Origin of the sequence: Clostridium sp. OM05-9, assembly GCF_003481465.1 — a bacterium.
Lineage (GTDB): Bacteria > Bacillota > Clostridia > Lachnospirales > Lachnospiraceae > Coprococcus > Coprococcus ammoniilyticus.
Map to the genome: position 1 here is coordinate 361,272 of NZ_QULF01000003.1, position 48,324 is coordinate 409,595.

The following is a 48,324-nucleotide window of genomic DNA, read 5'->3' on the forward strand; positions in this document are numbered from 1 at the left end:
AGAATCTGGGAGCCTTTGTTGCGGTTGATAATCGTTATTCAGCCCTGATCCCGATGAAGGAGATCCATTCCCGGATCAATGTGGGTGAGACGGTAGAAGCCCGTGTGGCAAATGTCAGAGAAGACGGCAAACTCAATCTGAGTTTACAGAAGCCGATCCGTGAACAGATCAACAATGACAGCGAGATGGTATACAATATCATCGAAAGCTATGGAGGAACCTTACCATTTAATGACAAGGCAGATAAAGAAGTGATCGAGAAAGAGTTCGGACTCAGCAAGAATGCATTTAAGCGTGCGGTTGGACATCTGTTAAAAGAGGGTAAGATCCGGATCACAGAGAAGAACATTATCATCAAATAATGTATTCATAAATGAGAAGGAATGTTCAGGAGAAACAAAAAGACAGCTGTGCATGTTATATGGCTGAAAAGTACCAGGAAATGAAAGGATGAATATGAGTAATTTCAAGGTTGAATTAAAAAAAGTAGTAGATGACAGCTATGAGATTGAAATCGGATATGAGCTGGAACAGAAGCTGATTGATGATCTGAAGGCCGGTCTGGTTGGAAAAATATCTAAATTTGTAGTAGTTACAGACAGCAATGTAAAAGAGCTGTATGCGGACAAGATTTATAAGATGCTTGAAGAAGCAGGATACAAGGCAGATCTTATCAGTTTTCCGGCAGGAGAACTGAGCAAGACCAGAGCGACAAAGGAGTATGTAGAAGATACCATGCTTGCAAAGGGATATCGGAGAGATTGCTGCATTATCGCCGTTGGCGGTGGTGTGGTGACAGATCTTGCAGGATTTGTAGCCGGAACCTATGGCAGAGGAATTCCATTTATCAATTATGCAACGACGTTACTTGCGGCCGCGGATGCATCCGTGGGAGGAAAGACAGCGGTCGATACACCGCTTGCAACCAATCTGATCGGACTGTTTAATCAGCCGCAGAAGGTATATCTGGATATCGCAACATGGAAGACACTTCCACAGCGACAGTTATCTTCAGGTCTTGCAGAGACGATCAAGCATGCCTGCCTTGCAGACAGGGAATTCTTCGATTATCTGTCAGAGCATATCAAAGATGTGCTTGCAGTAAAGGACGAGGTATGCAGACATATCGCGGAGAAGAACTGCGAGATCAAATATCAGGTCGTTATGAAGGACGAGCGGGAAAGCGGTTTGCGTGAGGTTTTGAACCTTGGACATACGGTTGGAAGAGCCATCGAGACAGTCAGTGATTATAAGCTGCTGCATGGAGAAGCCGTTGCGATCGGTCTGGTTGCAGAGGTGAAGATGGCAGAATATTTTGGCTACTGTACAGCAGAGGATGAAGCAGCTATGGTTGCCATGTTGAAGCAGGCAGATCTTCCAACGGAGATTCCGGATTATATTGACCGTGACGCTCTGGTTAAGAAGCTGTATACCGATAAGAAGGTCAGAGACGGACATTTGCGTTTCGTTTTACAGCATGGAATCGGCGCGATCGAGGTATTTGATGGTGACCAGTACGCAAAAGCCATACCGGAGAGTCTGGCAAGAGAGATTATTATGGAGATGTAGGCATTAAATTTCAGGAGGATATAAAAATGGATAAGAAGATAATCAGCACAGAGAAAGCACCACAGGCAATCGGACCATATTCACAGGCAATCGTTGCTAACGGATTTTTATTTACATCAGGAATGGTTCCGATCGATCCTGCAACGAATCAGTTAGTAGAAGGAGATATCACAGTTCAGGCAAAACAGGCAATCTCAAATCTGAAGAATCTGATCGAGGCATCCGGTTCATCCTGTGATAAGGTTGTAAAGACTACAGTATTTATTAAGGATATGAACCAGTTCTCAATTATCAACGATATTTACAAAGAATATTTCAACAAAGATTTCCCTGCACGTTCTTGTGTAGAAGTTGCAAGACTTCCAAAAGACGTACTGATTGAGATCGAAGCAGTAGCAGTTGTATAAATAAAGATTATAAAATGATGGTGTGGCAGATGTATGAATGATATCTGCCACATTATTATAAGAGGGTATATGGAGACAAGAAAGAAAATTTTTGGAGCTGAATGTTTGTTTACAGCATTGATCGCAGTTTACGAGGTCGTAACGGTGTTGGCGTTATTTACAGATCTGTTTTCCGGCATCACGATAAAACAAAACATATTATTCAGTCAGAGTCTGATATTTGTACCAACAGTGTTATATCTGTTCATCATGAGAAAGCATGTAAAGGATATCATCTGGTTTCGGAGATTTCATCCGTTGACACTCCTGCTGATTCCACCACTGGTTCTGTTTATGGAGCCACTTATTACATTGTTAAATGCAATTTCAATGTTATTTGTGCGAAATGAGATCAGTAATGCAGCTTCAGCATTGGTTGATCATAATACACTTGGAACTTCGCTTTTTTTCATGGCATTTTTGCCGTGTGTGATAGAAGAACTGGCGTATCGTGGTGTCATGTTCGGAAGCTTTCATGAAGCCGGCAGATTAAAGGCCATATTGATGTCAGGTTTTTTATTTGGACTGATGCATATGAATTTTAATCAGATGGCATATGCGGTTGTGATCGGTCTGATCTTTGGATTTGTTGTAGAAGCAACCGGAAGCATTATTCCAACAATGATCATGCATTTTCTGATCAATGGTTTTTCTGTTGTTATAAAGCATATTGCAAATATCATTCCGGCGTTAAAAGATCAGGCAGAAAATACAGAAGTAACACAGACGATGCTGCTCAGCACGATCCGGGCATATATACCTATGGCACTGGTTGGCACTGTAATATCAGCAGGAATTATTTATCTGCTTGCAGTTATAAATGGCAGAAAGGAGAGTTTCGCCGCTGTATTCACGGAATCTTTTAATCGGTACGATAAAAATGGCAAAAAGCTTCGACTGCTTACCCCGCTTATGATCGTGGTCATCCTCTACTGCCTGATTCGCTGCGTTGTCGAAGAATTTTTATTTTAACTATGGCAAAATGCCCGCCAAATGACTCTGATCTGGTACCTACCCTATTATAAATGACTTGCTGCGGTTTCTATTCATTGCACATGTCTGTGCGGAGCACTTAGTGAAGACGAGCGATATCGCGAAGTCTGAGGTTAGTGCGTGCCATGTAAGTACACTTAGCGAAAACGAGTGATAACGAAGTTTGAGGTTAGTGTAGCTTACTTGATTCGCTCATGCTCCTGTGCTAACTCGTCCTTCGGACTCAAACAAGCACTCGCATTCGCTGACAATGTACATCTCATAACGAAAACTCCACAAATGTCTTTTCAGGCAGATATTAAAACGCAGAGAATCCTTAAGAATCAACAAAAATAAAACTGACAGCAGAAAAAATCCTCCATTGTGGATAGTAAATCCCTCTTTGTATGCTGGTTCTTCCACTAAAATATGACATATGCGAGGCTTTCGTTGTATGGTGCACATTGCCAGTAAATACGGGTGCCTGTCTGAGCCGAAGGCGAGTTGGCACAGGAGTATTTACGGATCAGGCATGTGCAACATACAGAAAACGCAGCAGGTCATTGTTAGTGGAAGAACCAGCATATGAAGAGGGCACACAACCATAAGGGGGATTTTTTGCGTGTTCGGCTAGTCCTCGTTGCAGATCAGACCGTAGAAGGAGATCAGGTACAGTCCGGCGATACCAACGAGTGTGTAGATGATTCTGGAAAAGGCGGAGCCGGTTCCGAATAAAGCATCTACAAGATTAAAATTAAAGATTCCGATGATACCCCAAACGATCGCCCCAACGATCACAAGAGTAAGACAAATAACATTAAATACTTTCATGGCATTCCTCTCTGATTTCTAATTATTTGGACATTAGTTTTTGGCAAGGCGTCGCAAAATTAATGGTTCCATATCTCTAGTTTGTGCGAACATGAAAAAAATATACTGCCATTATAAGGGAAAATGTATACACAGGATGAAGGTATAAAATGAAAAAATATAACATAATGAATCTGGCGACAAAAATTTATTTGAAGCAAATATAAAAATCAGTTGACAGGGTACAAACATAATGTTATATTAAAAACAACACATGAACAGATATTCAAATGTTCAATAAAAACAACGAGAGGAGGAACAGAATGAATACGGACAGCAGGGAAGCATGTGAATGCAAAGAGAACGATATTGCTGAGATCACCGCTGAGATTAATGAGATGATGCCGGACGAAGAGAATCTGTATGATCTGGCCGAGTTGTTTAAAGTATTTGGCGATTCTACCAGAATCCAGATCTTATACACACTGCTGGATCACGAAAAAAGTGTTGGTGACATCGCAGAAGAGCTTGGAATGAATGCATCTGCCATTTCTCATCAATTAAGAGTATTAAAACAGGCGAAGCTGATCAAGAACCGCAGAGCCGGAAAGAATATGTTTTATGAGCTTGCCGATGACCATGTAGCAGTGATCATGCGAATGGGACTTGAGCATATATTTGAATAATAAGAAAGGTTAAAGGTGAATATTATGAAGAAGAGATATAATTTAAGTGATGTAGATTGTGCAAATTGTGCAGCAAAGATGGAGGAGCAGATCAGCAAGTTACCGGGAGTTAACAGCGCATCTATCAGCTTCATGGCACAGAAACTTACATTAGACGCAGACGAAGATAAATTAGACGAGATCTTAAAGCAGGCAGAAAAGATCATCAAGAGCATTGATGAGGAAGCTACGATCGAATATTAGAAATAATGCAGATCTGAACATTAAGACGTTACAGATTTACATAAGCTGAAAGAGAAGATAAAATAAGAAAATTATCGCAGATAGCAGAAAAAAGGTGATGGATTATGAGTAAGAAGCAGAAAAAGATGTTAATTCGAATCATCGTTGCACTGGTGGTATTTATCGTATGCGAGATTGCAGAGAAGCTCATCCATTTGAATGGAGTGTGGGATACAGTTGTAAAGGCTGTGATGTTCGCAGTACCATATCTGATGGCAGGATATGATGTCCTTTTAAAGGCGATCAAAAATATCAGCAAGGGTCATGTATTTGACGAAAACTTCCTGATGGCAGTTGCAACTGTAGGCGCATACGGAACCGGAGAATTTGGCGAGGCGGCAGCCGTTATGCTGTTCTATCAGGTCGGAGAATGGTTCCAGAAATATGCAGTCAACAGATCAAGAGCCAGTATCACAGATTTGATGAACATTATGCCGGAATATGCAAATATTGAAAAAGATGGACAGATCGTTCAGGTAGAACCGGAGACAGTTGCGATCGGTGATATCATCATCGTGCAGCCGGGTGAAAAAGTTCCTCTCGATGGTACTGTTATCGAAGGTGAAACATTTGTAGATACAGCAGCGCTTACCGGTGAATCCGTACCTAGAAAGCTGTCTGTTGGTGACGAAGTGTTAAGTGGCGTGATTAACCAGAACGGTGTGATCCGTGTCAAGGTATCAAAGGAATTTGACGATTCGACCGTATCGAAGATTTTGGAACTGGTGGAAAATGCAAGTACGAGAAAAGCACAGTACGAGCAGTTCATTACCAGATTTGCAAAATACTATACACCGATCGTATGTTTCCTTGCACTTGCAGTAGCGATCATTCCGCCGATCTTTGTAGGTGAATTTGGTAAATGGTTCCACCGTGCACTGATCTTTCTGGTAGTATCCTGTCCATGTGCATTGGTCATCTCCATTCCACTTAGTTTCTTCAGTGGAATCGGTGGAGCATCCAAGGCAGGTATCCTTGTAAAAGGAAGTAACTATCTGGAACTTCTGGGTAAAGCAAAGATTGCCGTATTTGATAAGACCGGAACTCTGACAAAGGGTGTATTCAAGGTTGTAGAGACATGCGCAAATGGAATCAGTGAGGATGATCTTCTGGAGCTTGCAGCATATGGCGAATATTACTCCAACCATCCGATCGCAGCATCAATCAAGGCTGCATATAAGGGAACGGTACAGATCGACCGCCTCGATGGATATGAGGAAATCTCCGGAATGGGTATCAAGGTCTTAAAAGATGGAAAAGAAGTGTTAGTCGGAAATAAGAAGCTTCTGGATTCCAGAAAGATATCCATGGCAGGAGCAAAACAGCCATCCAAGGTTGGAACAGTCCTTTTCGTAGCGGAAAATGGTGCATATAAGGGATGTATCACGATCGCTGATGAGATCAAGGATGGCGTTAAGGATGCGATCGCATCAATCAAGAAATGTGGAATTGATAATGTTGTTATGCTGACCGGAGATAAGAAAGAGGTTGCTGACAGTGTAGCAAAAGAGCTTGGCATTGATACTGTATGTGCAGAACTGATGCCGGGTGATAAGGTAGATAAAGTAGAACAGCTTCTCCGCGAGAAGGATGAAGACAGTACATTGATCTTCACCGGTGACGGAATAAATGATGCGCCTGTTTTAATGCGTGCCGATGTCGGTATCGCAATGGGAGCTATGGGTCAGGATGCTGCGATTGAAGCAGCAGACATCGTTTTGATCAATGATGATCCGGGCAAGATTGCCGTAGCATATGCAATTGCCAGAAAGACGGTTCGTATCGTGCAGCAGAACATTGTGTTTGCACTTGCTGTCAAGATCATTGTTATGGTACTCGGTGCCCTTGGTTTTGCAAATATGTGGGCAGCGGTATTTGCCGATGTCGGTGTTGCCTTCCTCGCGATCATCAACGCAACCCGCGCACTGAAGCCATGATGTATAAATAAAAATACCATATAAGCATGAGACATCTATATCTTTATTACGCAGAACACTTTCGTTCTATTCTCACGCAGCGGTTCTAACCTCACTGCCTATGGCAGTTCACTAAGAACCGGCGTTCGAATAGGTCTGCTACATAAAATATAGATGTCTCATTTCTTTTATATGGTATTTTTAATTTGTTGCTTATGACGAGAGCGTTTCAAACTATAGATCTATGAATAAATCAAGATGATTCGAAAGCGAATACTTTATAACTGGTGTGTTTTCATATTGAGAATTTGAATAAAAAGAGAAGACCGTCTTACTATTATGAAGCAAGCCTGTTTCAACGCCGGTTCTTAGTGAGTCGCCAAAGGCGAGGAGCTTAGTACCGTTGCGTTGAAATAGAGTGCAAACGACTTGCGTAATAATAGGTAAGACGATCTTCTTTTTTTCATAGATTTATGAAAACACACCAGTTGTAAAGTGTTCGCATAAACTACTGCTCTTCGTGAGCGAGTGCCGCAGCAACAAAGCCTTTGAAAAGCGGATGCGCTTTATTTGGTCTGGATTTGAATTCCGGATGCGCCTGAGTTCCGATGAACCAAGGATGATCCGGAATCTCGATCATCTCAACGATATGACCGTCAGGAGAGAGACCAACCAGTTCCATACCATTATCTGTTAAAGCCTTACGGTAGTCATTGTTGACTTCATATCTATGTCTGTGACGCTCATGGATGTATTCTGTGCCATAGAGCTCATAGGATTTGGAATCTTTGCTGAGTACACATGGGTAAGAACCAAGTCTTAATGTTCCACCGAGGTCTGTTACATCATGCTGATTCGGCATGATATGAATAACCTGATGGAAAGAGTTCGGATTGAATTCTGAGCTGTGGGCATCTGCATAACCAAGGACATGTCTTGCAAATTCAACGATCGTGAGCTGCATACCGAGACACAGACCAAGGTAAGGAACCTTTTTCTCTCTTGCATACCGGATCGCTGTGATCATGCCTTCGATACCTCTGTCACCAAAACCGCCCGGAACAAGGATTCCATCGACGTCACCCAGTGTTTCTTCCACATTTTCAGGAGTTACAAGTTCGGAATCTACCCATTTGATCTCGACCTCGGCATCGTTTGCAACACCGGCATGCTTTAAGGATTCAACAACGGAAATGTATGCATCATGCAGTGAGACATATTTGCCGACGAGAGCAACACGAACCTTTTTTTCCGGATTCTTCCAGGCAGTGATCATATCATTCCATTCCTTCCATGCATGTGGTTCCGGAGCAGGACAATCCATATGTAAGCATTTGCATACAACATCAGCGAGATGCTCTTTCTCCATAGCGAGAGGAACTTCATATAATACATCAACATCCAGATTCTGGATGACATTCTGGCTAGGTACATTACAGAATAATGCAATCTTATCCTTTAAGCCCTGATCCAGTGGATAATCAGAACGGCAGACCAGAATATCCGGCTGGATACCCATTCCCTGCAGGTTCTTAACACTCGCCTGCGTTGGCTTTGTCTTTAATTCACCGGAAGCTTTCAGATAAGGAATCAGAGTAACGTGGATCATAATGCAATTCTCATGTCCGACATCATGTGTGAACTGACGGATCGCCTCTAAGAAAGGCTGGCTCTCGATATCGCCGACTGTACCGCCAATTTCGATGATCGCAACCTCGGTATCCTTTGCATCCGGATTCCGATAGAAGCGCTCTTTGATTTCATTTGTTATATGTGGAACTACCTGTACGGTGTGTCCGCCGAAGTCGCCGTGGCGTTCTTTCTGTAAGATACTCCAGTAGATCTTACCGGTCGTAACATTCGAATTCTTATTCAGACTTTCATCGATAAAACGCTCATAATGACCAAGATCCAGATCAGTCTCCGCACCATCATCGGTTACGAATACTTCACCATGCTGGATCGGGTTCATAGTACCCGGATCCATGTTGATGTATGGATCGAATTTCTGGCTGGTAACCTTGTAGCCTCTCATTTTGAGCAGACGACCAAGGGAGGCAGCAGTGATACCTTTACCAAGACCGGATACGACACCGCCTGTGACAAACACGTACTTAATAGGCATAATAATTTCCTCCTGATATATTCTAAAAACGCATAGACATACGCTCTCATTAAAAAAACACTCATTATTATACGAGAGCATTTTTCAAAAGTCAATCAGCCGTATCGAAAAACAGGATGTATCCGGCATAAAAATATGGTATGATAGTATATAAGAAGTCAAACTTAATAAAATTATGGAAAAATATTTACAAACTTTAGAAAATAAAGTTAAAAATCTACATTTTACAGGAAAATGAAGTGAGAAGACGGGAGATCTCGATGGGAGCAATTCAGTTTATCCATATCAGTGATGTGAATATCGGACGAAAAGCAGACAAATTACTGTTCGGACAGACCTGTGAAAAGGACGGGATAACGACCTTGAAACAGGTTGTTTCTGATGCAGGAAAATTACAGGCTGATTTTGTATTTATCACAGGGGATCTCTTTGACCATCCGGCAACAGAAGAAGATCTTGCGTGGATTGATGAGATATTTCTGCCGCTTGATAAAACGGCGGTCATTTATTGTCAGGGAGATCATGATTACATGAAATCAGATAGTGCACTTACGGGCTATTCTTTCCGGTCAAATATTTATGTGGCAGGCTGCAGCGAGTATCGGAATCCGGTTCCGGCAGGCTCTGCAATATATGGAGTAAAGCATGAAAATGCAACTGCCATGATCGATGTTATCCGGTTTCCGAAAAAAAATGCAGTACTTTATTGTGCCGGCTATTATAGTGCCGGAGCGCAGATGGCAGTTTTAGATGAACTGACACCGGCGGATGATGAGATGACAAATATTCTGCTGGCTCATGCCGGAAATCATGGTGCGATACCGATCGATTATCCGACGATCCGGAAAGCAGGATTTGATTATATCGGATTAGGACATGAAGCTTCCTATAAAAATATGTACAATGGCAGGATTTGTTATCCGGGTGTATTGGAACCGGACAATAACAGGGAGACCGGACCGCATGGCTATGTGCAGGGAAAGTTATCAGATGGCGTGGTATCGGTACGGCTTGTGCCTGCATCACAAAAGGAATATAAGACGATCCGCTATCCGGTCAGTAATTATATGTCAGATGAAGAACTGGCAGATGAATTGCATCGTATTATTGCAAGAGAGGGAGAAGAAAATATTTATTCGATCTATCTGGTACGACCGGAAAAATGTGAGAAGACCTTTCATTTGCAGGAGGCACTGGCCACTTACCGGATTGCCGCGCTGATCGGAGAAGTGTATCAGCGTGAGGATTATGATGAATACAGAAAAGCAAACCGGGGAAATGCATTTGGACGATTGCTTGATAAACTGGATGCCGACTCTCCGATCCGGGAGGATGGGGCGAAGCTGGCAGTTGACCTTGTTATAGAACGATCAAAGATATACACCAGAAGCAGCCGGAAAATGAATGACCGGCTTTATGAGGAAACGATCCGGGTAGTGCTTGAGAATCTGAAACAGGGTATGGATAAACTCCGTACCTCAAAGGATATTCAGGAATATGAACAGGCAAAGGAACGGCTGGCAGAAAGTCCGGATGTACTGGAACGCTTAAATGAAGCATGGGCAATGGAACGGAAGAACAAACTGGAGCTTCTGACTGCCCGGAACAATCAGGCGCAGATCGTACCAAGACACAGAAGCAAATGGATACGAACCGGTATCCGTGCCGCCATTGTTCCATTTGTCATATTCTGTATCATGGTATTGTTCCTGATGCCACGGGCGTACATTCAAATGTCAGAGCGTATGAATGGTACAGATGTGGTTCGTTTTCTGGTTACATCAATACTTGCAATCGTGCTCTGCTTTGTGGTCGGTTACGTATTTGCGCGACTGATCGATCAGAATAAGGCAGACGGAATACGAAAAGAACGCGCAGATGCAGAACGGCTTGAACGCGAGTTGGCTGCAAAAGGCGAGCAGCTTCACGAAGTCAGAACCGGATATCAGTTACAGGACACGAAGCGGCGAGAAATCCAGTCGGATGTGAATGCTAGAGAAGATCTTGTAGCGCAGACGATCTACAAGCTTCAGGTGATGGAAGAAGCGATGCGGATGTTAGAATAAAAAGAAAAAGGGCACTTGAAAAACAGGTACCCTAGGATACTAACATATTTGCCAGCAGGATACTTACGACGATCCCTGCACCGAGAGACAACAGGGCGCAGGGGATGATATATCGGGATTTGCGGACTTTGGCAGCCATCAGATATACAGACATCGTATAGAATAAAGATTCCGTACAGCTAAGGATAATGGCAGCGGTGAGTCCTTCTCTGGAATCAGGTCCATAGTCGTTAAAGATATTTAGCATCAGACTGGTGGCAGACCCGGAGGAGAACAGCTTCGTTATAATGACGGGGATCACACAATCCGGGGTATGTATGAGAGAAGCAATCGGCTTCAGCGCGGTTGTGATCAGGTCAAGGGCGCCGGAATCATTCAAGATTCGCACAGCCACAAATAGACCAATCAGTGTTGGAACTAATTCGACTACGATCTTCATTCCATCAAATGCCCCATCAATAAAATCTTCATAGACATTCGTCTTTTTAATACAGCCATATAACACAACAGCAGATATGACCATCGGGATGATACTGTTTGAGATTGTTGTCAGCATATTCATTTTCCCCTCTTATTTATAATGACAGCCAGCAGGACGGCAACGGCGGTGGAGCAGACCGTTGCGATGATGCCGGGCAGGATAATGGCGGTAGGATGTTCAGAGCCATAGGTTGCACGATAGGCAATGATATTTACCGGGATCAGTTGCAGCGAAGAAATATTCAGAATCAGGAAGACGCACATCTCACGGCTGGCAGATTTGCTTCCCTTGTTGTCCTTAGCCAGCTCCTGCATTGCCTTTAGTGCCGGCGGTGTTGCAGCCCACCCAAGCCCTACGATATTTGCAATGATATTCGTACACATATATTCATATGCCGGATGCTCCGGGGAAAGTCTCGGGAATAAGAGCTTCATGACAGGGAACATTTTCGATGACCATTTCTTCATCAGACCGGTGCGCTCTGCGATCTTCATAATTCCACACCACATCGTAACGATTCCAAGCATGGTAATACAGAGTGAAACGGCGTCACTCCCGGCATCAATGATACCTGCATTCACATCTTCCATATGCCCGGTCAGAAGTGCGGTGATAATACCGACTAAGATCATGGCAGCCCAGATCAGATTAATCATAGAAGCCCCTTTGATTTTGCTTTTACATAATGAATATATGCGGGAATATGGGGGAAGTATGCTATAGTATTATCGATTTTTAAATTCATACAATGTGAATTTTATATATTCTATATTGCAATAATATCAGAATAACGATAAAATAATGATAATATATTAACAACAAGAAGCATGGAATAAAAAGGAGTGATAAAAATGATACAGATTAGACCGGTTTCAGATCTTAGAAATAAGTTCCCTGAAATTGAAACAATTGTGAATAGTGGAAAGCCTGTATATTTAACGAAAAATGGATATGGGGCGATGGTTGTTTTAAGTATGGAAGAGTATGCTAATCTTACAGAGAATGTTGAAATGAAACTTGATGAAGCTGACAGACAGGCAAAAGCGACAGATAAAAGACTTTCACATGAAGAAGTATTTAGCAAAGCAAGGAGTGTGATGGATGCAAGATAAAATCTACAAGCTAAGATATTTGACAGATTAAACAATCCGGTAGCGTTTGAACAATATCATTCCAGAAAAAAACGTGAATATCCATATTACCGGATATATGTAAGAAATTATGTGATTTATTATGTGGTAATTGATGATATTATGGAAGTACGACGGTTATTGTATGGTGCAAGAAATATAGAAAATTTGTTAAATTAATACATATAAAAAGAGCAGTAAAATTATCAGATTTACTGCTCTTTTTATATGTATTCGTCTCAATCATCCTGTAATATGTCACATTTTCACATTTTCCCCATAAAGTATAGAGAGATGAATAATATGTAAATTCAGGAGGTATATTCATTTGGAACAGTATAGAAACTGCAACAGAAATGGTGGCAGATACCCTGCTCAGCCAAATCTCATGATGCAATATGCAAATAACCGCAATGCCTCTTCCTGCAATGGAAACCGTCAGGGTACAGGCGGCTGTCCTTCCAGACAGGATCATTGCGAAACAACAAGAAAGGATGTAGAGACCTGTGGCAGATTCAGTCCGCATCCGATTGGTATGGCGTATGTGCCAAGTCAGGAATTTGGGGAACTTTATGATGCGAAAAAGGGTCTGTGCGAAGGAACCATGTTCCCGGATCTGAATCTGATCTTTTGTGGTGTAAGGGGGAAATAGGCAATGAATAATATGAACAAACAGCAGCTCTTTGCCTTTATAACAGAAGTGTCCTTCGCGTTGGATGACATTTCCCTGTATCTGGACACTCACCCGGAATGTCCAAAGGCACTGGCAGCATACAGCAATTATAAAGCAATGCGGCAGCAGGCAGTCCGCGAATACACGACCGCCTATGGTCCATTGAACCGATATCAGGTAAATGACGACAATTATTTTGACTGGGTTGACAAACCTTGGCCATGGGAAAGGGAGTGTGGTTGTTAAATGTGGATCTATGAAAAAAGATTACAGTTTCCGGTAAATATCAAAGAGACAAATGCACAGCTTGCGCAGGCAATAATCTCACAATACGGCGGACCGGATGGTGAAATGGGTGCATCCATGCGGTACCTGTCCCAGCGTTATGCGATGCCGGACAATAAGGTGAAAGCAATTCTTACCGATATCGGTACAGAGGAGCTGGGACATCTGGAGATCGTTGCCACGATCATTTACCAGCTTACCTGCCGGTTATCGATCGAGGAGATTAAGGCATCGGGATTTGACAAATATTACATCGATCACACCTTAGGAATCTGGCCGCAGGCAGCAGGCGGCATTCCATTTAATGCTTGCGAATTCCAGAGCAAAGGCGATCCGATCACGGATCTTTTCGAAGATATGGCAGCAGAGCAGAAAGCCCGCTCGACTTATGACAATATCCTGCGTCTCTGCAAAGACTACCCGGATGTATATGAGCCGATCAAATTCCTTCGTGAACGTGAGATCGCACATTTCCAGCGCTTCGGTGAAAGCCTTGGCATTGTCCGCGACAAGATGGATACAAAGAACTTCTATGCATTTAACTCAGCATTTGACACAAGCGCTCCATGTGTGGAGAAATGCGGAAAGTAGAAGATAGCAACTGCCGGTTATTTATTATTATATAGTAGCGACAGAAAAAAATATCAGGCAGCAATCCTGAATCGGGGATATCAAGCTGCCTGATTTTTTTACAATGTATATTATTGAGAATAATTCTTGAAAAGAATTATAAATTTATTCGGTTTGTGGTATAATGAGTATAAAATTATTTGTTTGCAAGGATGAAAAAACAAATCATACTTTATTGGGAGGTACAAGTATATGGACAAAAAAGCGATTTATAATTTATCCTATGGTGTATTCATGTTATCCACCAGATCAGGGGAGAAGGTAAATGGCTGCATTACAAATACATGTATGCAGGTGGCAGGTAATCCGGTTCGGGTTGCGATATCTGTGTTAAACACGAATTATACATGTGATCTGTTGAAAGAGAGCGGGATATTTGCCTTAAGTATTCTGGATCAGACCTGCTCATTTGCAACGATAAAACATTTCGGTTTCCAGTCCGGCAGGGATGTGGACAAATTCGCAGAGCTGCAGATGCCAAAGGACTGCAATGACATTCCGTATATGGGATGGAATGCCTGTGCCGTGATCAGCGGAAAAGTAGTAGAACAGCACGACCTTGGCACACATACGTTATTTATCGCAGAAGTCGTAGATGCCAAGCTGATCAATGAAAATGCACCGCTGACTTATGCGGATTATCAGACAAAGGTAAAACCAAAAGCAGAACCGAAAGCCCAGGACAAGAAGATCGTAGGCTGGCGCTGTCGTATCTGTAATTATGTATATGAAGGAAGCGAGCTGCCGGCAGATTTCACTTGCCCGATATGTGGACATGGGGTAGAGGATTTTGAGCCGGTGTATGAGGCGTAAGCTATTAAAAAGCTTATAAACAGGAGGACAATGCTATGGAACGAGTAGCAAAATTTTTAAAGGACGCAGAAACTTATTATTTAGCAACTGTAGAGGGTGACCAGCCAAGAGTCAGACCATTTGGAACTGCCCATATTTTTGAAGGCAAGTTATACATACAGACAGGCAAAGTAAAAGATGTATCAAAGCAGATCCATGCAAATCCGAAGGTTGAGATCTGTGCTTTTATGAATGGAGAATGGCTTCGTGTAGCAGGAGAATTGGTGGAAGATGACCGTAGAGAAGCAAGACAGTCTATGTTAGATGCATACCCTTCATTACAGAAGATGTATTCCGCAGATGATGGTAACACCGAGGTATTTTATTTTAAGAATGCAACAGCAACTTTTTCATCATTTACACACGAACCGGAAGTTGTGAAGTTTTAAATGTATTACATGGTTTGACAAACGCCCTCGCTTGTATAAGCGGGGGCGTTTGTGCGTTTGTAACATATTTATAAAAGTAACTATTAGCAATGATAGGATAAGATAAGAAAAAAATATTTTCTTTAAATTGACAAAATATGCGTATATTATTGCGCATTATGACAAATAAAGGTATAATATTTCCATAATAAAAGGGGGCGGGTCTGAGATAACATTTCTTTAAGTTTATCACTTAAGCTCCAAGAATGAATGTGTATTGTTTGATTGTAAAGATAGTATATCTTCGCAGCAAATAAAAATTCACAATAATAAACAATAACATATACAATGAGAAATTTTTTGTACATCATAGTTTGTATAATGATTCTAACCAGAATAAGAAAATTACTACATAGACAGAAAAATAAGACACAAAAAAAGACTTGTTACCAAGTCTATTTGTTCTACACCATGTAGAGTCTTACGACGGATTCGGATAAACCTTATTTGCACTCGTCTTGTAAGTTCTATTTAAGGATAACAGGTTGTTCATAAAAATGCAATAGATAATTTTAATTTTAGGAGGAAATGGTATGAGATATTTTATGGGATTGGATATGGGAACATCGTCGGTAGGCTGGGCAGTAACAGATGAACACTATCAACTGCTTAGAAGAAAAGGAAAAGATATGTGGGGAATACGTGAATTTGAAGAAGCAGCTACAGCAGTTGAACGTCGGACACATCGTGTAAGCAGACGAAGAAGACAGAGACAGGTAGCCAGGATTGGTTTGTTACAGGAATATTTTCATGATGCGATACATCAGGTAGATCCTAATTTTTATCAGAGATTAAAAAACAGTAAATATCATGAGGAAGATAAAGACGAGATTGTAAGAGAAAGTAATGGGATATTTAATGATGCGGAATATACAGATAAAGAATATTTCAAAGAATTTCCTACAATTTTTCATCTTAGACAGGAGTTGATTAAATCAAAAGAGCCACATGATGTACGATTGGTATATTTAGCATTATTGAATATGTTTAAACACAGAGGACATTTCTTAAATGCTACACTTAGTGCGGATGGGGAAAGCAGGAAGATTAAAGATATATATACGGATTTTGTAGACAAGGCTGCAGAGCAATTGGGAGTTTCTTTTGCCACGGACATAAGGTATGAGGAGCTGGAAAATTATTTGAGTAGTAATGATTTATCTCGAAAAAGAAAGGGCGAATTAATTGCAGAGTTGTTACATGTAACACGGAAGGATAAACAACAATATGCATTAATTGAATGCATGCTCGGTTTGGATAAAAGTGTAAAGTTAATGTTTGGAGACACTTTGCCAGAGGATTTTGATAAAACCATAAAGGTTAATTTTTCAGATATTGCATTTGAAGAAAAAGCAACAGAAATCAGTGAGGCTATTGGTGAAGAAAAATATGATTTAATACTCATAATGAAAGAAATATATGATGCAGCTATATTGAATCGAATAATGAATGGATATACATATTTGTCGGATGCCAGAGTTGCTGAATATGAAAAACATAAGAGTGACTTAGCTTGTTTAAAGCATTACATAAAAGAATACGGAACACAGCAACAGTTTGATTTCCTGTTTAGAGGTACAGAAAAAGGTTCGTATAGTGCGTATGTGCATTCTGTTAATTCACATGAAAAGCAAAGAAGAAATATGGCTGGAAATAAAAAAGAAGATCTGTATTCTGCACTGAAAAAAATGTTGAAAGATATGCCGGAAAATGAAGAAAAGACATGTATTATGATGCAGATAGAGCTGGATAATTTCTTGCCTAAACAGTTGACTGCATCGAATGGTGTTATCCCAAATCAGATTCATTTAAAGGAAATGAAGAAGATTCTTGCCAATGCAGAAAATTATTTGCCGTTTCTTAAGGAAAAAGATGAGTCCGGTTATACGGTTTCTGAAAGGATTCAGAAATTATTTGCATTTCAGATCCCTTATTATATTGGACCGACAACCGAGAAAAGTGCAGAGTTTGGGGGAAATGGCTGGGTAGTTCGTAAAGAAGAAGGAAAAGTGCTTCCATGGAATATTGATCAGAAGATTGATATGAAAAAGACATCAGAGAAATTTATTTCACGCATGGTAAGAAGATGCACATATATGAATGATGAACAGGTTCTACCGAAAGAGTCGTTGGAATATGAGAGTTTTTGTGTATTAAATGAATTAAATAATATAAAGGTATATGGTGAGAAGCTTCCAGTAGATATTAAACAGGACATATATAGAACATTATGTGAAAAGGGAAAACGCGTTACTAAAAAGAGTCTTATGCAATATCTTGTAGGGCGGGGAGTAATAAAGGCAGAAGATGAAGAACAACTTACAGGTTTAATGGATGGTTTAAATAATACTTTAAAATCATTTGCAAAGTTTAAAGCAATATTTGGAGATGCGATTTATGAGGATTCATGCAAAAAAATGGTTGAACAGATTATTTTCTGGTGTACCGTTTATGGAGATTCTAAGCATTTTCTGAAAGAACAATTACTGGAGAAATATGGTGAAGTGCTTACAGGTGCACAGATCAAGCGTATTCTTGGAATAAAATTCAGAGATTGGGGAAATTTGTCAAAAAAATTTCTGGAACTTCAGGGGTGCAGCAAAGAGACAGGGGAAGTTAATTCGTTAATTCGTATGTTATGGGAAACAAACGATAATCTGATGGAATTGCTTGCTCAGGATTCCTATACATTCAAAGAAGAACTTGAAAATATGCAGGAGTCAACATATAAGGTATTAACTGAATTACAGCCGGAAGATTTAGACCATATGTATTTTTCAGCACCGGTAAAGAGGATGATATGGCAGACGATTCTAATCATTAAAGAAGTAACAAAGGTTATGGGATGTCAACCAGAGCGATTATTTATTGAAATGACGCGTGAACATGGGCAGAAAAATGATATAAAGGATTCACGAGCTAAGAAATTTTATGAGCTTTATTCAAAGATAAAAGATGAGGATAAAGACTGGCGTAAAGTGATAGAAGATGCTGATAAAGATGGAAGAATCAGAAGTAAAAAAATGTATCTGTATCTTACCCAGATGGGAAGATGTATGTATACAGGAAGACCAATTGATCTGGATCAGTTATTTAATAATAACCTTTACGATATTGATCATATTTATCCAAGACATTATGTAAAGGATGATAATCTTGAAAACAATATGGTGTTGGTTGAAAAACAATCAAATGCGCATAAAAGCGATGTGTATCCGTTGGAGTCTGGTATCTATGAAAAACAGGTGAATTGGTGGAGAGAACTACATAGAAAAAATCTTATTAATGACGAAAAGTTAAAACGATTAACTGGAAGAAATCCATTTACTGATGAACAAAAGGCAGGGTTTATTGCAAGACAGTTAGTTGAAACAAGTCAGGGTACAAAAGGAGTTGCGACTATATTACAGGAAGCTTTGCCAGATACTACATTAGTATATGCCAAAGCAAGAAATGTGTCTGAGTTCAGAAGTGATAATGATTTACTGAAGTCCAGAATTGTAAATGATTTTCATCACGCACATGATGCGTATCTTAATATAGTTATAGGTAATGTATATTATGTGAAGTTTACTAAGAACCCGATTAATTTTATCCGAGAGCATGGAACATATAATCTTGGAAAAATGTTTGCTAAGGATGTGAAACGTGGTGATGATATAGGCTGGGTTGCACAATCAGGAAATGGGCAGACTGCAACAATGGAAACAATAAAAAGAACGATGGCGAGAAATACACCTTTGTTGACTAGAATGAGTTATGAGGTTACAGGAGGACTGGCTAATCAAACGTTATATTCGGCTAGTAAGGCAAAAGAAGGAACATATATTCCGCTGAAGAGTTCAGATGAAAGAATGCAGGATGTTACGAAATATGGCGGATTTACCAGTGTGTCAACTGCATATTTTATGTTGGTAGAACATGATGGTAAAAAGGGAAAACGTATTCGAACAATTGAAAGTGTACCGATTATGTGGAAAGAACGCATAGAAAAAAATCCAGCAGAACTGGAAAGATATTGTTTGGATGTTTTGAAGTTAAGTAATCCTGATATACGAGTGCGTAAAATCTTGATTCAGTCTTTGATTAAGAGAAATGGATATTATATGCAGATTACAGGTAAGACGGGAAATAGAATGTATGTAAGAAATATGGTATCACTATGTTTAGTGCAGGACTGGGTAAATTATATAAAAAAATTAGAAAAAGATAAAGATGAAAATATATCAAAGGAAAAGAATATTAGATTATATGATGTGTTAATGGATAAGCATATTAATACAATATATAATACGCGTCCTAATCCGGTAGGGGATCTCCTAATAAAGAGAAGAAGTGATTTTATTGAACTAAAAATAACGGATCAAGTAATAATTTTATTAGAGATATTAAAATTGACTCAGACTGCATTAGGTAGTGCAAATTTGAAATTAATAGGTGAAGCAGAAAAAACAGGTGTAATGTTAATAAGCAAAGATATTACAGCTCTTGATGAGATGCTATTAATTAACCAATCAGTAACAGGTTTATATGAGCAGAGAGTTAATCTGCTGACAGTATGAGTTGGCGCACAATAGTAGTAGCAAATAGCGCAAAAATGGATTATCAATTAGGATATCTCGTTGTTCGGACAGATAAGGTAATTAAGATTCATCTGACAGAGATATCCTTGGTAATCATAGAATCTACAGCAGTATCAATAACTGCGGCATTATTGAGTGAGTTGATGAAAAAGAAAATAAAAGTAGTTTTCTGTGATGAAAAAAGAAATCCATCATCAGAACTAATACCGTATTACGGAAGTCATGATACAAGTGCGAAGGTAAGGGAACAGATTAAATGGAATCAGGAAAAGAAATCTCTTATTTGGACAGAAATTGTTGCAGAAAAGATACGAAAACAGGCAGATTTGCTACGGGTATTTCATAAAAAAGAAGCGGACCAATTAGATACATATATTACAGAGCTGCAATTTGGAGATGCAACAAACAGAGAAGGACATGCTGCAAAAGTATATTTTAATGCACTGTTTGGTTTGGATTTTTCAAGAACAGATGAGAATAGTATTAACGCAGCATTGAATTATGGTTATGGTATTATACTATCAATGTTTAATCGTGAAATTGTTTCGAATGGTTATATAACGCAATTAGGACTGTTTCATGATAATATGTTTAACCAGTTTAATTTAGGATCTGATCTCATGGAACCGTTTCGTCCTTTGGTGGATAGAAAAGTAGTGGTAATGAAACCAGAGAAATTTGAAACGGATGAAAAACATCAGATATTAGGAATATTACAGGAGGAGGTTGTTATAGGAGGACGAACAGAATATGTTAGTAATGCAATTAAACTATATTGTAAAAGTATATTTGATGCATTACGAGATAATGACGTATCTCTTATGAAATTTTACAGCTTTGAGTTATAGATATATGAGAATAGTAGTCTTTTTTGATCTTCCGGTAATAACTGCCAGTCAGCGAAAAACATATCGGACATTTCGGAAATATCTTGTGAAAAATGGATTTTTAATGATGCAGGAGTCTGTATATTGCAAACTTGCACAGAATTCTTCTGTTGGAGAGACAATAATAGAAAATATACGAAAAAATAGACCATCAGAAGGTTTGGTGCAAGTTTTAAAGGTTACAGAAAAACAATATGGGAAAATGGAATATATTGTTGGAGAATCTTCAAATGAAGTATTGAACACGGATCAAAGGTTGGTGATTTTATGAGATTAGTATATTCACTATATAATCTTGACATTCAGATAGAAGAAAATATGATAAATATTTTAATAGTGGAGAATCCTGAAATTTTTTCAGTACTGATACAAGATATGATATCTGAAGAGAACTGGGTGTTATCTGAGCCTGATAAGATTCTAACCTTTGATAAAATAGCATCGGTTATTATAAATCCATTTCTATTGGATTGTAATGAACGAAAAGTAATCCAGAAGTTATACCAAGAGATTGATAATTCTGCAAATGACTGGTTTGTTCAGGAAATGGCAGAGTTGCAAGGACAGATTGTTTCAATGATCTCACAGGCAATAGAGACCGTGCCATATGATGTTACATTCGATTTTGAACAGAATTTTCAGGGGTTGTTAAAGTTATATAATGTGCATATTGATAATGAGTGCGATTCATTATTAGAGAAGATAAGTAATTATATTAAAACTCTTCATCGGATATGTCATATATCTGTATTCATATTTGTGAATCTGAAGACCTATTTATCTGAAAATGAATTGAAAGAATTATATATAAGCTGTTTTTATGAAAAAATCCATCTGATTTTATTCGAAAATCAGCAGAAGAAATGTTTGGAATATGAAAAAATGTATATTCTTGATAAAGAATATTGTATAATAGAGTCAGATTAAACTTACAGCATATGTCTATGTGTTAAACTCGGGGAGAGTCCCATTTTTATAATTTGGGGTTTGAGAGTCTTGTAAGTGAATAAGTGAATCAAACGCATCAATTAATTCTTCAATGCGATTAAGGTTTGAGAGTCTTGTAAGTGAATAAGTGAATCAAACATCATCTATTCGTGGTACGTTGGCAATGTTGTTTGAGAGTCTTGTAAGTGAATAAGTGAATCAAACCAACTGTTGCCTTGACGGATAATGGCTTTTGTTTGAGAGTCTTGTAAGTGAATAAGTGAATCAAACCGTGATGATGTCAACCTTTGTTCGGTATAAGTTTGAGAGTCTTGTAAGTGAATAAGTGAATCAAACATGCTTTTCTATTTTATCAACGATTTCATGTTTGAGAGTCTTGTAAGTGAATAAGTGAATCAAACTGGGTGTTTTAAGAAAAGAGGTGTAAATATGTTTGAGAGTCTTGTAAGTGAATAAGTGAATCAAACTACGCAAATAACACTTGCGGAAATGCTATTGTTTGAGAGTCTTGTAAGTGAATAAGTGAATCAAACTCTGCTGATGAGCATACACCAGTGTTGCCGTTTGAGAGTCTTGTAAGTGAATAAGTGAATCAAACTCCTTATGCGGCTTGCTGTTCTCTATCGCCGTTTGAGAGTCTTGTAAGTGAATAAGTGAATCAAACTGAGTACGGCGGTGGTTATCGTGGATCAAACGTTTGAGAGTCTTGTAAGTGAATAAGTGAATCAAACCTTATCAGAGCCGGTCAAGGATCAGACGGAGTTTGAGAGTCTTGTAAGTGAATAAGTGAATCAAACGAATATATTAATGTCGGGGCGGTCGGTCGGGTTTGAGAGTCTTGTAAGTGAATAAGTGAATCAAACTAACGCACATCCAACGACAGGACACGCAAGGTTTGAGAGTCTTGTAAGTGAATAAGTGAATCAAACAGTCTTCCACAGACAGTAGAGTTTGACATTGTTTGAGAGTCTTGTAAGTGAATAAGTGAATCAAACAAGCGTCTCAGCAAGGAACTGGTTAAATCCGTTTGAGAGTCTTGTAAGTGAATAAGTGAATCAAACAAGTAACTGGCAATATGTTATGTAACTATTGTTTGAGAGTCTTGTAAGTGAATAAGTGAATCAAACATAATACCGGTGATAGAGGAGAAAATGCGAGTTTGAGAGTCTTGTAAGTGAATAAGTGAATCAAACGTTTGCACTCCCATTTCAGTGATAACCTGTGTTTGAGAGTCTTGTAAGTGAATAAGTGAATCAAACATCCAGACATAACTATATCATTGTCTTTGAGTTTGAGAGTCTTGTAAGTGAATAAGTGAATCAAACTTTCTGACCTTGTGTAAACAGCGTTCTTGTGTTTGAGAGTCTTGTAAGTGAATAAGTGAATCAAACTCAGAGTGGCGCTGTTACCGACAGTTTAGTGTTTGAGAGTCTTGTAAGTGAATAAGTGAATCAAACTGTAAAATCAGATAAGGTTTTGTAACATTTGTTTGAGAGTCTTGTAAGTGAATAAGTGAATCAAACTATGATGATCTTGCGATTGGTCTTGTTGAGTTTGAGAGTCTTGTAAGTGAATAAGTGAATCAAACTAGCCAGAAAATGTGCTAACTTTTTTACTTGTTTGAGAGTCTTGTAAGTGAATAAGTGAATCAAACTATTGAAAAATTAAAATAAAGTTTCACAGGTTTGAGAGTCTTGTAAGTGAATAAGTGAATCAAACTGAACTGGATGAGAAATTCTTTGCTGTAGGGTTTGAGAGTCTTGTAAGTGAATAAGTGAATCAAACAGTATGATGGGCTTCCTGTCTGGGATGATGGTTTGAGAGTCTTGTAAGTGAATAAGTGAATCAAACAGACGAGGTTAAGAGTGCAATCGGTGATTGGTTTGAGAGTCTTGTAAGTGAATAAGTGAATCAAACAAGTTAGATTGATATTTAATATTGAGCTTGGTTTGAGAGTCTTGTAAGTGAATAAGTGAATCAAACTAACAGAACTAGAAGAAGGCAATGATTATCGTTTGAGAGTCTTGTAAGTGAATAAGTGAATCAAACGGAATTTGAGGAAGAAATGCCAGACAGTGTGTTTGAGAGTCTTGTAAGTGAATAAGTGAATCAAACGATTTTGTCGGTCAGATGGAAGTAGCTGTTGTTTGAGAGTCTTGTAAGTGAATAAGTGAATCAAACTAAAATGAAAGTAGTAACAAGCAGAATGAAGTTTGAGAGTCTTGTAAGTGAATAAGTGAATCAAACAGATTGCCAGCATTTCCTTGCGTCTACCCTGTTTGAGAGTCTTGTAAGTGAATAAGTGAATCAAACGTCTGAAAAAAAAGAATATCGGACACCTAAGTTTGAGAGTCTTGTAAGTGAATAAGTGAATCAAACAACGCGGATACAGACATCGTGAATGTTTATGTTTGAGAGTCTTGTAAGTGAATAAGTGAATCAAACAATTTTTTATATGTCAAATTGCGCATCATGGTTTGAGAGTCTTGTAAGTGAATAAGTGAATCAAACCCGCATAGTATTTATTTAACGTCTTTACGAGTTTGAGAGTCTTGTAAGTGAATAAGTGAATCAAACTCAGGCACAGTTTCTACAGCCCTTGGGATGTTTGAGAGTCTTGTAAGTGAATAAGTGAATCAAACACGATACGATCTTTTGTTCTCGTAATCCTCGTTTGAGAGTCTTGTAAGTGAATAAGTGAATCAAACATATAATTGTTCCTTATCTCTTTGATAATTGTTTGAGAGTCTTGTAAGTGAATAAGTGAATCAAACGGTTGTAAATAGTGACATACAGTATGATGTGTTTGAGAGTCTTGTAAGTGAATAAGTGAATCAAACCCACAATGGTCCATTTCTTCCATGTCATGAGTTTGAGAGTCTTGTAAGTGAATAAGTGAATCAAACAGTTTAATCATTCCAGATGCTACTTTTCGGTTTGAGAGTCTTGTAAGTGAATAAGTGAATCAAACTTCATCGAGCGTGAGCTGTTAAAGGGAACAGTTTGAGAGTCTTGTAAGTGAATAAGTGAATCAAACGATTGGAGCTATCTGGAATAGTAGAGATTTGTTTGAGAGTCTTGTAAGTGAATAAGTGAATCAAACAAAGATAAAAACGGACACTGGACAAGTGCGGTTTGAGAGTCTTGTAAGTGAATAAGTGAATCAAACTAGGCGATTGTAAATTTAGACCTTGGGGAGGTTTGAGAGTCTTGTAAGTGAATAAGTGAATCAAACTGCACTGCATTCATTCCACCTGTCTTTGCAGTTTGAGAGTCTTGTAAGTGAATAAGTGAATCAAACAATGTCAGGTTCTGGAACTGAACCAAAGCCGTTTGAGAGTCTTGTAAGTGAATAAGTGAATCAAACCCCTGTTGGCACTGGTGACGCAGACCCATAGTTTGAGAGTCTTGTAAGTGAATAAGTGAATCAAACTGGTCAATCGCGAACAGTAACAACCGAACAGTTTGAGAGTCTTGTAAGTGAATAAGTGAATCAAACGGAAGGTTTGCCTGCGGCGCTGGAGATATTGTTTGAGAGTCTTGTAAGTGAATAAGTGAATCAAACAAATGTAAAATCTTTACAATTGTTTTTGCGTTTGAGAGTCTTGTAAGTGAATAAGTGAATCAAACTTATCATCAATCAAAATGGCGGCAGACCCAGTTTGAGAGTCTTGTAAGTGAATAAGTGAATCAAACTATTATCCTTACCAAAGGAATATCCTAATCGTTTGAGAGTCTTGTAAGTGAATAAGTGAATCAAACTACAACATGGTTGCATTCATGCTTGACTAAAGTTTGAGAGTCTTGTAAGTGAATAAGTGAATCAAACGATGAAGCGTGGTGCTTTCAGTTTGTGAGAGTTTGAGAGTCTTGTAAGTGAATAAGTGAATCAAACTATCCAATTAGTGACTATTTATCTTATGATGTTTGAGAGTCTTGTAAGTGAATAAGTGAATCAAACTTAACAACAAACACGATATGATGTTTCACGGTTTGAGAGTCTTGTAAGTGAATAAGTGAATCAAACTCGGCTATAATACATGCATAAGATAAAGAAGTTTGAGAGCCTTGTAAGTGAATAAGTGAATCAAACGCAAGAGTGGCACAGATTTTGGATATATCAGTTTGAGAGTCTTGTAAATGAATAAGTGAATCAAACTGGAACAGACACAGAAAAGTTATCTAAGCTGTTTGAGAGTCTTGTAAGTGAATAAGTGAATCAAACGCATGTCAATGACTTGTCAGCGTCCGGCTGTTTGAGAGCCTTGTAAGTAAACGATAAGAAGAAAAACTAAGAAAGGAATTAATTAATGGACAATAATCAAATCACAAATAATCAGTTTAAAGGAATTATAAAGATGGTTATAGCACTCATAAAAAGTGATACACCTAAGGAAGAGTTACTAGAATATTTAACTGATTTGGTTGAAGAATAATGTATATATGAGTGTAAACAAAGTGTATGTTGAAAGATATGTAAGAACATGACTATATAGATATAGCAGAATGCTATTTCCCCCCACCACAGCCTTACTTACCACATCCCCTATATGCGATTCAGCTCCTGTGGCGGGGGAGAACTTTGTTCTGGTTCCTTTTTATTACATGCTAGAATGTCTTCTGCAGAAATTCTGCATGCGATTTATAGTAGCGATAGTATTCGGTACCCTTTTCCTGACCATACTTGGTTACGAAGAGGTTGTGAATTTCCCGAAGGTTTGCTTTATGCGGGTATAGTTTTTTATAGAAATCATCAATGAGAGCAATACCGGCATTAGAGTAAACAATCGATAAGAATTTACGGTATTTTGTTTTCTTTTGCCAGTTGACCTTTGGTATCTCGTAGGATGAACTCTTTACTATACCATAGATATAACTTCCTTTTTCCTGACCGTAGATAGATATAAGTATGTTGTGGATGGCGGATAGATTACTTTTCCCGACACAGGAAAGTAATGTATCGACCTGTTCCTTATCATACAGCGGCGTAGATACAGCTTCTGGAATAGCAGCCTGTTTATCAATCTTAGCAGAAACAGCAATTTTGACAGGATTCGCAGCGGGAGTGGCTTCTACGATCACGTCCGGCTTTGGATTTTCTGCCTTTATTACTGAATCATCAATACTTTCCGGTACTGTAGCAAAAGCAGGAATTGCAGGAAGCAGCGGTTTTTGTACAGATAGTTCATTTGCCAGTGTGTGGAAAATGGAGGGAGCCTTGCGGCATACATGGTATCCGCGTTCCGTCCAGAAATGTACCACGCTGTCAAAACCTTTATCTTTTGAAACAATGATGAGGTTGTCGTCCGGATTTTTAACTGTATACGAACCAAGGTAGGTTACAAGTTGAAAATCTAAGGCATTATCAGTCCCGTTTTCACAGAGGATGAACTCAGGTTCAAAAGGGGACTGTTTCAATGCGACAACATTTGCATAGGACATGTTAGGAGACTTGTCGGTGTAGAATACAAGGATACAGTCATCGTCATTCAGATAATCAAATAGTTGTATCCAGGAATCGCCGACGTTCTCACTATCTACAAAAAATATATTTCTCATGATCACCTCATTTAACCAGAACAAAATAAGTATAGCATATAATTATATCTAACTGAACAAGAAAATGTCGACATAAATGTCGGCAAAAAAACAACACCTCCACCCCATAGTAGTTTCATATGCAATACATTTCAGAAATTCTGTCTTGTATCATATAACCACCATGGAGCAGAGGTGCTTTATATTATGCGGTTATTTAATGAATCGCTTCTGAATTCATAACAGTCTTAGCTGTACCGGCATAAGGGTAAGCCCAGAGAAAACTGCTTATTTTACTATAAGTAACATCCATATTCAGTTCATAGGACTGTACATTTTTGAGATTCTTAATCTTTACATCTTGTGTAGCACGAACCTTGAGCCGGAGTGTTTCATTTGCCTTAAGAGTCAGGCTCTGGTTGCTTTTGTATTTCTTCCATGGGTCATCACCTTTGCGATAGGAAATGATATCAACACCTGTTTCAATGGTCGAACCATCGTCCAGTTCAATCGTCAGTACAGCATTGTCATATAATTTCAATGTGTCATTATAGGCTTTGCTGGTAATCTTATATACTGTTTCGTTATCAGCACATTTTACACTGTTGTCAAATTTGAACGTATATTTACCGCTTCGGTTTGTTGCAGATATCTGTTCGTAGTCTGTAAATGCACTGTAATATTTCTTCTTGCCGACTTTAAGATAAGTTCTGACCTTATAGCGGTATGTCTTGCCTGCTGTTACTGTCTTGTCTTTGTAGTTCAGACTGTCTACACTTTTCTTGACTGTGGCAATCTTCTTGTAGCCTACGATACCCATTTCTTTCCGGTAGATTTCATATCCGGTTGGAAGTATGCCGCCTGAACTGTATAATTTCAGCGTAATCGACTTTGGGCTTCTTGGGGCTTCTGCAAACTGGTACTCGTCAAATGAACACACAGGGCCTGTATAGGCAGAAGCTGGGATACCGGTTTCGATAACTTTCTTTTTGTTTTTATAACCACGTATCATATAAGTATAACGTTTTTCCGGTTTCGCTTTTTTGTCGGTATAGCTTTTCTTCTTACCCGAAATGGTTGCGATCAGTTTGTATTTGCCTGCGTTCCAATCCTCATCCGCAACCGCCCGGTAGATCTTATATTGCGTAACTCCTTTTTGTGCTCCCCATGACAATTTCACCGAGGTGATCGAGGTAGCGGTAGCTGTTACGTCAAGATAGTCACTGGCTTTTACGACTGGCATGCTCGTAAACATGAGCTCTCCGATCATAATAAACATGAGTATGAGACTGATAATCTTTTTGTTCATAACCTTCAACTCCTTTCTTCGTCCGATATATACAGTTTATATTTGATGTATTTTTATATTCTGCTTGTGCCTTTGTCAACATACCTTATAAATGACACACTTCGTTTTCTATTCGATGCATATGTCTTTTTCGTAAATACTCCTGTGCCAACTCACCTTCGGCTGAGCGGAGCACTTAGTGAAGACGAGCGTTAGTGCGAAGTCTGAGGTTCGTGTAGCTTACTCTAATTTGCCAGCGTGCATCTCATAACGAAAGCCTCGTGTATGCCATATTACAAGGTATATTGCCATAGACACAAACAGAATATAAAAAATAAACGTTAATTCTATACCTGTATATCCGGCTCCATAACCCTAAATTCCAACATACCATTTTCTTGATATGCTTATATCAATTGTACCATAGGCCGGCTTATAACGCTACTACGAAAGCACAGTCAAAATGACGAAAAAACCAAGAAAATAGGCGACTTGCGGCTATATCTGGCAGATTATGCATTCTATCAAAATCTCCCTTATAAATTCCATTGACGACCTGCGATAGATAATCCAAAGAAGTAAGCCGAAAGTATTAATAAATATCCCGTTGCATATCAGCCTGCCTGAGATAAATGTTGAGAGTGGATGATGGGTAGATGCGTTCAAATACAGTCCTTGCTTATGGTGTTTGTATCGACCAAGGCATAGCATGATATGACATTAGCGAGTCATATGTGCTATGTCGGGGGTGATACAAACCCCATAAGCAAGGTTACGCTATCACATCACCCCTCCATCAGCCGGATAAGATCTTTTGCGACATTCGACAGATAATGCCCGTTCATATAGCCGATGCCAAGTGTATAGCTGGCGCTTGGATAGTTAAGCTGGATCACATTGAGGTTGTCAGTCAGCTTCCGGTCAGACAGAAAATTGCCGGGATAAACCGTGCATCCATAGTGGTTGATACACAGATTATATAAGGTTTCCAGATTGTTGGATTCCACACCAACCTTGACAGCCATTTTTTCAGACTGGAAGATGCTGTTCATGGCACTCCGGATCGTATTGCCGGTTTTATTGAGAAGAAAATTGCAAGGTTCCAGAACCTGAATCCTTCCGGTGCTGATCAGGATGCTCTTGACGTGACTGAAGTCCGGTCCGAAACAATTTTTTAGATATTCATCCGTAACCAGCAGGTATAGATGATCTGTCCCTTTCGTTCATCTGCGATATCCTGAAATTCACTCATCATTTCTGTTTCCGCCTGAACCAGACGGTTCGCATAGTCCAGAAATCGTTCTCCGGCATAGGTAAGCTTCAGTGGTGTCGTTCGTTCAAATAATTTTGCACCCAGCGTCTGCTCGATACATTTATAACGACAAGACACGAACAGGGAGCAGCATTTATGGCGGATGTTTATGGTCGACTGACCGGAAAAGCAGGCGTGTGTCTTTCTACGCTTGGACCTGGAGCAACGAATCTGATCACAGGTGTGGCAGATGCAAACAGTGACGGTGCTCCACTTGTAGCGATCACCGGGCAACTCGGAACGGATAAGATGCATCTGACCTCCCACCAGTATCTGGATCTGGAGGCATTATTTAAGCCGATCACGAAGCGGACAAAGATGATCATGCGCCCGGAATCTGTAAATGAGATCGTTCGTCTGGCATTCAAATATGCGGAGAGTGAGAAACCGGGTGCAACGCATATCAATCTGCCGGAGGATATTGCAAAGGAAGAAGTGCCGGAGGGAGTAGCCCGGAAATTTATCACGACAGCACCTAAGAATAAAGAATATGCAGATATTGAAAGCATTGAACATGCCGCTGCTGCGATCTTCCAGGCAGAGCATCCGGTCATTCTTGCAGGACATTCGGCTGTCAGGGCAAAGGCATCAAAAGCGTTGACGGAGTTTGCACCGATTAAATGGAATCTGAAGGATGACCACAAGATCATTCATATTGATTCACGGCCGTCTGCGATATCCGATCCGTTATGGGTAAGGAGAATATTCTGGTATCTGATGTTGGAGCCCATAAGATGTGGATATCCAGACATTATAACTGCTATGAGCCAAATACCTGTCTGATCTCAAATGGTTTTGCAACGATGGGTATAGCGGTTCCCGGTTCAATCGCAGCGAAGATGTTATATCCGGAAAGAAAGGTACTTGCTGTTACAGGTGATGGTGGTTTCATGATGAATTGTCAGGAGATTGAAACAGCTGTTCGGATGAATGTTCCGATCGTCGTTCTGGTCATGCGGGATGACAGCTATGGTTTGATCAAATGGAAACAGGATGACCGGTTTGGCGATCACTGTTTTGTAGATTTTACAAATTCGGATTTTGTAAAAATGGCAGAGAGTATGCATGCAGTTGGACTTCGTGTAGATAAAACAGAAGATTTGAAGGATGTTCTGGAACAGGCATTTGCATCTGGTAAAGTCTGTATCATTGACTGCCCGGTTGACTATGCAGAGAATACAAAACTGACGGAACACTTAAAACAGATGATCGCAGAATTGGAATGATAAATGTATGAAATGCGCGAAGCACATCATGCAGCTATTTAGAAATAAAAAATCTCATAGTATCCTCTTACCATCTATGATAAAATAGAACCAGTATAAAAGGTACGGAATACAGTATAAAACAAGAGGGTGCACAGACTGGATGCACAGCAGATTGATACAGGGGTGATGCTATGAGAAGATATAGGAAACTGAAAATATTTGTGGCAGGGCTTGCCATGATCGCAGCGGCGGCAACGGGCGGCGGAACCGTATTTGCAGCGGGAACAACAATGGCAGATATAACAACAGATAAAACGCACGATACTCTGTCAGGAACGGAAGAACAGACAGAGGAAGAAGCGGATACATCTATACAGGTTGAAGATCGACAAGAAGAAACAGATAAAGATGAGATCTTGGTTGCGGAGCCGGAAGAGGATTCGTATGGCTGGGAAGAAATCCTGGGTGACGTAAATGCGGTCACGATGGGAAATGGAATATCCGCCTATAATCTTCGGGAAGACAGGACAGCAACGGACCGGTATTATGATCAGTTGGATGATGTGTCAAAAGAAATCTATAATATCTTATATGATGCCTATAAAGATGGCTCTACAACGAGTACGATCACGTTGAATTATTCCAGCGTGTGGAAGGATCAGAAGATTACGATCACATCGGATAATAAGATGGTCATGCCGGATACCTTTCATCCACAGGTGCTGAGCTGGGAACGTGACATGCTGACTCCGGCATTTCTTGCTCTGATCTATGACCATCCGGAGCTTAGCTGGCTGTCGGGTGCAACCTATTATATGTCATACAAAATAAATGGAATTTCATATTATTCGTCTGAGCTGGATGAGAATAACAGTATGGTAAAGGATGTAACAGTTCCATGTATTACGACCTATATCAAAGAACCATCGGTGAATGCAACAAAGGCGGAGATGGATACGATCGTGTCGGAGGCAACGGAATCGATCAATAAGAAGCTCGCGGGAAGTACATCCAGATATCAGACCATAAAAGAGATTCATGATTATATCTGTAACAGTACATCCTATGCAAAATCTAATACGACAAGCAGTGAATATCAATCGGCTTACAGTGCATTTCGTGACACGAATGGTGATGGAACGGTGGAGACGGTCTGTGCAGGATATTCCAGAGGCTTTAAGCTGTTGTGCGATGCATATGGAATACCATGTGTGCTTGTGACCGGAGTGACAGATACCGGTGGAGCCCATATGTGGGATTTGGTTCAGATGGAGGACGGTATCTGGTATGGAGTAGATGCGACCTGGGATGACCAGACCAGCCGGACCTATTATGATTTCTTTTTGGTTGGATATGCAACGAAGCCGGATCATTTTGCAAAGACCGATTTCGGGAGCTGTCATATAGCAGAAGGTGCCTGGGATGCAAATGGAGCATATGAATTTGTCTATCCGGAGCTGAGTACAGACCTGTATCATGAAGATCAGGATGAAGATGGAATCTGTGATCTGTGTAATGCAATGTTAGATGGTATGAGCGCATTACTTGCCGGATATTCGCTCCGGCTGGAGGAGGAGACGGGGATCTGCTTTTATCTGCGGTTTACAAATACAGTTTTAAATGACAGCGGCGCATATATGAAATTTACGATGCCGGATGGAAGCACAACGCAACAGAAGGTGACGGATGCAGAGAAGCAGACAGTAAATGGAAAACAGTATTATGTATTTACCTGTTATGTGGCAGCAAAGGAGATGGCGGATGATATCCGGGCACAGGTATTTCTGTCCGATGGAACTGCCTGCGGAACAATATATCGATATTCGGTTCAGGATTATGCGGGATATATGTTAGACCGGAGCAGTACCTATACAGCAGAACTTCCGGTCGTGAAGGCAATGCTGAATTACGGAACTGCCGCACAGGAATTGTTTGGTTATCATACCGGTGATCTGGCAAATGCAATTCTGCCGGAGACGGAACGTCAGATAGGAAGCATGGATCTGACTGCACTTGCATCCTATCAGTCCGTGCAGGCAGGAAATATGCCGGATGGAATTTCCTATTATGGAAGCTCCTTGGTGCTACGTTCAGGAACACTGATCCGTCATTATTTTACAAAAGCAGGTGATGTGGAGCTGAGTGATATAACATTTACCTTAAATGGAAATGCAGTAACTCCGGTATCCGTCGGATCCAATATGTTTTATATAGAAATTCCTGCCGTGCATATTCAGAACATTACACAGATGAATACATTGGCAGCAGGAGAGAGTGGAGCGATAACATATGGTGTTTTAAGTTATGCGTATACGGTGTTGTCGGCTCAGACATATGGAAGCACGCTGGAACAGGTTATGAAAGCTATGGTTATATATCAGCAGACAGCACAGACCTATCTTGCCAGATGACACGTGCTTGTTCAGAATATAAACGAGGGCAAAGAACCGACAAAATAAAAAAGAATCAAAAAATAGAAATAAAGACGAATTAAAACAGGAGACAGTATACAAGCATGAGTTGTACACGGTCTCCTGTGTTTCTATCCGATAAAATCCGGATCATTATTTATTTTTTACGAGCCTGTACCATATATTCTTTGAAAGAGGCACGCAGGCTTCGCTCGATATTCGGAATAATATGTCCGTTTTCATTATTTTGCCATACCGCCTGCAGGAAGAATGAATTTCCGGTCAGGAAACGATTCCTTGTAAAGGCATCCGTCTGTTCCTGATCCTGAAAACGACATAATTCGATATCATCATGATATAGAATCTCGGCTGCGGTGTGGAACTGTCCGTCCGTACAGTACCATTTGTAGATACCGTGAAAAGTTGTACGGCAATACCATCCAAGGAAGGTAAAGCCTTTATAACGGAATGGATTCTTTGCCAGTTTTACAACTGCGTTGCCGTCATATTTCTCATTTGGACGAAATTCAATCGATTTTTCCCGGATTGATTTGTTCAATCCAAAAGTAAATAACCGACAGACAAGATTTTTATTCTTAGCAGAGGAAGCATAGATCAGGTTAAATGGTTCCTTCTTAAAATGCGTATCTGCCAGATTGTATTTCTTTTCAACAGAATGGATCGCATTCAGTATGAAATCACCGGAGGCTTTTCGTTTTTCCTCCAGAAGCTGACCAACTTTGCTATAATCGATCGGTTTTGCTGATTTTGTACTGTCATAGGTTTTTGTAAAACGGCGATCCTCTAAATCAAAGGTTTTTAAGATTGTATCAACCTTATCGCCATGTCTTGCACCAACATAAAACTGCTTTTCAAATAAGATCGAGAATGCACAGGCATGGAATGAATTTGTAAAGATGTATTCTGCCTGTTCTATATATCCAAGCCATTCATCCGGACCAACATTATAGATGACTTTGTAATCGCCTTCTTTTGGCAGATGGACATTGCTTTCATAGGAGGACAGAATGATAAGTTCCAGACCTTTTTCCTTTGCAAATGCCAGAGCCTTCTGGATGGAGTCGATCGCACGCTCCATTACAGCGTAGAGTAGGACATATTTGCGTTCCTGATTTCTGGGCGGGAGCGCAATATCGTGCCAGAATTTTTTATCCTTTAAGAATACAGGATCCAGTACAACCGGAACATCTTTCCCCGTCAGTTCATGAATGTGTTCGGCAAAGCTTGACTCTCTCGCAGCGATTGCCTCGAATGGCGTTGTATATTCGATAAATTCTTTTTCCTGTTCTTTTGTCCAGCCGTTAAAGACACCACGACTGACAGCATATCCGATCTTCGGAGCGTTTTTCATAGGCTCGGCAGCCAGAAAAAATCCACGGTCAAAGCCTTTATCCGGATTGTACTGCCAGATAACATCCGTAGCACAGATGTAGCAGTCAAAATCCAGTTTCTGATCATCCAGATCGTCATGGTGATAGGTTTCTTTGGTGCGGATATAATGAGCATTGATAAAGTTCTCAAATTTCTGATACCGCTTTGGCCATATCGTGTACAACTTGGCAAATTTATTGATCGTAAGTATTTTCAGGTTATGCTTATGTGTCCAGACCTTTTGTTCATCTTTTGTAAGGCCTTCCGGCATTATTTCTGTCAGAGCTTTGTTGTAGCCATGTTGCAGATAAAAATGCAGAGGATAGACCGGATCGTATTCTTTGTTATTGTAGATAGGCATATAGTCAATGACTGTACTTTCGATGCCATGATCTGATAAAAATTGCTGGAAAGCATATGTGTGTAAAGGACACGCAAAATTAAGTGCTTTCGTATGTGTATTTATTGAAATAATCCCTATCTTCAAAACGATAGTTCCTCCCTGAACTTTACATATAATTTATAAACCTTAACAGGCCACATATAGTTTTATTTTATCTTATAATTATATATAAATCAAGCGCAAAAGACAGAATCAGACATTTGTCGTGGAAAATCGATCAGTTAATTCCTTTCATTGTAAGCTGGATCCGTTTCTTGGCAAGATCCACGCTCATAACCTTAACCGTTACGATGTCACCGACGCTGACGACATCCAATGGATGCTTGATGAATTTATCGGACATCTGGGAGATATGCACCAGACCATCCTGATGAACACCGATATCGACAAATGCACCAAAATCGATTACGTTGCGGACGGTTCCCTTTAAGATCATGCCTTCCTTCAGATCCTTCATTTCAAGGATATCACCACGCAGGATCGGCTGTGGCATTTCGCTTCTAGGATCTCTGGCTGGTTTTTCCAGTTCTTTTACAAGGTCGGTGACGGTTACTGTTCCGACACCCAGTTCTTTTGCGAGTGCTTTGATATCACCGGCTGCTTTTGTAATGCCCTTTAACTGACCGGATGCAAGATCATCCATGGAATAACCGAGATGCTGGATCAGTGTTTCAGTAACCTCATAGCTTTCCGGGTGGACAGAGGTTGCGTCCAGTGGATTTGTACCACCAGTGATCCTCATAAATCCGGCACACTGTTCAAATGCTTTCGGGCCAAGTTTAGCAACCTTTAACAGTTCTTTTCTGTTCTTAAAACGTCCATTTGCTTCTCTGTATTCTACGATATTTTTTGCCAGGGTTTTGTTGATACCGGAAATATGTTCCATCAGAGGAGCGGAAGCGGTATTTAGATCGACACCGACCTGATTTACGGAATCTTCTACAACAGCGTCTAATGCTTCTGTCAGCTTCTTTTGATTCATATCGTGCTGATACTGACCGACACCGATCGCTTTTGGATCGATCTTGACCAGCTCAGCAAGCGGATCCTGAAGTCTTCTTGCGATTGAAGCAGCACTACGCTGGCCTACATCAAAGTTCGGGAATTCTTCTGTTGCAAGTTTACTTGCAGAGTAGACGGATGCGCCGGCTTCGTTTACGATCACATATTGAATCTTTGTATCCAGCTCATGGATAAGATCTGCAATGATCGCTTCGGATTCACGGGAAGCAGTACCGTTTCCAACTGAGATAAGGGAAATATGATATTTCTTGATCAGATCTTTTAAGATCTTCTTGGATTCTTCCACTTTGTTCTGAGGGGCAGTTGGGTAAATAACCTTAGTGGCGAGCACCTTTCCGGTTGCATCAACGACTGCCAGCTTACATCCGGTACGGAAAGCAGGATCCCAGCCGAGAACCACATGACCATTGATCGGTGGCTGCATTAAAAGCTGCTTTAAGTTGCTGCCAAATACCTTGATCGCACCATCTTCAGCAGCTTCTGTCAGACTGCTTCGAATATCGCGCTCAATAGAAGGTGCGATCAGACGTTCATAACTGTCAGTTATAGTGTTCCTTAAAATGTCATTTGTATTTGGATTGTCGCGTACGATCACCTGACGGATCAGATAACCGGTGATCTCATCAACTGGTGCTTCAATCTTAACAGAGAGAAATTTTTCCTTTTCTCCACGGTTGATCGCAAGTGTACGGTATCCGGTCATTTTGCGTACGGGTGTGCTGAAATCATAATACATTTCATATACGGATTCTGCTTCCGGATCCTTGGCAGTTGTCATTAAAATACCCTTGTCCATTGTAAGGCTTCGGATTTCTGTACGATATTTAGCGTTATCTGAAATAGATTCTGCAATAATGTCCATAGCTCCGGCGATGGCTTCTTCTGCAGAGTGGACTTCTTTCTCCTCGGATACATAAGCCAGTGCTTCCTCCGGAATCGGCTTATTTGTCATCTGAAGGGAGATGATGTTGGCAAGTCCGGTAAGACCTTTGCTCTGTGCGATTGTCGCACGCGTTTTTCTCTTTGGTTTATAAGGACGATACAGATCTTCCACTGCAACGAGTGTTTCAGCAGCCAGAATTGACTTCTTTAGTTCATCGGTCAGCATGCCCTGTTCTTCGATCGAAGCGATGACCTTTTCCTTCCGGTCTTCCAGTCCTCTGAGATAAGTGAGCCGTTCATCCAGAGTACGAAGCTGTTCATCGTTTAAAGAACCGGTAGCTTCCTTTCTGTATCTTGCAATAAAAGGGATCGTGCATCCCTCATCTATCAATTTAACGGCAGCAGCTACCTGCTCCTGCCGGCACATAAGTTCCTGACTGATTTTCAAAATAATATCCATAATCGTGAAACCTCTTTCTTAATTTGTATCATTCACCGTAACAGGCAATGCCATGTATATAATGTGTGTTCTGATGCGGATCTGGTGATACGAGAACAACCGAATATAGTGCAATGACATATATATTGTGCGTTCAAGTCCGCTTGTTGCAACCCGCACGGACAGGTTGGAACATTATATAGTTGAATATTACGGGAAAGCAGAATCTAGTATATGCGAAATTCCGGCAGGATTCAAGCTTGGAGACAGACAAATTATGGAAAAGTACAAGACAGAAAAACGAAGCAGATGAAAAAATGAAGTATCTATAAAATGACAGATTTGCTGGAAAGATATGGGCGGCTGTGTTATACTGAAATAGATACAAGGTGCGGGTGGACATGTCCGGTTATGTCATATTAAATACCAGTTAAGGTACAGAATGGAGCAGAACATGCAGGGTTTTACAAATACAGCAGACAGGAATGAAACAATTTCTTATATAGAAGAATGTGGCTGTCAGACAGAAGCAGCAGAAGCAGATTGCGTGAAGACTGCAATGGCATTTGCCAGGCAATGTCATCAGGGGCAGACACGTCTTGGAAGAGATGGCAAAGTGCCGTATTATGATGAACATATTCTTGGCGTTTACCATATATTAAAGGACGAATGCCATGTAGAGGATGAAACTGTACTTGTAGTTGCGTTATTGCATGATACGGTAGAAGATACGGACTGTACATTTGAAGATATTGAAAAGATCTTTGGTACGGATATCAGGGATCATGTATATTTATTAAGTAAACTTGAAGGAGAGACCTTCTCTGACTATTCAAAACGTCTATTTGACCACGCCCCGGCACAGGTGGTCATGATCAAACTTGCAGACAGACTGCATAATCTAAGAACTATCCTTTTTGTATCCAATCGCAAATGGATCCAGAGAAAAGTAAATCAGACTTATACCGATATCCTTGACCGGTTAGAACAGGTAAAAGACAATCTGGGAGAGAACTATGCTTCCGAGATATCTATGTTAAAAGATAAAATTATCGAACAACTTGCTGTTGTTCAGGCAGAACTGGACAAGAAGCGGGAGACAATTCAATAATACCGATTTCTCTGTCCGTCGGACTTTCGAAATCGTACAGCTATTCGCCCTTCTTGCGCATATCTGTTTATCTGCCAAATAAATAAGCAGCGTTGTCTTTATACAGACACGTTGCTTATTTGCTTGGCAGATTTATTGTCATATGTTTTCAATCTGCCAGTCGATCGGTTCAACACCGTGCTCGGTCAGGAAGTTGTTCGTTTTGCTGAAAGGCTTGCTTCCCCAGAAACCACGATAGACAGATAACGGACTTGGATGCGGAGCTTTTAAGATCAGATGATTCGGATTGTTTAACATCGAAGCTTTTTTTTGTGCATACGATCCCCATAAGATGAATACGATCGGACGATCCTGGCGGTTTAAGATCTCCATACAGGCGTCTGTAAATTGTTCCCAGCCATGTCCCTGATGGGAATTTGCCTGATGCGCCCGGACGGTCAGAACAGCATTTAACATCAGGACACCCTGCTCTGCCCATTTGACAAGATAACCATTATTGGGTATATAGCAGCCAAGGTCATCGTGAAGCTCCTGATAGATATTAGCAAGAGAAGGCGGGATGTCGACACCCGGCTTTACGCTGAAACTCAGACCATGCGCCTGCCCTACGTTGTGGTAAGGATCCTGACCGATGATAACACATTTGACCTTTGATAATGGTGTCAGATGGAACGCATTGAATATATCATCGGCAGGAGGAAAGATCTCTCTTGTGGCATATTCATGTCCGACAAAATTAAACAGTTCTTTATAATATTCTTTTTTATATTCGGGCTTCAGTTCCGGAGCCCAGTCATTTGAAATAGCTGGCATAATTCAGACTCCTTATCTATAGTGTATAGGATACGTTTTTCATTTCGAGACGACATTCTGCATTCTGAAAATAAAAAGAGTATCATATGTGTTCATTTTTAAAAATAGTGTAACATAAAGAATATTTAATGTAAATTTTAAGGTGTAATTTTACTCTGAAACATTGTCAGGTGAGAGACTTTGTGGTATCATCTTTTCAAATGAAATTTTTGCAGAAGGGGTGCTGAAAATGGAGAAAGCATATAAGACAATGAAAACTTCAGGCGCAATAAATATTGCATTAGGCGTAGTGGTTCTGGTGCTTGGACTTGCATCCGGTATATTGATGATCGCATCAGGCGGTTGTCTCTTGAAGAACAAACGTCATATTGTATGGTAGGAATGACAATCCTATGCACGCGGATACAGGAAGAACAGTTGCCGCGTGCATATTTTTTGCAGATCTTTTCATGACGGAGTTTTTCTGTAAAAATGGGGTTGACAGACAGCGAGACACTGTGTTAAAGTCGATACAGATAATACGATGAAGAGGAATAGTAGAATCTATGAAGCATTCAGAGAGTTGCCGGTTGGTGTGAGACAACAGTGGAACAGATTTGAACTCGCCTCAGAGTAGCCCGCTGAAAGGAAGTAGGATGGGATGGAACCTGACCATTATAGCAGGAGGATATAAGAGATTCTATCTGTATCTGTAACGAGAGCATACAACATGTATGAAATAGAGTGGTACCGCGTATAACTTACGTCTCTATAGGTGATGAGATGTAGGTTTTTTTATTGCCATATTTTATGTAATATATGAATCGGAGAACAAAAGCCGTTACAGGAGCTTATACAGAAAACAGAAACAGGAGGTTAAACATGAAGAATTTTGAGCATTACAAAAGAGGCTACTATATGCCGCCGGAAAAGTCTACAAAATGGGTAGAAAAGGAATACGTTGATAAGGCACCGATCTGGTGTAGTGTAGATTTAAGAGATGGAAATCAGGCACTGATCGTTCCGATGAATCTGGATGAGAAACTGGAGTTCTTCAAGGAACTTGTACGAATCGGTTTCAAAGAGATCGAGATCGGTTTCCCTGCAGCATCAGAAACAGAATATGAGTTCTGCCGTACCCTGATCGAGAAGGATATGATACCGGATGATGTAACCATTCAGGTACTGACACAGGCAAGACCACATATTATTAAGAAGACATTTGAAGCAATTGACGGCGCAAAGAATGCAATCGTTCACCTGTATAATTCAACATCTTATGCACAGAGAACACAGGTATTTAAGAAATCCCAAGAAGAGATTTTACAGCTTGCTGTCGATGGAGCAAAACTGTTGAATCAGATGGCAGAAGAACATGGAGTGAACTATCCATTTGAATATTCACCGGAGAGCTTTACCGGAACAGAGATCGATTATGCACTGGAAGTATGTAATGCAGTTATTAAAGAATGGAAGCCTACCCCGGATCGTAAGGTTATCATCAACCTTCCTGCAACCGTAGAGATGTCACTGCCACATGTATATGCAAGTCAGATCGAGTACATGAGCGAACATCTGATTGACAGAGAAAATGTTATCCTGTCCTTACATCCGCACAATGACCGTGGCTGTGGCGTAGCAGATGCGGAGCTTGGTATTCTTGCAGGTGCAGACAGAATCGAGGGAACTTTATTTGGAAATGGTGAAAGAACCGGTAATGTAGATATCATCACACTTGCGATGAACATGTTTACACATGGAGTAGATCCTGAACTGGATCTGTCCGACATTCCAAAGCTGACAGAATTATATGAGCGCGTGACAAATATGCATGTATACGAGCGTTCTCCATATACAGGTAAATTAGTCTTTGCAGCATTCTCAGGATCTCATCAGGATGCGATCGCAAAGGGTATGAAGTACAGAGAAGATCAGGGAGACGGCATGTGGACAGTACCATACCTGCCTCTGAATCCGGAAGACATCGGAAGAAAGTACGACGGAGATGTTATCCGTATCAACAGTCAGTCAGGAAAGGGTGGAATCGGTTATATTCTTCAGTCCAAGTATGGCTTTGATCTTCCGGCCAAATTCCGTGAAGACCTTGGATACACAGTTAAAGATGTATCCGATAAGGCACATAAAGAATTATCCGCTGCAGAAGTACTGGATATTTTCCAGCGTACATATGTCAATATCGAAGGTCCGGTTCAGATGTTAGAATGCCATTTTGTGCAGGGCGATGGAATCTCAACGGAGATCACGATCATGAAATATGGTGAGAAGAAAGTATATCATGGTAAAGGAAATGGACGTCTGGATGCTGTCAGCAATGCAATTAAAAAGCATTTTGACATTGACTTCAAGATCATCTGCTATGAGGAGCATGCATTACAGGTTGGCTCTAACTCACAGGCAGTCGCTTATGTAGGTCTGGAAGGAAAAGATGGAATAGTTACCTGGGGTGCAGGCATTAAGGATGATATTATTGATGCATCTGTATATGCCTTAATCTCAGCAATCAACAGAACAGGCGTGTTATAATAAATAAAAAGCCATTCAGCCGGTATAATAATAGTATCGGTTGGATGGCTTTTTAATTTTTTTGAAAAAAGACTATGAAGTCTGGCTCAGCTTTTTATAGCAGTAGCCGATAATATCTTTTCGGGTTACGATACCGATGAACTTGTTGTGGTCGTCGACTACCGGAACAAAGTTCTGTGCCATTGCACGGGCAATCAGATCTTCCATGTTTGAGTTGATTGATACGGAGGCATATTCGAATTTTTTCGGAATGTCGGACAGATGGATATCTTCAGATTCGGACAGATGGTTTAATCCGGCTTTCTTGCAGAACCAGAGAATATCACCCTCGGTGATTGTTCCGACATATTCGCCGTTACCCGACAGAATCGGGATTGCTGAATATCGATGGATCTCCATCTTTTCAAGAATCTGTCTTAAAGTAAATGTATTTTCTATAAATGCAACCTCGCTCTTGGGAGTCAGAAAAAATAAAATATTCATAGGTCAGGTTAAATCCTCCTTTATGTAAAATATATGCTGTTTAAAAGTCATATCTGCCGGTATTGTTTTTGTTGTACCGGTAGTTGTTTTTTCTATTATAGAAGAAGTGGACACGGTTTGCAATTTACATTCTCTTAATTTTGTTTGAAAAAAGTGTGACAGATTACAGAGAAACCAGAGAAAAAACTTCTGGTTGTTTAATAAGGGGTTATTTGTTAAAATAAATATAGTGCAGGCTTGTGCGTGTACATTTACAGACAGGAGGAAAACTATGGCTGCGGATAACGTATATGATGAAGATCAGGAATACCTGATTGAAGCACGTGATACAATCTCCGAATTAGAAGATTTAAAAGATAAGCTGGAGGAGATCAAACTGCTCCAGAAGAAGAATAAACGGGCAATCGTCCGGGAAGAACGGGCGACCGGCGATGAGATCAGTGCCACGTTAAAGAAAAGAAAAGAACAGATCGCTGCAAGCTATGACAGACAGATCGATGTAAATAATTCCAAGATCCGTCAAGTGCAGACGAAGAAGGATAAAAAGAAAAGCCAGAGAATGGAAGATAGGATCAATAAGGAGACGGCAGATATCCGGGAGGAGAATCGTCAGCTGAATGCGACTATCAAGACCTTATTCAAAAAGAACCATGTTCCGCCGTTTTGTAATACGAAGATGTATTATTGTCTGTTTTCCCCAAAAGGCATGAGCGAATTTCTGGAGCTGTTTGTAATTCTTTTGGTTGCATGTGGAGGAATTCCTGCAGCAGTGATAGCGGTTTTGATGAATACAAAGTTTAAGACAGGAAGTCATACTGCAATGTGCGTGTTGATTGCAGCATTGATCATAATTGCTGAGTTTATTATTTATTTTATTGTATTTAACCTGACAAAGGTGAAACATAGGGATTTGATCCGGGAGGGAAGAAGAACCCGCGATAAGATCATAGCCAATGAGAAGGCTGTAAAAGCAATCAAGAATTCAATTGCAAAGGATAAGGATGAGAGTATTTACAGATTGGGTAAATATGATAAAAAGATTCAGGAATTAGAGGATGCAGGTGGAGTGATCAGTGATGAAAAACTGGATGCGCTTCGTACATTCGAGAAAGAAACCAAGCAGTTGATTACGGATGAGATTACCGGACGCAGAAAAGAGAAACTGGACCGGTTGAAATCCGAACGTGATACACTGGAAAATGATTTCGGTGATACGCAGAAGAAGATATCTGAATACGAGCTTATGATCACGAACAAATATGAAACATATCTCGGAAAGGATTTTTGTACAGAAGAGAAATTATCTGATCTGATCTCAATTATGGAAGAAGGATCAGCAAGTACAGTATCTGAGGCTATCAAAGTTTATAAGGGAGATGACAGATGATGATCGGCATAGATCAAAGCCTTTCCGATGTATTCTGCCATTTGTTTAACTGTATATAATCTGGTATTCTGGAGAAGATTTGCTCCGGTATGACCAGACAGATTCACAATTCCGGTAATGGACATATCGCCTATTGCCGGAAGTTTTTTATTTACGCCTTTTCCGGGAAAAAGGTGGGAGTTGGTGAGCGTGACCAGTCCCATGTCCTTTGACATGCCAAGAGAGGCATCGACAGCAATCACAAAAGGATTGTCAAAGTCCGCATAAATGTGTTCGATGGTATCCTTGATATTTAAAGCATGGACAGGGTATTGCAGCGTGCCTGCAACCTGATAGGTTGTGTTGTGAGCCAGGATATAATCACCGACCAGAGGACCAAGGGCATCTCCGGTTGCGCGGTCTGTGCCGATGCAGATAACGATGATATCCTTGGAAGCACCATCCATTTCATATATCATTTCTATGATCTTATCCCCAAGTGCTTTACAGGTATGGCTACGGCTGGGATCAAAATATTCAGTTTTTCGTTTCGTTTGTTTTTTGCTGATATTCATAAACACCTTCCAGAAAATGTATCTTACTATAAAGTATTACCAGGATTGATAAAGTTTACACAAAGCTGAAAAATAAAATGTCGAAATAATAAAAAAGAAAAAATATGGATTGCAGGATCTGTTGACAAAATTTGATAAGTACAGGCTATCTGGAATGCTATTATCAGAATTAATCTCAAAATAGAGAACTTTCGATAGAACGAAAGTAAATAAAAGAATGGGGAGTGTTATCATGATAGAGATTGTATATGACAAGGCGACAGCAGAAAAAAATGCAAAAAATGATGGTCACTACAGAATGCCAAAGAATATCAGACAGATAGGAAATGCCCCGGATAAAAAGAAGATATACATAGAAGATTATGTAATGACATTTCTTCGCAAGATTGCAGAGCCGGGAAATACAACCTCCCGCGGTGCGATCCTGCTTGGAGAATATTTTAAAGACGGGGATACAGAGACCTTGTTCATCAGTGGAGCGGTAGAAGCACAGAATCTGGAGTTTGATGTAGAACAGATTAAATTTGATGATCATATCTGGAGCAAGCTCTATGCGGATATCAATAAATATTTTGAAAATCTGTCAGTTGTGGGATGGTTTTTATCCAGGATGGGATTTTCAACAGAAATCAATGACAAGATTACCAGACTTCATCTGGAAAATTTTCGGGGAAGAGATAAGGTACTGTTTGTTATGGATTCTCTGGAATGTGATGATGCCTTTTATGTATGTGAGAAGAACCGGCTGATGCGGCAACGTGGATACTATATTTATTATGTCAGAAATGAAGCAATGCAGAGCTACATTATCAGCCGTAAGAATATGTCCTGTGAGGACAAGCAGAACGCAGCAGTACGGAAGGATGCGGAGCTTGTAAAGAATTTCCGCGCCATGCGCGGTGACACACCTGAAAAACCAAAGAAGAACCGCACCTATGTCCGGTATGCAGTAGCCTCTTTTGCAGCTTTATTTGTACTATCCATGGGAGTTGTTGTATCCGGAAACTATGATAAAATGAAGAACATCGAATCTACGATCCGAAAAATGGAACTGGAAAATGGAGATTCCGGGGTACAGGTATTTTCAAACAGCAATACAGAACAGACAATATATACAAAAGATATAGACAGTACGACTGCCGGAACATCGGCTGTTACGGAAACGCAGACAGAGTCTGTCGGCACAGATAAGGCAGGAGTAACAGGATCAAATGGGGCACAGAACAAAACGCAGGTAGATCAACCGGATACAGAGAGTCTGATAACAACGGAACAGACAACTTCACAGGACAATACTCAGGAAAATACCCAGGAGACAATGGCAGAGGGAATTCTGCAGTATTATACGATTAAAGAAGGAGATACATTGATGAGTATTTCGGTCAAGATGTACAAGTCTCCGGAATATGTGGATGCCCTGATGAATGCAAATGGAATTAAAGAAGGAGATACAATCTATCCGGGGGAAAAAATAGCTATTCCATCTGTAAACTAAAAATGATATACTGTCCACATGTGAAAAGAAAAACTCTTATTTAAAATTGCAGATAATATAGAGGTATAGTATGACAAAAGAAACAACTGAAGAACTGAATAAAAAAAGAAAACCTGCTTTTGGGAAACGTCGTTTTGAAAAACAGGACAGGACACAGGATACAGACAGCAACATAATAGAAGTAACACCAGGAATGTCAGGAAGATTAAAGCTGCTGATCCTTTTACTTGTGATATTAATTGCAGCGGTAACGATCGTATCCGTGCGCAGATACATCAGCACAAGAGAATATAGAGCATATGACGTGGTGACATCTACCGAGACATCCGGAGATAATATAGCCAATTATGTATTGTTCAGTGATAATGTCCTGAAGGTAACAAAAGATGGAGTATCCTATATTGATCAGAGTGGTAATACTGTCTGGGACTGCAGCTATTCCATGAAGATGCCGCAGGTAGTTGTAAATGGAGACTATGCTGCAGTTGCAGATCTGAATGGCAGAGATGTGTATGTATTTAATAAATCCGGTAAGGTCAGTAACCAGACACTGAACTATGATATTACCAATATCGACGTGGCAGCACAGGGCGTTTATGTAGTGATCCTGTCGGGAGAAAAAGAAAATTATATCAATGCTTACGATAAAGACAGCAAGAGTATATATGAGATGAAGACATCGATCGAGAACAGTGGGTATCCGCTGGATATTGCAATATCAGATGACGGAGCCAAGTTATTTACCAGTTATGTGAAGGTAGACGGGACTTCTGTGCCGGATTATCTTGCAGCCTATAATTTCGGATCTGTGGGACAGAATGAGAATGCGGATCGTCTGATGGGTGGCTTTACCTTTGATGACACCATATTTCCATACATAGATTTTGTAGACAATGACACAGTTGTCTGTTTTGGTGATAATAAGATCGTTGTATACGCCATGTCTGAAAAACCAAGTGAAAAAGCGGAGATCAATCTGGAGAACCGTGAGATGCTTGGTGTATTTGCAAATACAAAATATCTGGGTTATATCACGGCAGATAACGAAGATAGTGACAACAGATACCATATCTATATCTATGATATGAGTGGTAAGCTGACAGCAGAAACGGATTATAACAATTCATTTTCCAATATATATGCAACAGATGATGAACTTATCATTTCGGGGGAATTCGACTGCAGTATTTATTATCTGAATGGAGCAAGAAAGTTTGCAACGACCTTTAATAAGAATCTGATCAATATTGTGCCATCCAAAAATAAGCTGGAGTATATTGCGATATTTGAAAATGAAACCCAGGTGATCAAATTAAAGTTAAAGAACGAAAAGGAGAAAAAATGAATCTGTTAGTTCTCGGAATTCTGGCATTTATTTTGCTACTGGTATTTCGTGGATATAGAAAAGGCTTTTTTAAAAGTGCTGCCAGCGCGATAGGAATTGTGCTGGCAGTTCTTCTTACTGCTATATTATATCCTGGCGTGAATAAACTGTTGTGTCAGTATACCGTTCTGGATGATGTCATAGAACAGAAAATCATAGAAAAATTTGAACTGCCGGAAGAAACAAAGACGGCAACAAGAAATGAAGAGATTGATACGATAGAAAATCTGGACCTTCCGGATAATGTGAAAGGCTGGCTGATTGCAAACTGCAACGGAGAAACGTTCCTGGAGAGTGGGGTGGATAATGTATGCAGTTATATTGCAAAGTCTTTAACAGCGATGGTAATGCGGGGAATTTCCTATGTGCTTACACTCCTGGTGCTGTTGCTTCTTCTTCATATATTGATTATGGTGCTTGATGTTGCAAACTATATACCAATCGTAAAAAGCATTAACAAAGCCGGAGGTGCAATATTTGGTGCCGGACAGGGAATCCTGATTGTCTGGATCTTTATGGGGATTGTGACGCTGTTGTCAACATTTAGCTGGGCATATCAGGTCATACAGATGATCGATGAAAGTCCGCTTTTGGCATGGCTTTACAAAAAAGACATTTTTTTGAAAATAATAGTTGACATCTTGGAAAAGATTTAGTATAGTATCACTTGCTGGTCGCGAGAACAGCTTGAGCAACAAAAAAAGATTGAAAATAATTGAAAAAGTTGTTGACAAACATTAACGATATGTGTTAATATATCGGAGTTGCTGTTCGAGACAGCAACAAACAACGACAAATAATTTCATGATGATTCTCATCTGGAAAGCATGCAGAACATCAAAAAAGAAATTAAAAAAGTTGTTGACAAAGAACACTGAATGTGATAACATATAGAAGTTGTCGCTGATG

39 protein-coding genes, 1 pseudogene, 1 CRISPR repeat array and 1 other annotated feature (1 of these 42 cut by a window edge) are annotated in these 48,324 nt (G+C 40.0%); of the genes and pseudogenes, 27 read left to right on the forward strand and 13 right to left on the reverse strand.

The window, feature by feature from the left end:
- The 4 genes from DXB77_RS07095 to DXB77_RS07110 all read left to right on the forward strand — a co-directional run.
- A protein-coding gene (locus DXB77_RS07095; RefSeq protein WP_118662893.1) for a S1-like domain-containing RNA-binding protein crosses the window boundary here: on the forward strand, positions 1–362 show its end. The gene continues 472 nt to the left of window position 1, outside the view; 362 of the gene's 834 nt are visible here — the last part of the coding sequence; its start codon lies off the left edge, out of view; it ends in the stop codon at positions 360–362.
- Positions 363–456: 94 nt separating this feature from the next.
- Positions 457–1,569: a 3-dehydroquinate synthase gene (aroB, locus tag DXB77_RS07100; protein ID WP_118616191.1), complete on the forward strand. Its 1,113-nt coding sequence runs from the start codon at positions 457–459 to the stop codon at positions 1,567–1,569.
- 26 nt (positions 1,570–1,595) lie between these two features.
- Entirely contained in the window at positions 1,596–1,976 is a 381-nt protein-coding gene (locus tag DXB77_RS07105; RefSeq protein WP_008401150.1) for a RidA family protein, read from the forward strand.
- Between the two features lie 69 nt (positions 1,977–2,045).
- Entirely contained in the window at positions 2,046–2,987 is a 942-nt protein-coding gene (locus DXB77_RS07110; protein ID WP_182439443.1) for a type II CAAX endopeptidase family protein, read from the forward strand.
- A gap of 630 nt (positions 2,988–3,617) precedes the next feature.
- Here DXB77_RS07110 and DXB77_RS07120 read toward each other — a convergent pair.
- Positions 3,618–3,818, reverse strand: coding sequence for a DUF378 domain-containing protein (locus tag DXB77_RS07120; protein ID WP_008401155.1), 201 nt, complete (start codon positions 3,816–3,818; stop codon positions 3,618–3,620).
- Between the two features lie 302 nt (positions 3,819–4,120).
- Here DXB77_RS07120 and DXB77_RS07125 point away from each other — a divergent pair, with 302 nt between their 5' ends.
- The 3 genes from DXB77_RS07125 (at position 4,121) to DXB77_RS07135 (ending at position 6,702) form a co-directional block, all read left to right on the forward strand.
- Positions 4,121–4,483 carry a metalloregulator ArsR/SmtB family transcription factor gene (locus DXB77_RS07125; RefSeq protein ID WP_021943626.1) on the forward strand — a complete coding sequence of 121 codons (363 nt, stop codon included), beginning with the start codon at positions 4,121–4,123 and terminating at the stop codon, positions 4,481–4,483.
- Between the two features lie 24 nt (positions 4,484–4,507).
- Complete coding sequence (locus DXB77_RS07130) at positions 4,508–4,726, forward strand: heavy-metal-associated domain-containing protein (RefSeq protein ID WP_021943627.1); 219 nt, start codon at positions 4,508–4,510, stop codon at positions 4,724–4,726.
- A 104-nt stretch (positions 4,727–4,830) separates the two neighbouring features.
- Positions 4,831–6,702, forward strand: coding sequence for a heavy metal translocating P-type ATPase (locus tag DXB77_RS07135; protein WP_118662895.1), 1,872 nt, complete (start codon positions 4,831–4,833; stop codon positions 6,700–6,702).
- 487 nt (positions 6,703–7,189) lie between these two features.
- On the opposite strand, the gene DXB77_RS07140 is transcribed toward DXB77_RS07135, so the two are convergent.
- The gene (locus DXB77_RS07140) at positions 7,190–8,806 is read right to left on the reverse strand and encodes a CTP synthase (protein WP_117785327.1); all 1,617 of its coding nucleotides are present in this window, start codon (positions 8,804–8,806) and stop codon (positions 7,190–7,192) included.
- 260 nt (positions 8,807–9,066) lie between these two features.
- Between DXB77_RS07140 and DXB77_RS07145 the strand changes: the two genes are divergently transcribed.
- On the forward strand, positions 9,067–10,872 hold the full coding sequence (locus DXB77_RS07145) for a metallophosphoesterase (protein ID WP_118662896.1): 1,806 nt from the start codon (positions 9,067–9,069) through the stop codon (positions 10,870–10,872).
- Positions 10,873–10,903: 31 nt separating this feature from the next.
- Here DXB77_RS07145 and DXB77_RS07150 read toward each other — a convergent pair whose 3' ends face one another.
- Both DXB77_RS07150 and DXB77_RS07155 read right to left on the reverse strand, forming a co-directional pair.
- On the reverse strand, positions 10,904–11,434 hold the full coding sequence (locus DXB77_RS07150) for a nucleoside recognition domain-containing protein (RefSeq protein WP_226801035.1): 531 nt from the start codon (positions 11,432–11,434) through the stop codon (positions 10,904–10,906).
- Entirely contained in the window at positions 11,431–12,009 is a 579-nt protein-coding gene (locus DXB77_RS07155) for a nucleoside recognition protein (RefSeq protein ID WP_118616111.1), read from the reverse strand. The genes DXB77_RS07150 and DXB77_RS07155 overlap by 4 nt, the downstream gene beginning before the upstream one ends.
- A 195-nt stretch (positions 12,010–12,204) precedes the next feature.
- On the opposite strand from DXB77_RS07155, the gene DXB77_RS07160 reads away from it, so the two are divergent.
- From DXB77_RS07160 to csn2, 10 genes are all read left to right on the forward strand, one after another.
- Entirely contained in the window at positions 12,205–12,465 is a 261-nt protein-coding gene (locus tag DXB77_RS07160) for a type II toxin-antitoxin system prevent-host-death family antitoxin (protein WP_117785330.1), read from the forward strand.
- 346 nt (positions 12,466–12,811) lie between these two features.
- Positions 12,812–13,135 carry a spore coat associated protein CotJA gene (locus DXB77_RS13300; RefSeq protein ID WP_021943635.1) on the forward strand — a complete coding sequence of 108 codons (324 nt, stop codon included), beginning with the start codon at positions 12,812–12,814 and terminating at the stop codon, positions 13,133–13,135.
- A 3-nt stretch (positions 13,136–13,138) separates the two neighbouring features.
- Complete coding sequence (locus DXB77_RS07175) at positions 13,139–13,402, forward strand: spore coat protein CotJB (protein ID WP_008401169.1); 264 nt, start codon at positions 13,139–13,141, stop codon at positions 13,400–13,402.
- On the forward strand, positions 13,403–14,032 hold the full coding sequence (locus DXB77_RS07180) for a manganese catalase family protein (protein ID WP_118484702.1): 630 nt from the start codon (positions 13,403–13,405) through the stop codon (positions 14,030–14,032). It abuts the gene before it with no gap.
- A gap of 231 nt (positions 14,033–14,263) precedes the next feature.
- Complete coding sequence (locus tag DXB77_RS07185; RefSeq protein ID WP_117785332.1) at positions 14,264–14,884, forward strand: flavin reductase; 621 nt, start codon at positions 14,264–14,266, stop codon at positions 14,882–14,884.
- Between the two features lie 35 nt (positions 14,885–14,919).
- Positions 14,920–15,312, forward strand: a complete 393-nt coding sequence (locus DXB77_RS07190; RefSeq protein ID WP_117785333.1) for a pyridoxamine 5'-phosphate oxidase family protein — start codon at positions 14,920–14,922, stop codon at positions 15,310–15,312.
- 572 nt (positions 15,313–15,884) lie between these two features.
- The gene (gene cas9 / locus DXB77_RS07195; protein ID WP_118662897.1) at positions 15,885–19,913 is read left to right on the forward strand and encodes a type II CRISPR RNA-guided endonuclease Cas9; all 4,029 of its coding nucleotides are present in this window, start codon (positions 15,885–15,887) and stop codon (positions 19,911–19,913) included.
- Entirely contained in the window at positions 19,910–20,782 is an 873-nt protein-coding gene (gene cas1, locus DXB77_RS07200; protein WP_118662898.1) for a type II CRISPR-associated endonuclease Cas1, read from the forward strand. Before cas9 ends, cas1 begins: the two co-directional genes overlap by 4 nt.
- 4 nt (positions 20,783–20,786) lie before the next feature.
- Entirely contained in the window at positions 20,787–21,092 is a 306-nt protein-coding gene (gene cas2, locus DXB77_RS07205; protein ID WP_118484708.1) for a CRISPR-associated endonuclease Cas2, read from the forward strand.
- Positions 21,089–21,748, forward strand: a complete 660-nt coding sequence (csn2, locus tag DXB77_RS07210) for a type II-A CRISPR-associated protein Csn2 (RefSeq protein ID WP_118662899.1) — start codon at positions 21,089–21,091, stop codon at positions 21,746–21,748. The genes cas2 and csn2 overlap by 4 nt, the downstream gene beginning before the upstream one ends.
- Positions 21,749–21,806: 58 nt before the next feature.
- Positions 21,807–26,059: a CRISPR direct-repeat array (repeat unit 36 nt; unit sequence GTTTGAGAGTCTTGTAAGTGAATAAGTGAATCAAAC).
- Between the two features lie 318 nt (positions 26,060–26,377).
- Here the strand turns inward: csn2 and DXB77_RS07215 are convergent.
- From DXB77_RS07215 to DXB77_RS07230, 4 genes are all read right to left on the reverse strand, one after another.
- Positions 26,378–27,328 carry a PIN domain-containing protein gene (locus DXB77_RS07215; RefSeq protein WP_118662900.1) on the reverse strand — a complete coding sequence of 317 codons (951 nt, stop codon included), beginning with the start codon at positions 27,326–27,328 and terminating at the stop codon, positions 26,378–26,380.
- Between the two features lie 196 nt (positions 27,329–27,524).
- Complete coding sequence (locus DXB77_RS07220; protein WP_118662901.1) at positions 27,525–28,616, reverse strand: fibronectin type III domain-containing protein; 1,092 nt, start codon at positions 28,614–28,616, stop codon at positions 27,525–27,527.
- Between the two features lie 764 nt (positions 28,617–29,380).
- Complete coding sequence (locus DXB77_RS13305; RefSeq protein WP_118662902.1) at positions 29,381–29,794, reverse strand: LysR family transcriptional regulator substrate-binding protein; 414 nt, start codon at positions 29,792–29,794, stop codon at positions 29,381–29,383.
- Positions 29,770–29,985 carry a LysR family transcriptional regulator gene (locus DXB77_RS07230; protein WP_118662903.1) on the reverse strand — a complete coding sequence of 72 codons (216 nt, stop codon included), beginning with the start codon at positions 29,983–29,985 and terminating at the stop codon, positions 29,770–29,772. Before DXB77_RS07230 ends, DXB77_RS13305 begins: the two co-directional genes overlap by 25 nt.
- Here DXB77_RS07230 and DXB77_RS07235 point away from each other — a divergent pair.
- Positions 29,968–31,133: pseudogene (locus DXB77_RS07235) on the forward strand (thiamine pyrophosphate-dependent enzyme); the annotation flags it as partial. The gene DXB77_RS07230 and the pseudogene DXB77_RS07235 overlap by 18 nt on opposite strands.
- 173 nt (positions 31,134–31,306) lie before the next feature.
- On the forward strand, positions 31,307–33,526 hold the full coding sequence (locus tag DXB77_RS07240) for a transglutaminase domain-containing protein (RefSeq protein WP_118662904.1): 2,220 nt from the start codon (positions 31,307–31,309) through the stop codon (positions 33,524–33,526).
- A 157-nt stretch (positions 33,527–33,683) separates the two neighbouring features.
- On the opposite strand, the gene DXB77_RS07245 is transcribed toward DXB77_RS07240, so the two are convergent.
- Both DXB77_RS07245 and DXB77_RS07250 read right to left on the reverse strand, forming a co-directional pair.
- Positions 33,684–35,405 carry a polysaccharide pyruvyl transferase family protein gene (locus DXB77_RS07245; RefSeq protein WP_021943373.1) on the reverse strand — a complete coding sequence of 574 codons (1,722 nt, stop codon included), beginning with the start codon at positions 35,403–35,405 and terminating at the stop codon, positions 33,684–33,686.
- Positions 35,406–35,538: 133 nt separating this feature from the next.
- Positions 35,539–37,686: a Tex family protein gene (locus DXB77_RS07250; RefSeq protein WP_118662905.1), complete on the reverse strand. Its 2,148-nt coding sequence runs from the start codon at positions 37,684–37,686 to the stop codon at positions 35,539–35,541.
- Positions 37,687–38,119: 433 nt separating this feature from the next.
- Here DXB77_RS07250 and DXB77_RS07255 point away from each other — a divergent pair, with 433 nt between their 5' ends.
- Positions 38,120–38,776, forward strand: coding sequence for an HD domain-containing protein (locus DXB77_RS07255; protein ID WP_021943375.1), 657 nt, complete (start codon positions 38,120–38,122; stop codon positions 38,774–38,776).
- A gap of 138 nt (positions 38,777–38,914) precedes the next feature.
- Here DXB77_RS07255 and DXB77_RS07260 read toward each other — a convergent pair whose 3' ends face one another.
- Entirely contained in the window at positions 38,915–39,589 is a 675-nt protein-coding gene (locus DXB77_RS07260) for a uracil-DNA glycosylase (protein WP_117808668.1), read from the reverse strand.
- 229 nt (positions 39,590–39,818) lie between these two features.
- On the opposite strand from DXB77_RS07260, the gene DXB77_RS13010 reads away from it, so the two are divergent.
- A complete protein-coding gene (locus DXB77_RS13010; RefSeq protein ID WP_021943377.1) occupies positions 39,819–39,968 on the forward strand; it encodes a hypothetical protein in 150 nt (49 codons plus the stop codon).
- A 135-nt stretch (positions 39,969–40,103) separates the two neighbouring features.
- Positions 40,104–40,342 (forward strand) — a binding site (T-box leader).
- A gap of 108 nt (positions 40,343–40,450) precedes the next feature.
- Positions 40,451–42,112: a 2-isopropylmalate synthase gene (locus DXB77_RS07265; protein ID WP_117808667.1), complete on the forward strand. Its 1,662-nt coding sequence runs from the start codon at positions 40,451–40,453 to the stop codon at positions 42,110–42,112.
- A 72-nt stretch (positions 42,113–42,184) separates the two neighbouring features.
- On the opposite strand, the gene DXB77_RS07270 is transcribed toward DXB77_RS07265, so the two are convergent.
- On the reverse strand, positions 42,185–42,595 hold the full coding sequence (locus DXB77_RS07270; RefSeq protein ID WP_117808666.1) for a CBS domain-containing protein: 411 nt from the start codon (positions 42,593–42,595) through the stop codon (positions 42,185–42,187).
- Between the two features lie 271 nt (positions 42,596–42,866).
- On the opposite strand from DXB77_RS07270, the gene DXB77_RS07275 reads away from it, so the two are divergent.
- Positions 42,867–43,982 carry a hypothetical protein gene (locus DXB77_RS07275; protein WP_117822879.1) on the forward strand — a complete coding sequence of 372 codons (1,116 nt, stop codon included), beginning with the start codon at positions 42,867–42,869 and terminating at the stop codon, positions 43,980–43,982.
- On the opposite strand, the gene yyaC is transcribed toward DXB77_RS07275, so the two are convergent.
- The gene (gene yyaC, locus DXB77_RS07280; protein WP_021943380.1) at positions 43,961–44,536 is read right to left on the reverse strand and encodes a spore protease YyaC; all 576 of its coding nucleotides are present in this window, start codon (positions 44,534–44,536) and stop codon (positions 43,961–43,963) included. The genes DXB77_RS07275 and yyaC overlap by 22 nt on opposite strands.
- A gap of 232 nt (positions 44,537–44,768) precedes the next feature.
- Between yyaC and DXB77_RS07285 the strand changes: the two genes are divergently transcribed.
- From DXB77_RS07285 to DXB77_RS07295, 3 genes are all read left to right on the forward strand, one after another.
- On the forward strand, positions 44,769–46,031 hold the full coding sequence (locus DXB77_RS07285; RefSeq protein WP_182439444.1) for a LysM peptidoglycan-binding domain-containing protein: 1,263 nt from the start codon (positions 44,769–44,771) through the stop codon (positions 46,029–46,031).
- A gap of 70 nt (positions 46,032–46,101) precedes the next feature.
- A complete protein-coding gene (locus DXB77_RS07290; RefSeq protein WP_117785366.1) occupies positions 46,102–47,376 on the forward strand; it encodes a DUF5711 family protein in 1,275 nt (424 codons plus the stop codon).
- Positions 47,373–48,071 (forward strand): CvpA family protein, encoded by a 699-nt coding sequence (locus DXB77_RS07295; protein ID WP_117808663.1) that lies wholly within the window; start codon positions 47,373–47,375, stop codon positions 48,069–48,071. The genes DXB77_RS07290 and DXB77_RS07295 overlap by 4 nt, the downstream gene beginning before the upstream one ends.
- Positions 48,072–48,324 lie beyond the last annotated feature (253 nt).

Excerpts from the sequence above, each read along its gene's own strand:
- DXB77_RS07250 (WP_118662905.1), bottom strand. The coding sequence starts at position 37,686 with ATGGATATTATTTTGAAAATCAGTCAGGAACTTATGTGCCGGCAGGAG.
- DXB77_RS07155 (WP_118616111.1), bottom strand. The coding sequence starts at position 12,009 with ATGATTAATCTGATCTGGGCTGCCATGATCTTAGTCGGTATTATCACC.
- DXB77_RS07275 (WP_117822879.1), top strand. The coding sequence starts at position 42,867 with ATGGCTGCGGATAACGTATATGATGAAGATCAGGAATACCTGATTGAA.
- cas2 (WP_118484708.1), top strand. The coding sequence starts at position 20,787 with ATGAGAATAGTAGTCTTTTTTGATCTTCCGGTAATAACTGCCAGTCAG.
- DXB77_RS07260 (WP_117808668.1), bottom strand. The coding sequence starts at position 39,589 with ATGCCAGCTATTTCAAATGACTGGGCTCCGGAACTGAAGCCCGAATAT.
- DXB77_RS07270 (WP_117808666.1), bottom strand. The coding sequence starts at position 42,595 with ATGAATATTTTATTTTTTCTGACTCCCAAGAGCGAGGTTGCATTTATA.
- DXB77_RS07125 (WP_021943626.1), top strand. The coding sequence starts at position 4,121 with ATGAATACGGACAGCAGGGAAGCATGTGAATGCAAAGAGAACGATATT.
- DXB77_RS07175 (WP_008401169.1), top strand. The coding sequence starts at position 13,139 with ATGAATAATATGAACAAACAGCAGCTCTTTGCCTTTATAACAGAAGTG.
- DXB77_RS07285 (WP_182439444.1), top strand. The coding sequence starts at position 44,769 with ATGATAGAGATTGTATATGACAAGGCGACAGCAGAAAAAAATGCAAAA.
- DXB77_RS07295 (WP_117808663.1), top strand. The coding sequence starts at position 47,373 with ATGAATCTGTTAGTTCTCGGAATTCTGGCATTTATTTTGCTACTGGTA.
- DXB77_RS07160 (WP_117785330.1), top strand. The coding sequence starts at position 12,205 with ATGATACAGATTAGACCGGTTTCAGATCTTAGAAATAAGTTCCCTGAA.
- DXB77_RS07120 (WP_008401155.1), bottom strand. The coding sequence starts at position 3,818 with ATGAAAGTATTTAATGTTATTTGTCTTACTCTTGTGATCGTTGGGGCG.
- DXB77_RS07150 (WP_226801035.1), bottom strand. The coding sequence starts at position 11,434 with ATGAATATGCTGACAACAATCTCAAACAGTATCATCCCGATGGTCATA.
- cas1 (WP_118662898.1), top strand. The coding sequence starts at position 19,910 with ATGAGTTGGCGCACAATAGTAGTAGCAAATAGCGCAAAAATGGATTAT.
- DXB77_RS07215 (WP_118662900.1), bottom strand. The coding sequence starts at position 27,328 with ATGAGAAATATATTTTTTGTAGATAGTGAGAACGTCGGCGATTCCTGG.
- DXB77_RS07290 (WP_117785366.1), top strand. The coding sequence starts at position 46,102 with ATGACAAAAGAAACAACTGAAGAACTGAATAAAAAAAGAAAACCTGCT.
- DXB77_RS07135 (WP_118662895.1), top strand. The coding sequence starts at position 4,831 with ATGAGTAAGAAGCAGAAAAAGATGTTAATTCGAATCATCGTTGCACTG.
- DXB77_RS07145 (WP_118662896.1), top strand. The coding sequence starts at position 9,067 with ATGGGAGCAATTCAGTTTATCCATATCAGTGATGTGAATATCGGACGA.
- DXB77_RS13010 (WP_021943377.1), top strand. The coding sequence starts at position 39,819 with ATGGAGAAAGCATATAAGACAATGAAAACTTCAGGCGCAATAAATATT.
- DXB77_RS07185 (WP_117785332.1), top strand. The coding sequence starts at position 14,264 with ATGGACAAAAAAGCGATTTATAATTTATCCTATGGTGTATTCATGTTA.
- cas9 (WP_118662897.1), top strand. The coding sequence starts at position 15,885 with ATGAGATATTTTATGGGATTGGATATGGGAACATCGTCGGTAGGCTGG.
- DXB77_RS07105 (WP_008401150.1), top strand. The coding sequence starts at position 1,596 with ATGGATAAGAAGATAATCAGCACAGAGAAAGCACCACAGGCAATCGGA.
- DXB77_RS07110 (WP_182439443.1), top strand. The coding sequence starts at position 2,046 with ATGGAGACAAGAAAGAAAATTTTTGGAGCTGAATGTTTGTTTACAGCA.
- DXB77_RS07220 (WP_118662901.1), bottom strand. The coding sequence starts at position 28,616 with ATGAACAAAAAGATTATCAGTCTCATACTCATGTTTATTATGATCGGA.
- csn2 (WP_118662899.1), top strand. The coding sequence starts at position 21,089 with ATGAGATTAGTATATTCACTATATAATCTTGACATTCAGATAGAAGAA.
- DXB77_RS07130 (WP_021943627.1), top strand. The coding sequence starts at position 4,508 with ATGAAGAAGAGATATAATTTAAGTGATGTAGATTGTGCAAATTGTGCA.
- DXB77_RS07255 (WP_021943375.1), top strand. The coding sequence starts at position 38,120 with ATGCAGGGTTTTACAAATACAGCAGACAGGAATGAAACAATTTCTTAT.
- DXB77_RS07190 (WP_117785333.1), top strand. The coding sequence starts at position 14,920 with ATGGAACGAGTAGCAAAATTTTTAAAGGACGCAGAAACTTATTATTTA.
- DXB77_RS07140 (WP_117785327.1), bottom strand. The coding sequence starts at position 8,806 with ATGCCTATTAAGTACGTGTTTGTCACAGGCGGTGTCGTATCCGGTCTT.
- DXB77_RS07265 (WP_117808667.1), top strand. The coding sequence starts at position 40,451 with ATGAAGAATTTTGAGCATTACAAAAGAGGCTACTATATGCCGCCGGAA.
- yyaC (WP_021943380.1), bottom strand. The coding sequence starts at position 44,536 with ATGAATATCAGCAAAAAACAAACGAAACGAAAAACTGAATATTTTGAT.
- aroB (WP_118616191.1), top strand. The coding sequence starts at position 457 with ATGAGTAATTTCAAGGTTGAATTAAAAAAAGTAGTAGATGACAGCTAT.
- DXB77_RS07240 (WP_118662904.1), top strand. The coding sequence starts at position 31,307 with ATGAGAAGATATAGGAAACTGAAAATATTTGTGGCAGGGCTTGCCATG.
- DXB77_RS07180 (WP_118484702.1), top strand. The coding sequence starts at position 13,403 with ATGTGGATCTATGAAAAAAGATTACAGTTTCCGGTAAATATCAAAGAG.